The organism is Streptomyces spiroverticillatus, assembly GCA_014650415.1.
Classification (GTDB): domain Bacteria; phylum Actinomycetota; class Actinomycetes; order Streptomycetales; family Streptomycetaceae; genus Streptomyces; species Streptomyces spiroverticillatus.
Map to the genome: position 1 here is coordinate 1 of BMUX01000031.1, position 51,849 is coordinate 51,849.

General features: G+C 68.2%; 41 protein-coding genes and 6 pseudogenes. 22 read left to right on the plus strand and 25 right to left on the minus strand.

The genetic code is table 11. The features are described 5' to 3' along the window. Together IE269_RS40155 and IE269_RS40160 are read right to left on the minus strand one after the other, a co-directional pair. Positions 1-277: transposase (locus IE269_RS40155; RefSeq protein WP_189828293.1), on the minus strand; the 277-nt coding region annotated here is incomplete at its 3' end. Between the two features lie 248 nt (positions 278-525). Further along, positions 526-801, minus strand: a pseudogene (locus tag IE269_RS40160) (transposase); the annotation flags it as partial. A 593-nt stretch (positions 802-1,394) separates the two neighbouring features. Between IE269_RS40160 and IE269_RS40165 the strand changes: the two are divergent. From IE269_RS40165 to IE269_RS40180, 4 genes and pseudogenes are all read left to right on the plus strand, one after another. After that, a pseudogene (locus IE269_RS40165) lies at positions 1,395-2,590 on the plus strand (IS3 family transposase). Positions 2,591-2,983: 393 nt separating this feature from the next. Continuing rightward, a complete protein-coding gene (locus tag IE269_RS40170; RefSeq protein ID WP_189828294.1) occupies positions 2,984-4,186 on the plus strand; it encodes an IS110 family RNA-guided transposase in 1,203 nt (400 codons plus the stop codon). 66 nt (positions 4,187-4,252) lie between these two features. Next, positions 4,253-4,552, plus strand: a complete 300-nt coding sequence (locus IE269_RS40175) for a hypothetical protein (protein WP_189828295.1) — start codon at positions 4,253-4,255, stop codon at positions 4,550-4,552. A 279-nt stretch (positions 4,553-4,831) separates the two neighbouring features. After that, a pseudogene (locus IE269_RS40180) lies at positions 4,832-6,001 on the plus strand (glycoside hydrolase family 27 protein); the annotation flags it as partial. Positions 6,002-6,922: 921 nt separating this feature from the next. Here the strand turns inward: IE269_RS40180 and IE269_RS40185 are convergent. Then, a complete protein-coding gene (locus tag IE269_RS40185; protein WP_189828297.1) occupies positions 6,923-7,333 on the minus strand; it encodes a hypothetical protein in 411 nt (136 codons plus the stop codon). 707 nt (positions 7,334-8,040) lie between these two features. Beyond that, entirely contained in the window at positions 8,041-9,033 is a 993-nt protein-coding gene (locus IE269_RS40190) for a reprolysin-like metallopeptidase (protein ID WP_189828298.1), read from the minus strand. Between the two features lie 679 nt (positions 9,034-9,712). On the opposite strand from IE269_RS40190, the gene IE269_RS40195 reads away from it, so the two are divergent. After that, positions 9,713-9,916: a hypothetical protein gene (locus IE269_RS40195; protein ID WP_189828299.1), complete on the plus strand. Its 204-nt coding sequence runs from the start codon at positions 9,713-9,715 to the stop codon at positions 9,914-9,916. A 67-nt stretch (positions 9,917-9,983) separates the two neighbouring features. Here the strand turns inward: IE269_RS40195 and IE269_RS40200 are convergent, their stop codons facing one another. Then, positions 9,984-10,649: a recombinase family protein gene (locus IE269_RS40200; RefSeq protein ID WP_189828300.1), complete on the minus strand. Its 666-nt coding sequence runs from the start codon at positions 10,647-10,649 to the stop codon at positions 9,984-9,986. Between the two features lie 277 nt (positions 10,650-10,926). Here IE269_RS40200 and IE269_RS40205 point away from each other — a divergent pair, with 277 nt between their 5' ends. After that, positions 10,927-11,793 (plus strand): SigB/SigF/SigG family RNA polymerase sigma factor, encoded by an 867-nt coding sequence (locus tag IE269_RS40205; protein ID WP_189828301.1) that lies wholly within the window; start codon positions 10,927-10,929, stop codon positions 11,791-11,793. Positions 11,794-11,889: 96 nt separating this feature from the next. Here the strand turns inward: IE269_RS40205 and IE269_RS40210 are convergent, their stop codons facing one another. The 6 genes from IE269_RS40210 to IE269_RS40235 form a co-directional block, all read right to left on the minus strand. After that, a complete protein-coding gene (locus IE269_RS40210; RefSeq protein WP_189828302.1) occupies positions 11,890-12,387 on the minus strand; it encodes a MarR family winged helix-turn-helix transcriptional regulator in 498 nt (165 codons plus the stop codon). Positions 12,388-12,438: 51 nt separating this feature from the next. Continuing rightward, positions 12,439-12,870: an STAS domain-containing protein gene (locus IE269_RS40215; RefSeq protein WP_189828303.1), complete on the minus strand. Its 432-nt coding sequence runs from the start codon at positions 12,868-12,870 to the stop codon at positions 12,439-12,441. 8 nt (positions 12,871-12,878) lie between these two features. Further along, complete coding sequence (locus tag IE269_RS40220; protein WP_229898583.1) at positions 12,879-14,132, minus strand: cobalamin-dependent protein; 1,254 nt, start codon at positions 14,130-14,132, stop codon at positions 12,879-12,881. Positions 14,133-14,269: 137 nt separating this feature from the next. Then, positions 14,270-14,614 carry a hypothetical protein gene (locus IE269_RS40225; protein WP_189828304.1) on the minus strand — a complete coding sequence of 115 codons (345 nt, stop codon included), beginning with the start codon at positions 14,612-14,614 and terminating at the stop codon, positions 14,270-14,272. Positions 14,615-15,078: 464 nt separating this feature from the next. Then, a complete protein-coding gene (locus IE269_RS40230; RefSeq protein WP_189828333.1) occupies positions 15,079-15,300 on the minus strand; it encodes a hypothetical protein in 222 nt (73 codons plus the stop codon). A gap of 683 nt (positions 15,301-15,983) precedes the next feature. Continuing rightward, positions 15,984-16,349 (minus strand): hypothetical protein, encoded by a 366-nt coding sequence (locus tag IE269_RS40235; protein WP_189828305.1) that lies wholly within the window; start codon positions 16,347-16,349, stop codon positions 15,984-15,986. A 1,017-nt stretch (positions 16,350-17,366) separates the two neighbouring features. On the opposite strand from IE269_RS40235, the gene IE269_RS40240 reads away from it, so the two are divergent. From IE269_RS40240 to IE269_RS40250, 3 genes are all read left to right on the plus strand, one after another. Beyond that, on the plus strand, positions 17,367-17,600 hold the full coding sequence (locus IE269_RS40240) for a chaplin (RefSeq protein WP_189828306.1): 234 nt from the start codon (positions 17,367-17,369) through the stop codon (positions 17,598-17,600). A 168-nt stretch (positions 17,601-17,768) separates the two neighbouring features. Continuing rightward, positions 17,769-18,971 carry a chaplin family protein gene (locus IE269_RS40245; RefSeq protein ID WP_318299698.1) on the plus strand — a complete coding sequence of 401 codons (1,203 nt, stop codon included), beginning with the start codon at positions 17,769-17,771 and terminating at the stop codon, positions 18,969-18,971. Between the two features lie 221 nt (positions 18,972-19,192). Further along, a complete protein-coding gene (locus IE269_RS40250) occupies positions 19,193-19,510 on the plus strand; it encodes a hypothetical protein (RefSeq protein ID WP_189828307.1) in 318 nt (105 codons plus the stop codon). Between the two features lie 443 nt (positions 19,511-19,953). On the opposite strand, the gene IE269_RS40255 is transcribed toward IE269_RS40250, so the two are convergent. From IE269_RS40255 to IE269_RS40265, 4 genes and pseudogenes are all read right to left on the minus strand, one after another. Next, on the minus strand, positions 19,954-20,193 hold the full coding sequence (locus tag IE269_RS40255; RefSeq protein WP_189828308.1) for a chaplin: 240 nt from the start codon (positions 20,191-20,193) through the stop codon (positions 19,954-19,956). A 324-nt stretch (positions 20,194-20,517) separates the two neighbouring features. Continuing rightward, positions 20,518-20,643, minus strand: a pseudogene (locus tag IE269_RS43920) (IS5/IS1182 family transposase); the annotation flags it as partial. Positions 20,644-20,957: 314 nt separating this feature from the next. Next, entirely contained in the window at positions 20,958-23,027 is a 2,070-nt protein-coding gene (locus IE269_RS40260) for an InlB B-repeat-containing protein (protein ID WP_189828309.1), read from the minus strand. A gap of 400 nt (positions 23,028-23,427) precedes the next feature. Then, a complete protein-coding gene (locus IE269_RS40265; RefSeq protein WP_189828310.1) occupies positions 23,428-23,826 on the minus strand; it encodes a rodlin in 399 nt (132 codons plus the stop codon). A gap of 271 nt (positions 23,827-24,097) precedes the next feature. Between IE269_RS40265 and IE269_RS40270 the strand changes: the two genes are divergently transcribed. Further along, positions 24,098-24,508 (plus strand): rodlin, encoded by a 411-nt coding sequence (locus IE269_RS40270; protein WP_189828311.1) that lies wholly within the window; start codon positions 24,098-24,100, stop codon positions 24,506-24,508. A 143-nt stretch (positions 24,509-24,651) separates the two neighbouring features. Here IE269_RS40270 and IE269_RS40275 read toward each other — a convergent pair whose 3' ends face one another. Then, entirely contained in the window at positions 24,652-25,149 is a 498-nt protein-coding gene (locus IE269_RS40275) for a DUF5949 family protein (RefSeq protein ID WP_189828312.1), read from the minus strand. Positions 25,150-25,340: 191 nt separating this feature from the next. Continuing rightward, positions 25,341-25,837, minus strand: a pseudogene (locus IE269_RS43925) (Tn3 family transposase); the annotation flags it as partial. 125 nt (positions 25,838-25,962) lie between these two features. Between IE269_RS43925 and IE269_RS43930 the strand changes: the two are divergent. Next, positions 25,963-26,175: pseudogene (locus IE269_RS43930) on the plus strand (IS256 family transposase); the annotation flags it as partial. Positions 26,176-26,294: 119 nt separating this feature from the next. Then, positions 26,295-26,741, plus strand: coding sequence for a spore-associated protein (locus tag IE269_RS40280; protein WP_189828313.1), 447 nt, complete (start codon positions 26,295-26,297; stop codon positions 26,739-26,741). Between the two features lie 388 nt (positions 26,742-27,129). Here IE269_RS40280 and IE269_RS40285 read toward each other — a convergent pair whose 3' ends face one another. After that, positions 27,130-27,522, minus strand: coding sequence for an STAS domain-containing protein (locus IE269_RS40285; RefSeq protein WP_189828314.1), 393 nt, complete (start codon positions 27,520-27,522; stop codon positions 27,130-27,132). 191 nt (positions 27,523-27,713) lie between these two features. Further along, positions 27,714-28,415 (minus strand): hypothetical protein, encoded by a 702-nt coding sequence (locus tag IE269_RS40290; RefSeq protein ID WP_189828315.1) that lies wholly within the window; start codon positions 28,413-28,415, stop codon positions 27,714-27,716. Between the two features lie 1,135 nt (positions 28,416-29,550). Between IE269_RS40290 and IE269_RS40295 the strand changes: the two genes are divergently transcribed. The 4 genes from IE269_RS40295 to IE269_RS40310 all read left to right on the plus strand — a co-directional run bounded on the left by IE269_RS40295 (position 29,551) and on the right by IE269_RS40310 (position 33,371). Continuing rightward, positions 29,551-30,996 carry a DNA primase family protein gene (locus IE269_RS40295; protein ID WP_189828332.1) on the plus strand — a complete coding sequence of 482 codons (1,446 nt, stop codon included), beginning with the start codon at positions 29,551-29,553 and terminating at the stop codon, positions 30,994-30,996. Continuing rightward, complete coding sequence (locus IE269_RS40300; protein ID WP_189828316.1) at positions 30,993-31,397, plus strand: DUF6009 family protein; 405 nt, start codon at positions 30,993-30,995, stop codon at positions 31,395-31,397. The genes IE269_RS40295 and IE269_RS40300 overlap by 4 nt, the downstream gene beginning before the upstream one ends. Positions 31,398-31,843: 446 nt before the next feature. Then, positions 31,844-32,254, plus strand: coding sequence for a rodlin (locus tag IE269_RS40305; RefSeq protein WP_189828317.1), 411 nt, complete (start codon positions 31,844-31,846; stop codon positions 32,252-32,254). 379 nt (positions 32,255-32,633) lie between these two features. Then, positions 32,634-33,371, plus strand: a complete 738-nt coding sequence (locus tag IE269_RS40310) for an SGNH/GDSL hydrolase family protein (RefSeq protein WP_189828318.1) — start codon at positions 32,634-32,636, stop codon at positions 33,369-33,371. 987 nt (positions 33,372-34,358) lie between these two features. Here the strand turns inward: IE269_RS40310 and IE269_RS40315 are convergent. The 6 genes from IE269_RS40315 to IE269_RS40340 form a co-directional block, all read right to left on the minus strand. Continuing rightward, positions 34,359-35,555, minus strand: coding sequence for an IS4 family transposase (locus IE269_RS40315; RefSeq protein ID WP_189828319.1), 1,197 nt, complete (start codon positions 35,553-35,555; stop codon positions 34,359-34,361). A gap of 298 nt (positions 35,556-35,853) precedes the next feature. Further along, on the minus strand, positions 35,854-36,228 hold the full coding sequence (locus IE269_RS40320; protein ID WP_189828320.1) for a DUF6009 family protein: 375 nt from the start codon (positions 36,226-36,228) through the stop codon (positions 35,854-35,856). Between the two features lie 166 nt (positions 36,229-36,394). After that, positions 36,395-37,954: a DNA primase family protein gene (locus IE269_RS40325; protein WP_189828321.1), complete on the minus strand. Its 1,560-nt coding sequence runs from the start codon at positions 37,952-37,954 to the stop codon at positions 36,395-36,397. A 627-nt stretch (positions 37,955-38,581) separates the two neighbouring features. Beyond that, positions 38,582-39,469, minus strand: coding sequence for a hypothetical protein (locus tag IE269_RS40330; RefSeq protein WP_189828322.1), 888 nt, complete (start codon positions 39,467-39,469; stop codon positions 38,582-38,584). Then, entirely contained in the window at positions 39,466-39,990 is a 525-nt protein-coding gene (locus IE269_RS40335; protein ID WP_189828323.1) for an RNA polymerase sigma factor, read from the minus strand. Before IE269_RS40335 ends, IE269_RS40330 begins: the two co-directional genes overlap by 4 nt. Before the next feature lie 47 nt (positions 39,991-40,037). Further along, on the minus strand, positions 40,038-40,199 hold the full coding sequence (locus IE269_RS40340) for a hypothetical protein (protein ID WP_189828334.1): 162 nt from the start codon (positions 40,197-40,199) through the stop codon (positions 40,038-40,040). 391 nt (positions 40,200-40,590) lie between these two features. Between IE269_RS40340 and IE269_RS40345 the strand changes: the two genes are divergently transcribed. From IE269_RS40345 to IE269_RS40370, 6 genes are all read left to right on the plus strand, one after another. Then, the gene (locus IE269_RS40345) at positions 40,591-40,866 is read left to right on the plus strand and encodes a hypothetical protein (RefSeq protein WP_189828324.1); all 276 of its coding nucleotides are present in this window, start codon (positions 40,591-40,593) and stop codon (positions 40,864-40,866) included. A gap of 518 nt (positions 40,867-41,384) precedes the next feature. Then, complete coding sequence (gene cas7g / locus IE269_RS40350) at positions 41,385-42,578, plus strand: type I-G CRISPR-associated RAMP protein Csb1/Cas7g (protein ID WP_189828325.1); 1,194 nt, start codon at positions 41,385-41,387, stop codon at positions 42,576-42,578. 4 nt (positions 42,579-42,582) lie between these two features. Then, entirely contained in the window at positions 42,583-44,058 is a 1,476-nt protein-coding gene (gene csb2 / locus IE269_RS40355; protein ID WP_189828326.1) for a type I-G CRISPR-associated protein Csb2, read from the plus strand. Next, the gene (gene cas3g / locus IE269_RS40360; RefSeq protein WP_189828327.1) at positions 44,055-47,093 is read left to right on the plus strand and encodes a type I-G CRISPR-associated helicase/endonuclease Cas3g; all 3,039 of its coding nucleotides are present in this window, start codon (positions 44,055-44,057) and stop codon (positions 47,091-47,093) included. Before csb2 ends, cas3g begins: the two co-directional genes overlap by 4 nt. Position 47,094: 1 nt before the next feature. Further along, on the plus strand, positions 47,095-48,048 hold the full coding sequence (locus tag IE269_RS40365; RefSeq protein ID WP_189828328.1) for a type I-G CRISPR-associated protein, Cas3-extension family: 954 nt from the start codon (positions 47,095-47,097) through the stop codon (positions 48,046-48,048). Between the two features lie 2,401 nt (positions 48,049-50,449). Continuing rightward, a complete protein-coding gene (locus tag IE269_RS40370) occupies positions 50,450-51,139 on the plus strand; it encodes an HNH endonuclease family protein (protein ID WP_189828329.1) in 690 nt (229 codons plus the stop codon). Positions 51,140-51,849 lie beyond the last annotated feature (710 nt).

The window sequence follows — 51,849 nt, forward strand, 5'->3', positions numbered from 1 at the left end:
GGATCTCCTGGATCCGCTGGTCAAGACCGTCCTGGCGCCACAGAGTGAAGTAGTAGAACACCGCCGACCAGGCCGGGAAATCGTGTGGCAGGAGCCGCCACTGACAGCCCGTCCGATTCTGGTAGAGCAGCGCGTTCACTACCTCACGCAGGTCGCAGGAGCCAGGGTCCCCGGTCGCCGACCGCGCCACACGCTCCTGCTTCCACGCGGTGACCAGCGGCTCGATCAACGCCCACTGCTCGTCGGACAAGTCGGTTGCGTACGGCATCCGTTCCATGCCCGCGACCTCATCATGCGCACGACATGACATGGGCACGGAACCGCCCCATCACCCACGAACGAGCGACACCACATCATTAGGAACGGGACTTAACGCCCTCTGAGACCTGGCGCCCCGTCAGGCCGCGGTGGTGGTCCAGGTGCAGCCACACACCCCTGCCCGCTCACCGACCCCGGCCTGCCCAAGACCGCCCAGCCACTCGCGCGACAGCCCCCAGGACAAGCCCACCGCCCCGCGGGAATACCCCGCAGCAGGGCGTCGTCGTTGGGGAAGACCCGGACGACATCGGTCCTGCGCTTGATCTCCCGGTTGATACGTTCCAGCGGGTTCGTGGACTGGATCTTCTTCCAGTGCCGCGGCGGGAAGTCCGCGCATGCCGTCAGGTCTTCCTTCGCTTCCAGCAGCATGGCCCTCACCTTGGGGAACTGCTGCCCGAACATGTCGGCGACGGTGTCGAGCTGGGAGCGCACGAGGCCGGCGGTGGGCTGGGTGAAGATCGTGCGGATCGTCGCGGCGACCAAGGAGAGTTACGCGGTGGCCCACCCCCTGTTCAGGGAGCGGAACCTACCCGTGGAAGTGCGCCCCGGGCAAACGCCCGCGCACTCCCGGCTACTGATCCGCTACACCACTCGGCGGGACACCATCACTCCCCCTGGCAGAACCGGCACAGAACACCCCTAGCGCACCAGGTGCACGTGACCCCGGGAGCAATACGGCGCCGGCCATCCGTCCCTTCACGCTGCCCGCCACGGGACTGGGTGCATCCCAGCCCGCAACCCGCAGCATGAGACCGGTCGGGTGAAACCCAGCCTCCCTACGCGAGCACACAAGCACCCGTCAGGCGTGTTCGGCCAAGCTGAGGGTCCGCGCGGGTGCTCCACGTGGACCGGTAGGGGAAAAAGGAAAGCCCCGTGTGCCACAGGCGACAGCATCATCGGCACACGGGGACCCCTTCCAGAAGGCCTCGCTTCATCCGGCGACGAATGCGGCACCAGCCCCTGCAGCACGGACGTCTGTCGGCGCGGCGTCGCTCCCGCCCGTGGTGCTTGTTGGTGTAGCGCAGCGCAGCAGCGCCGCATCGGCGGTCACAGCGGAGGAAGCGAGAAGCCCGCCGATGGCGCTGAAGGATTATTCGGGCGAGTTCAAGGCCGTTGCTGTGGCCCTGTACGAGTCCACACCCGGGGCGACGTACAAGAGCATCGCCACTGTCCTTGGTATCAGCCGGGCGACTCTGCGGGAGTGGGTGCTGCGGGACCGCGCACGCCGCGGCGTCGCCGCCGCGGGCCCCCGGACGAGCGGTTCCGGCGGCTGGAGGCCCGGGTGGCGGAACTCGAGGCCAGTGAGCGCAAGCTCGCCACCGAACGGGACATTCTCCGCAAGGCGGCCAAGTATTTCGCCGGAAAGACGAACTGGTGAGCAGCCGCTTCCAGTTCGTTGACGATCACCGGGCCACCTACGAGGTGAAGCGGCTCTGCCAGGTCATGGACGTCAACCGGTCGAGCTACTCCAAGTGGCTCGCCGGCGCCGAGGCGAGGGCTGCCCGGAAACAGAAGGACCGGGTCCTGGCCGAAGAGAACAGTGAGATCCACGGCGAGTCCGGCGGCGCCTACGGCTCCCCGCGGGTCACCGCCGAGCTCCGCGAGAAGGGACACGCGGTCAACGAGAAGCGGGTCGCACGGATCATGCGGACGTTCTCCATCACCGGGGGTCGGCTTGCGCAGACGCGTCCGCACGACGGTCCCCGATCCGGCATCCGGGCAGGTCGCAGACCTGTTCGGCCGGGACTTCACCGCCACGGAACCCGGGCGCAAGCTCATGGGCGACATCACGTATCTCCCGCTCCAAGAAGGGAGGTTCCTCTATCTCGCGAAGGTACTGGACTGCTTCAGCCGCAAGATCGTCGGCTGGTCCATCACCGATCACATGCGCACGGACCTGGTCGCCGACGCCCTGCGGACGGCCGCGCGCACCCGCGGCTCGCTGGGCGGAGCGGTCTTCCACTCCGGCCACGGAGCCCAGTACGGATCCAGGGCCTACGCCGACCTCTGCGACCAGCTCAAGGTCACCCGGTCGATGGGCGCGGTCGGCGCCAGCGCCGACAACGCCGCCTGCGAAAGCTTCCACGCCGCCCTGAAACGCGAAACCCTCCAGGGCGCCCACGACTACGGCGACACCACCACCTGCCGCCGGACCGTCATCGCCTGGCTGACCCGCTACAACACCCGCCGCCGGCACTCCACCAACGGCCACCTCAGTCCCGACGAATACGAACGCCGACACCACACCGCTAAACTCACACTCGCCGCGTGATCAATAACCGCGTGCCCACCTTCACGGGGGAAGGCCCAAGATCTCCACCGAGGTGACCGGCGACGGGCGGGTCAAGCTGAACGTCGACTTTGGGGGATCGGAGGCTAGTTCGCCGTCGCCCGCCGGGTCGTACGGCGGCGTGTGCTGCCCCCCCCGTTACCTTTTTCGTGGCTCCACAATGGGGCTACCGGCCTTCGGGTCCGGCATGACTTCCCCCCCCTTGTTGTTGATGATCCGGGGGGTGGTGTCACCGGGCCCGGAGGCATCGACGGACCGCTGATGAGGGGCTTGAGCACCGGCTTCACCCGAGCCGGAAGAGCTCTCCGTAACGTGGGTGTGGCAGCTCGGTGCCGAGGCAAGGCCGGACGAAAGCGTGACCGGAGGGGCTCGCCCGTGATCGACACGAGTGACATCGACGTGTTCCTCGGCCTGGACGTGGGCAAGGGCGAACACCACGCCACCGCAGTCGCCCCGGCCGGCAAGAAGGCCTTCGACAAGCGGTTACCCAACACCGAACCCAAGCTCCGCGAGCTGTTCACCAAGCTGCAGGCCAAGCACGGAACGGTGCTGGTCGTGGTCGACCAGCCGGCCTCGATCGGCGCGCTGCCGCTGGCGGTCGCCCGCGACATGGGCTGCCCGGTCGCCTACCTGCCGGGGCTCACGATGCGGCGGATCGCCGACCTCTACCCGGGTGAGGCCAAGACGGATGCGAAGGACGCGTTCATCATCGCGGACGCGGCCCGCGTGATGCCTCACACGCTGCGGGCGATCGACGGCGAGGACGAGACCATCGCCGAGCTGGAGATGATCGTCGGCTTCGACGACGACCTGGCTGGCGAGGCCACCCGGGTCGCCAACCGGCTTCACGGCCTGCTGACCCAGATCCATCCCTCGCTGGAGCGAGTGCTGGGGCCGCGGCTGCAGCACCCGGCCGTCCTCGCTCTGCTGGAGCGGTTCGGGTCACCGGCCCAGATCCGCAAGGCCGGACGGCGGCGGCTGGTCACGCTGTTACGGCCGAAGGCGCCACGGATGGCCGAGCGGCTGGTCGAGGAGATCTTCACCGCCCTGGACGAGCAGACCGTCACCGTTCCAGGCACCGAGGCGGCCACGCTGATCGTCCCGAGCCTGGCCGGATCGCTGGCCGCCGTCCTTGACCAGCGCAAGCTGCTGGCCGGGCGGATCGAGGAACTCCTGGAGGCTCACCCTCTTTCACAGGTCTTGACGTCCATGCCGGGAATCGGCGTCAGGACCGGAGCCCGCATCCTGATCGAGGTCGGCGACGGCAGCACCTTCCCAACCGCCAGCCACCTCGCCGCCTACGCAGGACTCGCCCCCGCGACCCGCAGTTCCGGGTCCTCGATCCGCGGCGAACAGCCCTCCAGGAGAGGAAACAAGCAGCTCAAACGGGCCTTCTTCCTCTCCGCGTTCGCCGCCCTGGGCGACCCGGCATGCCGGGCCTACTACGACAAGAAGATCGCCCAGGGCAAGCACCACACCCAGGCCCTGCTCTGCCTCGCCAGACGACGAGCGGATGTCCTCTTCGCCATGCTCCGCGACGGAACCTTCTACGAATCCCGGACCACCGCAGCGACTTGAGACCTTCTTGTCCTACGGACAGGTGCGTGATCAGCTTCGGAGATGGGGGCCGAGAATTCCGAGCACATGAAACTCATCCACCGCTGGCTCGCCGGCGAGGTGGTCAACAACACCGTCGGCATCAAGGTGACCGGCGGCCCGTTCAACGGACGGACCAAAATCGTTCAGCTCGATCAGGACGGGCTTCCACCCGCACGCCTTCGTGCTCGCGGCGGCCGGGGTCAGACACCTGGAAACCCTGCTGCCTGGCACATCTACGAAGCCATCCCGGCCCCCGATACTGCCGCCGGCTGGACCTACGGATACGCCGGAGCCGATACGACTGACGCTTCCACCGAGGGCCCCTCAGGCGCCCACACGGCTTGACCAAAGAGATAGGGCCCCCCGAACACGCCCGTCTACCAGGCAGGTGTTGCGGCGAACCGGTGAAGCTGTGGACGACTTCGGGGCCGGGGCGACACGGGCGGGTAGATCTTTTCTGGCATTCGTCTCTGCAAGGCCACCCGTCTGCAGGGCCGTCAGCAGACGTCGAGGAGTCCGCTCGTGTTCCCTTCGGCTCGGCGCGTACGCGCACGCTGCCTGACTGCCCGCCCGGTTGTCCTACTTCTTGCGCCGCTGCTCTGCATGGGGTCGTTGGTCACTTCAATGGCATCTGCCATCCCACTCCCGCCGCAGCAAGGAACGCAGCAGCCTGGTGACCTCGCCCTCACTCCGCCCATGGGGTTCAACAACTGGAACTCCACCCACTGCCGAACCGAATTCAACGCGGCGATGATCAAGGGGATCGCCGACATCATCATCGCGAAGGGCCTGAGGGACGTCGGGTACGAGTACGTCAATCTGGACGACTGCTGGGCAATGCCGGAACGGGATGCGGCGGGCAAGCTAGTGCCGGACCCCGTCCGTTTTCCGCACGGGATCAAGGAGGTCGCGGATCACATTCATGCCAAGGGGCTGAAGTTCGGGTTGTACAGCAGCGCGGGCACCAGGACCTGCGACAGCGTTGGGATGCCTGGCGGGATGGGTCATGAGTACAGCGATGCGAGGCAGTTCGCCGAGTGGGGAGTCGATTATCTCAAGTACGACAATTGCAACAATCAGGGGGTGGACTACATGCTCCGGTTCACGGCCATGCGCGATGCCTTGAAGGCTGCCTCGGCCAAGACCGGGCGTCCCATCCTCTACAGCCTCTGCGAGTGGGGATCGTACCGTCCCTGGAGGTGGGGCAGAGAGATCGGACAAATATGGCGCACCACGCGTGACATCAAGGACAACTGGGCCTCGATGCTGAGCATCATGAAGCACAACTTGCCGCTGGCGAAGTACGCGGGTCCCGGCGGCTGGAACGACCCCGACATGCTGGAGGTGGGCAACGGGGGGATGACGGACACTGAGTACCGGACCCACTTCTCGATGTGGGCGGTCATGGCCGCTCCGCTCCTCATCGGTACCGACCTGCGCGTGGCCACGTCGAAGACTTTCGCCATCCTGTCCAACAAGGAGGTCGTCGCAGTCGACCAGGACAGGCTCGGCAAGCAGGGCATCGTGGTGGCGGAGGAGGACGGCCGGTGGGTGGTGGTCAAGCAGCTGGCTGACGGCAGCCGTGCCGTTGCACTCTTCAACGAGACCGGCACTCCACGGCGCATCGTCTCCTCGACGAAGGCGATCGGGCTGCCTTCTGCCCCTCGTTACCGGGTGCGCGACCTGTGGCAGAGGACGACACGGCACACGGTGGGTGCTCTTGCCGCGACGGTGCCCGGGCATGGCACTGTGCTGCTGCAGGTGACACCTGAAAGAGAGTTCTCGAGGTCACCTCGTCCGTAGCACCGGGCCGTCGACCGCCGTGCTGTCCCGCTTCGCGCGCCGTGCTGTCTCCGCTTCGCGGCAGCACGTCCCTCGGGCCGGTCGGGCTCGTGGTGTCGCAGCGGCTTCCTGCCGAGGGGATGCCGCCAGGGGGCCTTGGGCGGCGTTGCGACCCGTCCGCTCAGGACGGCGTTCGAGTGCCTACCCGGCAGGCCCCTCGCAGCTGCGGCCACAGCAACGGCCGCTCATGTTCCGGACGTCGTCGCAGGGCGCCCCTTCCTGATGGGTCACTCCCCAGTCTCCGCAGCTGCCAAGAATCCAGTGAAGCCGCACTGCGGTCCGCTGGGGCGAGCAGCGCCCCGGACTGCAACACCAGCGCGGGCCGCGGGGGAAGTGCCGGGCGGTGACGGTGGATCGTTCCCGACCGGGGATACGGCCACCGCCCAGCAGGTCATCATCATGGCCCGGCCGCCGTGGGCAGTTCGGTCGCGACACACCCCCGCGCAACAGCGGACCGGACGTACCGGGAATCGCGCTGCGAGAATTCGCGGCCGGCTTCTCCGGTTCAGGCAGTACCCCAGGAGGCGCGGAGCACACCCTGCGGCAGCCTCCGCCCGTTCGGCGAGATCGGGTGGCACCGGCTGCCGTGCAGGGACGAAGGGAGTACCGATGCCGCCGCCCACCCGAGCCCGGGCGCGGACCATGTGCCCACTGGGCGTCCTTCGCTCAGCCTCGGTAGAATGGGGGCAGGTCCCCGAGGGCATCCTGCGGGGACCGCCACCCTCCTCGGTCGGCCCGGCCTGTCTGCGGATTCATCCGCCGCGGGGTGTCAGGCGCAGTGCCAGGACGAGATCGCCCCCGGGGGCCGTGCGACTCCACGCCGACCGGCGGGCCCGCCCCGACAGGTTCCGGCGCATCGCGTAAAGCAGCGCGTCATCCAGGCAGAACCGATGTCACCACTCCCGCCACGGGCAGATCCTTGACCGCACCTCCGTCTGCCAGGGGACGCGTCAGCACCCCGGTGTCCACCGGCTTGAAGTCAGCGACCTGAGTCCCAACGGTGTTGTCCAGCGGATTGACCCCCGTGCCCGCGACCGGATTGAGGCTCATGTTCTTCATGGGACCGAACCCGCTGGCTGTCGCCTGCATGAGCGTGCCAGTGATCACCGACCCCGACGGAGCGTCCGCACCGTCGAGCGCCTGCTCGGCACCCGCAGGAAGCGGCAGTGGAGCTGCCTGTGCGGCGGCCGACCCGGCCGCCAGCACGGTGCCGACGACCGTCATGGTGAGGCCGGCCTGGAGGAGGTCGTGGCGCGGAGACTTGGAAGCTGCGTGGCGTGCCATGGGATACCCGTCTGCGATGGGAAACGAGAGAAACGGCTCGTGCGCACCGCACCTATGCGTGCGTAATCACAAGCTCACACAGTGTAGTTGGGCGGGCGGGGTCGCAGGGGGATGCGGCCTGCCCCGGTTCGAAAGTCGGGCGATGGAGCGATCGGTCGACTCTCCGGTGCCGCCCGGAGGGCTACTGCCCCCAGAGCGCGAGAGCCGTCGAGGCCAGGGCGGCCACGGCGCTCACGGCGGTTGTGGCAGCGCAGAGCCTCACCATGGGCGGGGGCTGGCGGACGTGCCGGACTTGGTGCCCGCCTGCCCAGCCGGTGGCCAGGAAGGCTGGTGCATGCTCGATCCAGTAGGCACTCAGCAAAGGCCGGCGGGGACCCGGCTCTGGCACTTCGGAAGCCTTCATGCCGGAGCAAACTCAACTCCCCTCATCGGGGTGGCGGTTGCGGGCCTGGTGCCACTCCATCGCCCGGTTCGGCCGATAGGCATATCAGGCAGGTCTCTCGTAGCACCCCGGGCACGAAGGCCTGTGCGGTCAGATTTCGCGAACGGCGTTCGTCGTCGGGCAGACCGGCCGCTCGTCGGGCCCGGGCCGGCCACTCCTGGAAGTGACGCCGCATCGTTCGGGGAGGTGCTGCTGCCGGCCGTACGGATCGAGGACGTCCCGGACACCGACCTGTGTCCGGGACGTCCTCCGCTCATCGGCGCCGCTACAGCAGGCCGAGCCAGGTGTCGGGGAGTTGCGCGTTCGGCAGGCGCAGCCAGCACGCGAGTCGCCACGGGTGCGCAGTGCATTGCTGGGGCACGTACGGGGGTTGCGGCGCCGGGGGACGGTCCCGGTAGCCGGCGACGATCGGGAGGGTCTCCCGCAGGACCCGTGCGTTGTCGTTCAGCATGTCGCCGAGAGGCTGTCCCTTGTAGGTCTGCTCGGGGTTGGCGAAGCGGCTGATCTGCTCGCACGAGAAGAGGCAGGACTTCTCGTACGCCATGATCGTGCGATATCTGCCGTCCGGTGTGATCCACCCGGTGTTGTACGGACGCGTGGTGCTGATCCGCATCCGGCCCACAGGATCGGCGGAGATCGTGTACCGGTCGTGCGCGAGGCCGAGGTTGTGTCCCCACTCGTGGCTCACGGAGTCCCGCTCGATGCCCTCCACGTCGGCGACGGAGTAGGCGAACTCGTCGGACGCGGGGCTCAGCGTGGAGGTGTAGTCGCCCTTGCCGCCGCCACGCTGCTCCTGGTCGATCAGCAGCACGACGAGGTCCGCACCGTACTGGTCCCGCAGTCTGTGCGCCTGCGCGCCCAGCGTTTTTTCGTGAGGATTCTTCAGGTGTCGGTAGGCTGCGGCGAAGGTCTCGGGCCCGGTGTAGGAGGCGGCCGTATAGGAAGTGACGAACCGCACCTTCCCGCAGATTCCGCTGTGCTTGAGGGATCGGTTCATGCGCTTGGCAATCGCCCGGGACGCAAACGAGATGCGGTGCTTGCCGCCGACAGCCTGCGTGGCCTTCGTCGTGTAGATACCGAGCACGTCGATCCTTGGGCACGGTGTTCGGACCCCGGCCGTCGGGGGCATGGCCTTCGACTTGTTGGGTTGGCTGTGCGCGTTGACGTCCGCTCCCGGCACGGCGGCGCCGAGGGCAAGAGCGGCGAGCATCAGCCCCGTGGTGGCACTGGTCACCACCGGCGAGAGCGTTGTGATCATGTGATCTGTCTAACACCGGGTTCTACGTCCGTCTCGGGGTGGTCCGCCAAACGGGCAGACCGTCAGAACCCCGGACAGGGTCAGGACATGGAGATGTGGGCGCCAGGTGCTGGATCTTCCCCGCCGCGGGAGAGTTGGGGTGCTCCCCGGCCTCGACCGCTGCGCCTGCCGGGAGTCGCGCCGTGGGGGCCGCGGTTCCGTCGCCGCGCTCTCTGCGGCGGGTTCTCGGAGGAACCCCCGATGCCTCTGCCGCTCGTGCGTCGTGGGCAAACGCATGCCGTCGCGGGAAGAGGGGGTTGCGCCTCGTCGACCGTCTGAAGATGCCGCTCCCGATGCACTACGCGATGCGGCACGGTGCTGATGGTTGCCCTGCTCGCCGAGGTCTTCGAGCGGCCTGGCCGGGCGAGAGGGGGCCGCAATGGGTTTGGGCCCCCTCTCGCGTACGGCAGCCAGGGAACGGGCCAGCGGTCGTACACCTGGTGAACGAAAGGGCCGCCGAATCGTTGCTGCGAGGACTCCCCCTACTGGCGATCTTCACAGTTCACACCATCCGGACACCCCGCGCCGCCCGGCCCCACCGGCTTGGCGACCCCAGGAAGACCAACTGACGTGCATGAGAGTGCCGTTCGGGTATCGCTGGCCCGCAGGGCGTTTCTCGTAGGGGTCTGAGGTTGTTCTCGTGGACATGAAGCCCGTGATGAGTGCTCCCGCCGTTCCCGCCCGGCAAGCCCGCGAACGTATGGGGCGCCGACAGGCTGCGGCGCGCGAATGGGCGCAGCGAACGGAGCAGAGGCCGGAGGAATCTCTCGTACGCATCGCGCAGGCCGCCTTCGGTACCGCCCTTGCCCTGGGGGCCCTCGCGTTCTGGCTCGCCGACAAGTAGCAGGTCCACGGGTGTGAGTAGTTGGCGTACAGAAAGTGCCGGTGAGATTGATCTTGCTGGAGCCGGTCTAGTTCGTCGGCGCTTCGATTTGGCGGGGGACGGCGCCAAGGCGTAGCTCGCGCAGGTCGGGGATGTGGTTGTAGAGGGTGCCCGGGGAGACGCCCAGGAGCTTGGCGATCGAGGTGATCGAGCGGCCGGGGTCGGGCAGCAGATCGCGGGCGGCGCGGATGACTTCCTCGGTGGCGACGCTGGGGCGTCCGCCGATGCGGCCGCGCTCGCGGGCGGCGGCCAGGCCATCGTTGGTGCCGATGACGATGAGTTCGCGGATGAACTCCGCCAGGGCGGCGAAGACGTGGAAGACGAGCCGGCCGCCAGGGGTGGTGGTGTCCAGGTTCTCGTGCAGTGAGGTGAAGCCGATACCGCGGGTGCGGAGTTCGGCGACCATGTTGATGAGGTCCTGGAGGCTGCGGCCGTAGCGGTCGAGCGAGGGGACCACGAGGGTGTCGCCGGGGTCGAGGAAGGCGTGGCACGCCTTCAGTTCGGGGCGGAGCGCGTTCTTGCCGGACTTCTTGTCCGCGAAGATCTTCCGGCATCCGGCTGCGGTCAGTGCGTCGAGCTGCCGCTCCAGCTTCTGCCCGCTGGTCGAGACCCGGGCGTATCCGATCTTGATGTCGGTGCGGTCGAGCGGTTCGGCGACGAGGAGGCCGGGCTCGGCCGGTACGGGGTGGGTCATGGCCCCGGATCATGTCAGAAAACGGTGGTCGCCGGTTGTTGAACGACCCAGGTTCTTGAAGGGGTTTCTGAAGGCTCTGCGGGGCCGTGCGGGCCCTGCGGAGTGGTCTTCAGAAAACGAAGGTTTTTTGAAGACCATCCTGTTGCACGTGCCAGGGTCGCCCCACCTGCGCGGCGCCCGTATTCCCCGTATTGCCAGATGCATGCGACGGCTGTTCGAGGGCAGGCGTGCCCTCAGGCCAGATTGCACGGGGCGGACAGGTAATGAGGTGGGGACCATGACGACGACAGCAGTGCAGGGCATAGCCGCGGAACTGAGCACCGAGCAGGTGATGCTGCCGCAGATCAAGGACCCGGCCACGGTGGCCCCGAAGAATGCCCGGGAGTTGTCGCGTCTGTTCCTGGACCGGCTGACGGTCCTGGAGGAGGGCACGCACGAGTACGCGTACGCCCGCAACACCCTCATCGAGATGAACCTGTCGCTGGTGAAGTTCGCCGCCCGCCGCTTCCGCAACCGCGGCAGCGGTGACATGGAGGACATCATCCAGGTCGGGACGATCGGCCTGATCAAGGCGATCGACCGCTTCGACCTCACCCGCGAAGTCGAGTTCACCTCCTTCGCGATCCCCTACATCGTGGGAGAGATCAAGCGGTTCTTCCGCGACACCACCTGGGCCGTCCACGTCCCCCGCCGTCTCCAGGAACTGCGCGTCGAACTCGCGAAGGCCAAGGAGCAGCTGTCTACCGTCCTGGACCGCGACCCCACCGTCGCTGAACTCGCCCAGCTCCTGGACCTGCCGGAGAACGAGATCATCGACGGCCTGATGGCCTCCAACGGGTACACCGCCGGGTCTCTGGATCTGCCCGCCGACACCGGAGACGGGCAGACCGGCAAGACGGCGTCCTACGGCGACTTCATGGGCGACGTGGACCCGGACATGGAGCTCTTCGAGGACCTCCACACCCTGGCCCCGCTCCTGGCCGAGTTGTCCGACCGGGACCGTCGCATCCTGTCGATGCGGTTCGGCCAGGAGCTCACCCAGGCCGAGATCGGCCAGGAACTGGGGATTTCGCAGATGCAGGTCTCCCGCCTGCTGACCCGCATCCTGAAGCAGTTGAAGGCCGGGATGCTCACCGACGCCTGATCCTCACGCCCCAACGGCCCCGCACCCCCTCTGGGGTGCGGGGCCGTTGTCGTGCCGATCGCCCGCCGCGTCAGAACGGGTACCCGTTCTGCCAGATCAGGCGGCGGACGTGGCGGCGGGTATGCCCGGCTGGTCGCCGTCGGTGGTGGTGAGCTGGGTGGCGAGTGAGGCAAGTCCCCGGGCGAGGGCGCGGCGTTCGCCGGCGGGCATGTGGGTGATGGCTTCGTGGAGCATGCTCTCGCGCTGCTGCCGGATGCGGTGCAGGTGGCTTTTGCCTGCGGGGCTGAGCCGCAGGGTGATCTCGCGGCCGCTGTCGGGCGAGGGAAGGCGTTCCAGGAAGCCGACCGCTTGGAGGCGGTCGCACATGCGGGTCACGTTCGGCGGTGAGGAGGCCAGTTGGTGGCAGACGGCCCGCATGCGGAAGCCGTCCTGGCGGTCGACGACGTACATCAGCCGCAGCTGCGAGGTCGACATCGGGGCGGTGGCACCCGCGGTCGCCTCTCTGGCCCGTTCCCACATCACGTCGAGGAGCTCGGCGATGGTGCTGGCGGAGCAGGCGGCCTGGTCGGTGAGGGCGGCGTCTGGTGCGGACATGACTCCCCGTCGGGTGGGTGCTGCTGCCCGGTGATCGGTCCGGGCAGAGGCTCAGGTGGTGCCGTCCGGTCTGGTGTTACCGGCTGCTCGTACCTCCCCCTCGGTCACAGAGGGAAGCACGCTCTGGGAGTGCGCGTGCGGGGCGTCGCTCAGCGGTGCCCCGGTGAAGTATTCGAGCGTACCGGTCACGTCGAGGAGGCGCTCCAGGTTCGCGGGCCGCTCGTCCAGGTGCAGGCCGACCTGAGCGGCCTCGGTCTGTCGTCTGATCATGAGCAGGATGGACAGGCCCATGGAGTCGACGATGCCGAGCTGCGCGCAGTGCAGGTGCAGGTCCTGAAGGTCCGGCCGGGAGGTGAGCAGGGCGGTGACCTCCTCCTGGAGGAGGTCGGCGTTGTCGTAGTCGAGATCCCCGGTGATCTCTATGCGCGCTCTGTCCTCGGAATCGACCGTGGTCAGGCGCAGAACGGCGGGCGGCATGGTCATCGGCTCTTTCAGGCGGCGGGGTGCGGAGCGGCGGTGAGCGCATCCACGCCACGTGCCAGGAGACGAGACGCCCGGGGGAAGTCCCTGAGTTCCCGGGCAAACAAGCGGAGGGCCGGCGGCAGCGACTGCTTCGGGACCCCGCGCGCTTTGAGGATGTCCGCGGTCCAGGCGAGGAACCAGGTGAACAGGCCCTCGTCGTCGAGGTAGAGGGCGGTGGCCAGGAAGTCCACGATGTGCGCGAGATCCTCGGCGGTCCGCTCGCGCTGCATGTCGTCGTAGCCGCGCATCGCGGGGAACGCGTCTTCCAGCGCGTGGAAAACGGTACGCACCAGCGAGTCGTTGTTGCGGGCGACCATCGTGTACTCCTGGTCTTCCAGGTGCGGCAGGTCGTCCATCTGCTGATGATCCAGCTCCGGGCCCGCCAAGGGCCCCTTCTCCAGCAGATCGGCCGCCGCCCGCGCATCCGGTGCCCACGCCTGGGCACCCAGAAGCTTCGCGTACTGGCCGTCCGGGCCGAACGCGGCACCACCGACGAGGACGGGGACGCCGACGACCTGGCAGGCGGTGATCGCCGCGTACGCGGTCGGCAGCCGGGTCGCGATCGAACTCGACAGGGCGACCGCGTCGGCCTTCGTCTGGTGCAGGTGCGTGATCAGGTGCGGGGCGGGGACCTGGGCGCCGAGGTAGTCGACCTGCCAGCCCCGCAGCTTCAGCACTTCCGCGACCAGGCGGGCGGGCAGCGCGTGCCACTCACCGTCCACACACGCCACCGTGACCCGGCCCAAGCTGGGCTTACGGCGGGCGCCGGGGTGCACGGCCAGAGCCGCGACGGCACGCTCGTTGATGGCGGTCGCGGCGTGCTCCTGGGCCACGCTCATCCGGTTCGCCGCCCACTCCTCGCCGACACGGCCCTGCACCACGGCGATGACGTCCAGCAGAACGGCCTCGGGATCGAGGAGCGCCAGGACCAGGCGCCCGTCGGCGGCCTTCGGCTGCGGCAGCACGGCCAGTGCCTTACGCAGCCTGTCCACGTCGATACAGCCCTGGTTGAGCGCGTCGTACAACGCGCCGTGCCCACGCCGGTGCTCGGCCAGCAACCTCAAATCGACCGGCGAGGTCACCGGACCGTCCTCACAGAGCATCGCGTTGCAGAGCTCGAACAGCGTGTCAGCACGCCGGGTCAGACATCCGTAGACGTCCTCCCGAAAGTGGGAGGTGAAGCCGAATGCCTCGTCCCGGCCATCGTGGTGCAGCAGTCTCATTCCCCACGGCCTTCGCTGGTCAAGTGCCTTCTTGGTCGGAGCACGGGATCAGGCGGGGGCCGTGTTCACGTCCCCGGAATCCCCGTACAAGCGATCACGTTCGGGGCATCGTTCGGTCAGCCGGGGAGTCAACGAGATCAAGCGTTCTCTTCGAACCCAACATGGCGAAGGACTGTCTCGTGCTCGCCTGCGGCGACGAGCCCGTCGATGACCTTGACCATCGACCGCACACCCGCGTCGCGCACGATGAGGCCATCCCAGCACCACCAGTAGTCGCCCTCTGGTTCGCCAGCCTGCCGCTGACGGTCCATGATCCGGTGCACCTCGGCAAGAGTGAACACGGTTCCAGACCAGCGATCGCCGTCATCACGGATGACCCACATGTCCACATTGCAGACCTCGTCGAGGTCCTCCCCGGCACCGGGCACGAAGCAGATCTCGTATCCGTCACGTCTGACTCGGTAGAAGGGACCATCCCACATGCTCACTCCGTAGCGCTCTGTCTCACGCCGCCTTCATCAACAAGCCGGACGGCCGACCAGTACACCACGCACCCCTTGAGGGCGCAGCAGCCGGTTAAAAAACAAGCTCAGGGCCCCGTGCAGCTGCTCCGGCCCGTACACCACGCACATCTCCCGACCCAACACCCTGGGCGGCAGATCAAGTTGGCGTGTACCGCCTGCCACCGGGCGGGCAACACAAGCTTGTCGTCCAGCTCGCGCGGCAGCTGCGGCTCGCCCCCGCCTTCCGCCGGGCCAGCGCCGGGAGCCTCCGGGCCACGGCCAGGACCCGCGTGCCGGCGCTCGCTGCGTCCAGCACCTTCGACTGACGCCAGCAACCGAAACGGGCGGCCGTGGCGCATCGGTCGCGAGCGCTGCCCGCACAGCGGGCTTGGCCGCGTTCTCGTCCTCGGGCACCAGCGAGAGCAGCGTGGCTACGGCGGTCCTCACGGCGGCGCACGGGGCGGCCGCCTCCACCGCAGCTCACAGCACGTCCGCGCCTCAGTCTGTGCCGGGCCCCTGAACCGGCTCCAGGTCCTCAGCACCGTCGCCGCCCGCGCCAGCGCCCGTAACGCCTTCTCCAACTGCGGCAGCGTGAACTGCCGCTCCTTCTCCGCCGCCCGCTTCGCCGTGTTCAGCAGCCCGGTGTCGATGAGGCCCTGGAACAAGTCCAGGGCCTCATCGATCGACTTCGACTCGCGCTACCACCTCACTGCGGTAAGCATCGTCGTGCGCTTGGCTCCGCCGCCCGCTCCAGCGCGCGGGCGAACCAGGTGTTCCTCGTCCGCATCGGGGGTCGGCACAGGTTCTCCGGCTCCGGGAACCACGCGCCCTTGGGCGCCTTCAGCGTCGCCACCGGATCGCCGGGGTAATGCGGAGCCGTTGGGCGACCGCGACGGTGGCGTGCGATGGACGGAATCTGATCCGCATCACCGCCTGGTGGTGACGCGAGGGAACTGGGGGCGTTCCGTGCGCCGTTCGTGAGGAAAGTCGGTGCCCCGACACAGATCATCGCGAGGGCTCTGGCCCAAGGCAACCGGGACCGCCGGAAACGGCCACCGCGCTGCGCAGTTCCGATCTTTTCGAAAATCCCACTTTTGGGTTCAAGCGGGTGAGAGTTGAACCTGGGGCCGTCTTCGAAGGCGGGTGCCCGTGCATCCTGGATCACGGACAAGGGAACTGGCTGCCTCCGCAGATTTTGCGGAGGCAGTCCCTTTTTCGGTTTGCCACCTGCCTGCGCCAGCCGTTGGAGCTCGGTCTGCTCCGAGGCTGTAGACACCCTGGCAGTCGAGGGCAGCGCCCCTGCCGAGTCGGGGCGGGCTCGCAGAGTTCATGGCTGGTGGCCCTGGTGTCAGCCCAGAGAGTCGAGCGGTACCCCGACCGGTCCGCCGCCGGCGGCGAGCCCACCAAGCAGAGCGCCGGGGGCGGGCACAGCGTTGGGACCGCCAGGGTGCACCTTGCGCGCGGCCGATTCTTCCTTGAGCTGCAGGTCGTCGACCTTGGACTTGACGTCACCGAGGAACTTCTGGGGGGTGGCGACCTCCGCGAGCTGCTTCATCTGGTCGGCGTGCACGGCGCCGATCTGGGCCTGCGCCTCGGCAACCCGGACGGCCTTGGACTGGTCGTGGCCGGCATCGTGGTGCGCGACTGCGGGAGTGGCAGTGCCCAGGGCTGCCAGTGTTCCGGCGAGGACTGCGGTGGCGTGGGTGTACTTCATGGATGGTGGTCCTGTCCGTGAGGTGTGTCCGGGACGACAGCGGCCGGGGCGGCGCTTGTCGTTTCACCTCTGAAGAACGCGGGGTGGGGCTATTGGAGACGTGCACTCCCAAGATCTCACTCTATCGACTCGACGAGAGCGGGCCTGAATTGGGAATTTTCGGCCTGTGCCAGGTACCACGTGACAGGCATTGCCCCAGCAGTGACCTGTGGCGGACGAGATGCGTATGCGACCATCCCTGGCATCGGTAGACATGACCGGGACGCGTTACTTCTGAGTGGCACGGATCGTTGCGACTGCGACCAGCCGTACCGCACACAGGAGAAATCAATGCGCCATCACAAGGCTTCTGCAGCTGCTCTCGCCGTCCTCGTTTCGGGCTCTGCGTTGGCTGTTGCGGGTACCGCCCAGGCTGCTGCCCCCGAGGCGGCACCGAAGCCCCGCCCCGCTGCGGCGGCGCCGGCTGACGATTTGCTCGGCGGGCTGCCTGTGGTGGGTGGACTGACCAAGGGCGGGTCGCCCGCCGGTCCTGCGGCCAGTGGCCTTCTCGGCGGTCTCCCGCTCGGCGGCTGACACTGCTCGGCGGTGGGCGTGACCCCAGGGGGACGCCCACCGTTGTACAGCCGGTCGAGGCTTTGGTTCCGGGACTTCCCCACTACGGTCTCCCTCGGCGCCCCGGTGACGTGGCTTTGGCCCATCGTCTGTACGTCGGCGGAGGGTGGGGCGACCTGATGGAATCCGGTCGGCGTCGCACTCCGCCGGGTGATTCAGGCGGCGTCGGCAGCATCACCTGTCCGGAATCTCCCATATCCGTTCGCCTTTCTTGCGACGCGCTGCCCGGCAGGTTATGAGTTTGGGCCTACCGGGTGACCGTGAAATTTCGCGGAATTAAATTAGTTTCCTTTACGCCGCCAGATCGTTACGAATAGCGACGGCGATGCTACGGGTTTCCCCCTTGGACTCGTGCAGCACGAAATACGTGACTGTTCACCGTGTCGCCGAAGGAAAGGTCACAAAATGAAGCGCATGAAGGTTGCCGCAGTTCTCGCGGGCTCGCTGATGGCCCTGGGTGCGGCCTCCCCCGCGATGGCTGACGCTGGCGCTGAAGCCGCTGCCTCGAACTCGCCCGGCGTCCTCTCCGGCAACGTCGTCCAGGTTCCGGTTCACGTTCCCGTGAATTTCTGCGGCAACAGCATCAACGTGATCGCCCTGCTGAACCCTGCTTTCGGCAACACCTGCGTCAACAAGTAATTCCACGTCCGAACCCTCGTGTGTTCGGACGTGGGCAGCCCCTGAATGGACGCCTTGCCTTCGGGGGCTGCCCAATCAGCGCCTCCTCATGTGTGGGTGAGCAATCGGCTTGCCCCGCAAGCATGAAAGACAGGGAACGGCGAAGTGCGACAGGTATTGAGTAAGAGCGTGCTGGTAACAGCAGCCGTCTCGGGTGTGCTCTCCATGACCACCGGCTACGTCCACGCCGATGCGGTGGGCAACAGCACGGTCTCGAACTCGCCGGGGGTCGTCTCCGGCAACAGCGCCCAGGTTCCGGTACACGTCCCGGTGAACCTCTGCGGCAACACCGTCAACGTAATCGGCCTGCTGAACCCGGCGTTCGGCAACAAGTGCTCCAACGGCTCCTCGGTGAAGCCGGGCAAGAGCAGCGGCGCGACGGCCTCCTCGAAGGTCACCGGGTCGCCCGGTGTCGCCTCCGGCAACAACGTGCAGGTCCCCGTGCACGTTCCGGTCAACGCCTGCGGTAACACGGTCAACGTGGTGGCCGCCCTGAACCCGGCGTTCGGCAACAAGTGCTCCAACGGCTCCTCGGTGAAGCCGGGCAAGAGCAGCGGCGCGACGGCCTCCTCGAAGGTCACCGGGTCGCCCGGTGTCGCCTCCGGCAACAACGTGCAGGTCCCCGTGCACGTTCCGGTCAACGCCTGCGGTAACACGGTCAACGTGGTGGCCGCCCTGAACCCGGCGTTCGGCAACAAGTGCTCCAACGGGTCGTCCGAGGCAACGCCTCCGGTCGAGCCCCCGGTGGTCGTGCCGCCCGTCGTGACGCCCCCGGCCGACGAGCCGCCCGCGGACGAGCCGCCGGCCGACGAGCCGCCCGCCGACGAGCCGCCCGCCGACGAGCCCCCGGCCGACGAGCCCCCGGCCGACGAGCCCCCGGCCGACGAGCCCCCGGCCGACGAGCCCCCGGCCGACGAGCCCCCGGCCGACGAGCCCCCGGCCGACGAGCCCCCGGCCGACGAGCCGCCCGCCGACGAGCCCCCGGTCACCCAGCCGCCGGTCACCCAGCCGCCGGTCACCCAGCCGCCGGTCACCCAGCCGCCGGTCACCCAGCCGCCGGTGAACCAGCCCCCGGTCACCCAGCCGCCGGCGGATGAGCCCCCGGCCGCGGATGAGCCCCCGGCCGCGGATGAGCCCCCCGTCACTCCGCCGCACGTCCCGTCGAAGCCCACCAAGCCTGGCCACGGTAAGCCCACGGGGCACAAGCCCGGTGGCAAGCCGCACCTCGCGCACACCGGTGCCGGTGAGCTCGGCGGCGCCGCGGCACTCAGCGCGGCTCTTGTTGCTGGTGGTGTTCTGCTGACCCGTCGCGGACGCGCTGCCCAGCGCTGACTCGGTCGGGCAGCAGACGCTGCTCTGGTGGGGCGGGCCCCTGTGGCCCGCCCCACCTTTTTGTCTAATTTTCCCGGCATGCGAGTGAAGTCCGGGACTTTATGCATGCATTCAGTTTCCCCGGGTGCCGGGCGCGCGTTAGTCACGGTGCAGGCGTCACGTGGAGAAATTACGCAGCGCCGAATTCCTAAGAAGACATCACAGAGAATGAGGAAAAGTTCATGAAGTGCACGAAGGCGGCTTCGGTTCTGGCTATTTCGATGGTTGCCGTTGCTGCGGGTTCCTCGGCAGCGGCTGCGCAGCCCAGCGGTATGCCGACCAGCCCGTCGATGAGCCTGAACTCAGGTGTCGCTCAGCTGGTGGAGGCGTACAACACGCACACCAAGCCTCTCAATGCCCCCCTGCCGGTGGTCAACGAGGCAAAGGATGCGGCCAAGACGGTCATGAACGCCAAGGACGCAGACCCGATGAAGCTGGTCGAGGGTGCGGTGGGCGGTCAGGGTGCATCGTCGATGCTCGGTGGGCTGCCCGTCGGCTGATTGCGTGTGCCGGGTGAGGCAGTTGGCCCAATCGATTGCCCCTCAGGCGTGATATGGAGAGGCCCGGGAGAGGAAGCTGGTGAGCAGCGGTAAGCCTTCTTGCGTCTCATCCCCCTCCATGGGAGTGCAAATGCGCAAGTTCGGACAGACCGTAGCACTGGCAGCCCTTACGGCCGCCGCTCTTCTTCCGCTGGCCGGAACGGCCTCAGCAGCGACTGCGGAGCCGTCGGCCAAGCCTGCCGCGGTTGACCGCTGTTGGGTGCACTACGGCAAGGTGGTCTGCACTGACGACCCGCGGTGGTACCCGCACTACAGCGGCGTCGGCGTCGGCCTGGGCCTGGGCCTGGGCATTGGGGTGCTCTGAGCGGTAGAGGCACACACGCCCAAGAAGGTGGGGCCCCACAGCTGCTGTGTGGGGCCCCACCTTCGTGTGACGCTTGTGCTCAGTTGTTGGCGGCCTCGTTGCCGAACGCCGGGTTGAGCAGACCGCCCGCGTTGGCGGTGTTGCCGGCAACGTTGACCGGAACGTGCACGGGGAACTGGGCCTGGTCGCCGGAGATGACGCCCGGGGACTGCGTCGCCGTGCCGTCGGCGTCGGCGTCGGCGGCAGCGGTACCGGCAGCGGCCCCGGCAGCGAGACCGGCAGTGGCGAGGACGAATGCAGCCTTCTTGGCAGCGTTCATTTTGGTGCACCTCCTGGAGGAGTTGGGGTGTTTCGAGGATCCTTACACACCCGCAGCATTGCCCGGAAAGCAGAATGCACCGCTCAATCAGATTTCCCACCGATGGCTTATTGATACTTATTTCTCTCTGTAGTACTCATTCCCTGGAATGCACTGAGCTTCCCAAGACTCGCGCTGACGTGCGGTGAAGAACGAGGACGGCATTGACGCTGCCGTTGTGGCCACGGCCCGCTCGCCGAGGCAGCGCATCTTGGCATGGGCCGTATGGTGCCGCCACTCCCACCGCTTGAATCAACGTCCCCGGAACGGGACGCGGATGAGTCGGCCAGCGCCCTGATATGCCTTGTCGGCCCAGGGCTTGAGTCTCCCGTGAGTGCGAGCAGCCGTCAGATCGTGCCTGGAGCCGGGCAAAGCGGGTGAAGCCCATAGCAGTCTTCCTTGGGCATGCGTGTCACCGCACCGCAGGTGGGCCGGGACGAGGAGGGCCTGCGGCCCGGCCGTCAACATCCGCCACCGAGTATTGATCACCTGTCTGCGAAGGCTGAGCAGGCCCGTCAGATACCTCAGAGGGCGGCTCGACAGATTGATCGAGGATAGGTGGCTGAATATGTGACCATTGTGGATCTTGGTCGAGACACGTCTACGCGGAGCTTCATCGTTTTATATAAACCTCCAGCTCGCAGCCGGCCACGGCAGGTTGGACGGAAGGCAGTGTGCCCGGCCCCCTGCAGGGGGCCGGGCACACTGCCTTCCGTCGGGCTGGATCAGCCCGCTTCGGCGAAGAGGGCGGTGAGGGTGTGGTCCCTGTCGTTGCTGAAGGACACCGCGGTTTCACCGTTCGCCTTGTCGGTGTCTCCGCCGTACTCCTCATCGTCAAGGAGCCAGCCGGTGAAGATGAAGCCCGGTGCGGGGGTGGCGGTGGCGATCACGGTGTCTCCCTCGGCGTAGGGGCCCTGTTCGGAGAGGGCGATCGTGCCTTCGCCGCCTTGGACCTTGGTGTCGAGGTCGTACTTGTTGCGGTCGAACTCGGCGCGGAGCTGGAGGTTTTCGTCGTCCAGCGAGAGTTCGATGGTGTCGTCGTCGCCGGCGTTCGAGCCGTTGAGGGTCCAGCCGGTGAAGGACCAGCCGGGCTTCGCCACCGCGTCGTAGAGCAGGGTGCCGTTGTCGGGGGCGCCTCGCTTGGCGGGCTTCTGCTGCACGGTGCCGCCGCGGGTGGCCGAGGCCTGGACGCTCTTCTGCGGGGTGTTGCCCTTGCGGAAGGTCGCGGTGAGCTTCCGGTCGGCGGTCACGGGCAGGTTGAGGGTGCGGTCCGTTCCGTAGGCGCGCCCGTCGAGGGTCCACCCGGCGAAGACGTAGCCCGCGTTGGGCTTGGCGGTGAACAGAGCGGAGGTGCCCTTGGGGTAGGGGCCGTTCTCGGCGGCCTCGACCGTGCCGGCTCCGGCGGGGGTGACGGCGGTGCTGACCGCGCAGAGGGTGTCGCTGGACTTGGTGTCGCGGTAGCTGGCGATGGCCGTGACGGTGTTGTTGAGGACGCGGGCGGCGTCGGCTTCGTCGGGCTGGCCGATCGGGATGCCCAGGGGCAGGCCTCGGTAGGTGAGCGAGGCGTTCGAGAAGCGGTTGATGCGCCCGCACGGGCCGTTGGTGGCCTTGCGGCAGCCGGACTCGTAGGCCATGAGGGAGGCGAAGTCGCCGGTGCGGGGGAAGTAGCCGTTGGCGCCGTAGGGCGGCGGCTGGTTGGGCTGGGTGGTGCGGTCGTGCGAGGAGCCGAGGTTGTGGCCGATTTCGTGGCCGAGGGAGAAGTTCTTCAGTGCGGCGTGCGCCACCACGTTGTAGCCGTAGTTGGCGGTGGACTTCGCGGGGGCCTTGGGCGAGTAGCCGAGGCCGCCTGCCGCCCGGCCGCCGGCGATCACCGAGACCAGGTCGGCGCCGTACTGGTCGCGCAGGGACTGCATCTCGTCGAGGAGGTTGTCGCGGGGAGTGGCGAGCGCCTTGATCAGGTCCTGGGTGACGCCGTCGCGGGCTGCGGGAACGTTGCTGACGGCGGGAATGTGCACCAGCCGGACCCGGGCGTTGATCTGGCTGTCGGCCAGGGCGTCGTTGGTGAGGGCCACGGAGCGGGTGATGTCGGCGCGGATCTGGCTGACGCCGCCGGCCTCGGCGAGGGCCTTGGGGGTGTAGCCGACGAGGAGGTCGATCAGGGTGGTCTTGCTGCCCTGGGCGCAGTTCTTGTCCGGGGCGACCGGGGCCGAACGCGGTGTGGCCGGCTGGGCTGCCGCCGGGGTGGGCGGCATGCTCATGTTGATCTCGTCCTCGTCGCCGACCGGGGTGACCTGGGTGATGGACACGCGGCCGGGGCCGTTGGACTCGATGGCGTAGTTGTCGCCGCCCAGCATGAACTGGGCCGTCACCTGCTCGTTGCCCAGCTTGCCGTCGCAGGCTCCCTGGGCGGTGGCGATCACCCGCTGGCCGACGGCTCCCTTGACGGCGGCGGTGATGACGGTCACGTCACCGATCTGGTTGCGGGCCTGCTCGACCACCTCGACCGTCACGTCGTCGAACAGCGGGAAGGAGTACTCGCGGTCGGAGGGGCCCTGGCAGAGGGCGTCGACCGCTTGAGGGTTGAGCATGGCATCACGCTGGCGCACGGCTTCCGTACCGCCGCCGTCCTCCGGAGTGGTGTCCTCGGCAGGGGGTGCTACGGACAGCATGGAGCCGGGTCCGCTGAACGCTGCGGCCTGCGGGCGGGGCGGGGCGGGCGGTGCGGAGAACCCGGTGGCACCGAGGACCATCGCGCCGAGCGCGATACCTCCGGCCCACTTCTTGCTGCGCTTCACGTGTCAGCTTCTTCCTGCCGGTATGGGAGGGGACGCGTTATCCATTCCCGGTCAGGGGTGCGGGCGCATCGCAGCGCCGGTGGATGTCACCCGCGTGCCGTGCTGCATCACGCTGGATCCGCATTTTCACTGAAGACACGAAAGGCGAATGGGTGATCTCTGTCAGTTGCGCAGTGTGCGTACGGTAATCTGGCACTTGAACCTGTTCGGGCGGAATTCACAGCCGTCGGCTCCTTCGCCGTCGAAAACCGCCCAGTGGTGACGTTCAGGTTTGTTCATCCTCCGCATTACGGAAAAGTACAGCAGTGAGCCCCCCCGGCCTGGATTTCGGGGGGGCTCACTGCTGTGTGGAAAGACCAGCAAGGTGGTGTGCAGCCGAGGATGCTGCACACCAGGAGAATCAGCGGTTGTTGGTGCCGTTGCCGGAGAGGACCGGGAAGTCGTTGAGGATGTGCGAGAGCGGCTCGTCGCCCTTGGCCTGGGTGGAGTTCTCGACGCACTGCTGGTTCTGCGGCGCGGACAGGATCGGGACGTCCTGGACGCCGACCGGCACGACGCCAATGAGCGAGGTGGCGTTCGCCTTCGCCGGCAGGCCGATGCAGGGCTTGTTGAGCGAGCCCTGGACCAGGGACATCTGCGGGCTCATGTCACCGGCGGTCTTGGCGTTGCCGTAGTTCTGCTCAGCGCCGTTGCCGCTCAGCGACGTGGTGCCGTGGTCGTCGGCCAGCGCGACGGCCTGCGGGGCGGCCATCCCCATCGTGGCGGCGGCAAGCATGGCGGTCGCCATGATCTTCTTCATGCTTCAGTCCTTCTTTCCCATGGAGTACCCCTGTCCTGGAGCCCCCTGCAGAACTTCGGGCCGGGAGTTTAGTTATCCGCATTCACTCGAATGGCGGAGCGATGGGCTCTGGGGCAGCTATTCGAGAGAAAAGCAGATCTGCCGAAAGTACGGTCGGAGCCGCCGACTGGGTAGCTTTTATGCCATACGGGTGAACAGAAAGAACCAAACCTGTCACTGGGTGGTTGTGCAGCCAGTAAGCAGCCGGCCCCCGGAACGAAGAGGTTTCTCCATGCGTAACAAGATGATGGTTTCGTCTGCGGTCGCAGCAGCTGCCATGTCTCTCGGCGTCATTGCCGCCCCGCAGGCCATGGCCATCGCGGACGACGGCGGCACCACGTCGCTGAGCGGCAACGGCGCTGAGCAGAACTACGGCAACGCTGAGACCGCCGGTGACATGAGCCCGCAGATGTCCCTGGTCCAGGGCTCGCTCAACAAGCCCTGTGTCGGCCTGCCGGCCAAGGCCAACCTGACCTCTCTCGCCGGTGTGGTCCCGGTCGGCGTCCAGGACATCCCGATCCTGTCCGCGCCGCAGAACCAGCAGTGTGTCGAGAACTCCACCCAGGCCAAGGGCGACGAGCCGCTCTCGCACATCCTGGAGGACTTCCCGGTCCTCTCCGGCAACGGCGCCAACAACCGCTGACTCCGGGGCTGATGACCCTGGGCTGGCAATTGCGGTACATGCGTGCGAACAGCCGCTCGCGCGCATGGGGATGAGGTGAGCTGTGTGTGGCCCCGCGAGGAGTTCCCTTCGCGGGGCCACACGCATGTGTGCGGCGCGCGTGGCTACCTTCGCAGACGCGCGGCCGGAAGGCGGCAGTGAGCGGCGGTGCGAATGGTTTCCTCATCGCCCACGAACGCCTCAAGCTGGTCTTCGGCTACCGGCTGGCCGGGCTTGTGGTGGGGCCAGGGGCGCGTGGCGAACATCAGGTGCACCTGGCCGCGCTTCTCCGCAGCAGCAGTCCACTGAGGCGGGACCGTGCAGGTGACATTGAGGTGAGGGAGGGTCAGGACCACGTTGGCACCGTCCACCATGAGGGTCACGGGGACGGTGGACAGTGCTCCGTTGGCAATGGGCCCACCGACGGTAAGCCCGGAACCGGCGATCACGGCCCGGACTGCCGCGTCGCCTTCCTCTGCGGTTCCTGCTCCGTCGCCCAAGGCGTAGGCGAGGAGGAAGGCCGCGTCATGGCCGTCGTCGGCGTGCTCTCCTGCCCAGGGAAGGACGGCGATGGTGCCCAAGTGGGCGCGGTTGAGCGGAAGCTCGGTCTCGGTTGAAGTCATGCGACAGGACAGTAGTTGCGCCGTATGCACCTTCTGCCGCCCTTGTCACCCATTCAGCCTAAGAAGTACCAGCTGATGGCCCGTACGTGTGTCACTGACGGAGTGACATGTGGCCTTCCGCGCCCCCGCTGTGACGTCGTGTCCGCCCACCCTCTGGCCGTGGGCGCTTCACCTGCCCGTCATCCTGTATGCACCTTGATGGAGGCATTCGCCCCCGGACCCGCTTCCTGAAGGCGCGTCGCGAGCTGCTTCCACCCGCCGTCCAGGCCCCGCAACCGCTCCGCCAGGTGTTCGGTGACGGGCTTGTCCAGGCTCAGGGCCGCTAGAACCTTCTCCTCGACGGCGTCCCAGTCGGGCTCGTCCGGCAGGCGGGCCTGCGGGCCCGCGGGCTGAACCTGCGTGGGGAGGGCGAGGTGAAGACGTCGCGGTTGGTCAGGACCCGGTGCAGCTGCTCCAGCACGCACATCACGTAAGCGTCCCGGTCCACCGCGCCCTTCGGCAGATCTGGGTTGGTGTACACCGCCTTGCGCCGCACGGGCAGCACCGGTTTGTCGTCCAGCTCGTGCGGCAGCAGCGGCTTGACGCCGGCCTTCCGCCGGGCCAGCGCCGACAGGCCGCGTACCCCGGTCAGGACCCGCTTGCCTGCCCTCGTCGCGTCCAGCGCCTTCGACTTGCCGAGCAGCGCGAGGGATAGTGTCCCACCGAGTGGTGTAGCGGATGAGCAGCCGGGAGTGCGCGGGCGTTTGCCCGGGGCACACTTCCACGGGTTGGTTCCGCTCCCTGAACAGGGGGTGGGCCACCGCGTAACTCTCCTTGGTCGCCGCGACAATCCGCACGATCTTCACCCAGCCCACCGCCGGCCTCGTGCGCTCCCAGCTCGACACCGTCGCCGACATGTTCGGGCAACAGTTCCCCGACGACGACGCCCTGCTGCGGCTGGTCACCGCCGTGCTCTTCGAGATGCACGACGAATGGATCGCCTTCCCCCGCCGCTACCTGCCCGAAGGCAGCATGGACGAGCTCTACCACGACCATCATCCGCAACGTCCAGCTTGGCCAGTTTGCCCGGTGTCACACCATGCGTGGCGCATCCAAGCTGTACACCCAGGACAGGAAGAGCACCACGAGATCACGCTGGAGGACATATGCGCCACGCACGCTCCGTCTTCTCCGCGACCGCAGTGGCGGCGCTGGTGGTGGGATCAACGGCTTTCCTCGCTGTCCCCGTCTCCGCCGCACCCAATACCACTCCGCAGGGGGTCTGCGGCAGCGCCTACAAGACCGTCAACTCCGCATCGGTCGGCTCCCTTGGCAACGTCTACCTGACCTACAACTCCGCCAACGGCCGCAACTGCGTCGCCACGATCCGCAACAACCCCGGCACCGCCCTTGCCATGGCCGCGTGGGTCCGCCTCTCCGGTACCACCACCATCACGGACAGCGGCAACTACACGTCCTACGCGGGTCCCGTCTCCGTGTACGGCAAGGCCCGCTGCATCGACTGGGGCGGCACGATCAAGAATGTGACCGTCACCGTGTCCAAATCCAACTGCGGCTCCCGGAAAGAACACCGGGTCACTGCAGTGCACTGACGCTACTGGCCACCACGGTTGCTCCACCGGCTCTCGGCCGGGCACCGTGGTGGTGTACCCGCCGTCAGGATGGCCGAGAACGGATCTGCCTGGAATTCCACAGACCGCCAGGCCGTAGCAGCCCGCTCCCGGCACCCGCGCAGTCTGCTCACCGGAGGACTCCAGGCGGTTCTGCCCGACACCCTCGACGGTATCGGGGAGGCATCCGACGTGGCCGCCGCCGTCGTATTCCTCGCGGGTCCGAAGGGCTGATGGCTCAGCGGCCGGAACCCGCGGCAGACGGGGTTCGTGGCCCGATGCCGACGGCACGGCCGGGTCCGCAGGTGACCGCTCCGACATCAGGTGCGGTGATCAGGGGCTCTTCGTGCTCGGTGGTGAGGGTTTGTGTTCAGTGGGGTGTGGGGTGGTTGTGGGCGGCGTCGTGGGTGGTGAGGTACTGGGGGAATTCTGTGGTGCGGCCTGCGGCCCGCAGGAGTTTGTTGATGGTGTGGTGGGTGTAGACGAGGCGCAGCCAGCCGTCGTGGGTGCGTGCGGTGCGCTGGGCGTCGCAGAGCATGTTCAGGAAGGTGATATCGGCGAAGGTGACGTGGGTGAGGTCGAGTACGACGTGTGGTGCGGGGTGGGTGTTGAGGGCGTGGGTGAGGCGGGCATGGAGGGCGGGGGTGGTGAGTATGTCGAGTTCGCCGGTGGCGGTGACGACCCGGTAGGGGCGGCGGGCGCTCCGTGGGAGCCGGATGGCGGGCAGAGAGGGCAGGGGCATCAGGAGGAGAAATACGTTCATGGCGCACTTCCGCGGTCGTCTCGGTCGGTCACGGCACCGGGGTCTGGGGCGTCGCATGCGGTGAGGGTTCCAGCGGTGGGAAAAGTGGCTCCGCACCTTTATGACGGAAGGGTGCGGAGCCATTCTCATGGGCGTTCAGGACCTGGCAGGGTCGCCCGGGAGCGGCGGGTGGGGCCGGCGGTGCGGGTCTCTTACGCTCGTACCGTCTGCTTGGTCTCTCGTACTTGTGACTGTGCATGACGCGGCGGCGAGACGCACGAAACAGAACAGAACTGCGGGGGGAAGCCCGCGGGTACCTGGACGCTGAGGGCGCTGCCGCAGGTGGCGCACTGGCCGGCCGCCCGGCGGATGCGCTGTGCCTCCGCCTGCCCGATCCGTGTCAGGCGGTGTCGCTCTCGTTCACGTGCCCGGCACAGGGCCCAGTCTTCGTTCCCCGGCTGCGAGGTGTGCTGCGGGAAGACCGTGTCCACCAGCACGGCGATCACGCTGTCGCATGCCCCGGCAGCACCTGCGGCGCGGGCGATGAGTTCTGCCTCGGGGCTTCCCTCCCTGCGCCCCAGGCTGTCGTCGGGGTTCTGCGAGAGTCCCCAGCCGCGGGCCATTTTGGTGAGTGTGGCCGTACTGCAGTCAGCCAGATGCTCGTCGCAGAAGACGATCTGTGGGTGCGGTGCGGGGAAGTCGCAGCCGGGATGGCGGCAGAGTTCGTCGAGGCCTGCGCAGACAAGGGCGAGGGAGAAGCGGCGCCGTTCGTGGACAATCACCGCCCGTCTGCCGGGGTCCAGCGTTTCCAGTCTCAGCTGAGCGTCCCGGCCCGCGGTCGCCAAGGCACCCGCAAGATGCAGCACGCAGCGGACCGGCACAGCGGTGCCCAGGAAGGCGGAGTCGTAGCCCACTGGGCCTGTCCCCAAGGAGTTGTTCCACAGGGGGGCCGTGGGTGCGGTCGCGCACTCCATCAGCAGTTCTCGCAGGCCGAATGCCGGCCGTGTGGGCGAGGGAAGGAATCCGGTGACACAGAATTCGTCGCTGGCAGGCCTCCCGCCGTACGTCTGGCGCGCGTGCCACTCCGAGGGGTTTGCGTGCCACGCGGGTCGGCCGTCCTTCGTCACATGCCTGTCCTTCCTCATTGCGCAGCGGGACTGCGGCTGCAGCGGGTGGTGACCGGGAATCTGCCCCGCCCACCGGTCCAGTTCCTCGGGCGAATAGGCCCGGTCGCAGACGGTGCAGCGCGTACAGTCTGGCCTCTGTCAGGGGCCGGGGCGTGGTGCCACGGCCCGCCGCGCGCGGTGGTGTGGGACGCCGGGGCTGGCTGCGCTGCGTCCAGGGGGGTCTCGGCAGCAGCGGCTCCGAGGGACGAGGGGCATCTGGGGGCATGGCGAGGGTTCAGTCGCTGCCCTGGCGTCGCGGCTCATCCGAGGGTGTCGAGAACGGGGGCGACGGACGACTCGGTGATGGTCCTGCCGTCGGTCGCTGCGTGTAGGAAGCGGAATCGTCCCAGTTCAGGGGTGCTCTGGAGGGTGTGCAGCGACTGAAGCGACTGGAGTTGTGCATCTATCAGAGCAACACGCGCGCAGGCATATGCCCGCGTGAAACATATGCTGCTGATAGATAGCAGCCTTGAGTCGCTTCAGTCGCTATTTCCCGGCTCGCACCACCCTGACCTGCTTTCTTCTTCGTCTCACAGTCAGCGACCGAAGTGGATCCCCGATCGCTGTCCGGGCATTGCGCGTGCTGCTTTCGGAATTCGCCTTTCTGTACGCAAGTCCCCCGTATGCGGGCACCGTTGTGCACATCACCCCCTTCTGCTCAGCTAGCCTGTGCCGAAAAGGATTCACAGCTTGAGTCGCTTCAGTCGCTATAAGGAGTCGTGCATGTCACGTGACTGGGGTCTCCTCCCCGGCGACTCAGGCTGCCGCACAGCGACCGGGCGGACGGCGTTCGACAGATGCAGCACGGCGCTCAGGGAGACCGCACGTGACTGACACCTCCGATCAGGAAGTGCTCTTCGACGCCGCCACGGCGGCCCACCAGATGCAGCACTACCCACTCCTGCCTGCACAGGCAGGAGTGGGCGCGCGCCAGGACTACGGGCTCCTGCCGGTCTCGTTGTCAGACCGCGGCAGCGCCAAACTCTTCGTGCAGCAGCACGGCCGGGAGTTCCGCCATGTACCGGGCATCGGGTGGTTCCGCTGGGCGGGCTATCGGTGGGAACTCGACGAGGACGACAGCGTGATGTGGGCCGCCGGGGACATGGCCGAGCGCCTGGCCGAGAGCGATCCTTCCGGTGGACACACCGACCGTGAAATGCGGGCCTTCAGAAGACGCGCCCTGTCCACCTCAGGCCTCAAAGCCATGCTGGCGCAGGCCCGTACGTCGCCGGGAATGGTCCTCAACGCAGGCCAGCTGGACGCCGACCCGTACGCTTTGTGCACACCGGCCGGCATCGTCGACCTCAACACCGGCCTCATCTCTGCTGCCGACCCGGAGAAGCATCACCACTCGCGGGCCACCAGCGTGGCACCGGCCGCCACGCCCACGCCGCGCTGGCACAAGTTCCTCCGTGACACCTTCGGTACTCACGCCGAGGGCGCCGACATAATTGCCTTCCTGCACGAGCTGCTCGGCTACTCGATCACCGGCGACGTCGGGGCACAAGTGATGCCGTTCTTGTTCGGGAGGGGCAAAAACGGCAAGTCCGTCCTCCTGGACGTGATGGTGAAACTCCTGGGCGACTACGCGGACGCGGCCCCACCGGGCTTCCTGATGGCCCGCCCCTTCGAAGGCCACCCCACCGACCTGGCCGAACTGCACGGGCGGCGCATCATCGTCTGCTCCGAGCTCAAGGCCGGCGACCGATTCGACGAAGCCAGGGTCAAACTGCTGACCGGCGGGGACCGGATCAAGGCCCGCCGGATGCGGCAGGACTTCTTCGCGTTCTCGCCCACCCACAAGCTGTGGCTGCTGGGCAACCACCGCCCCGAGGTCGGCACCGGCGGATACGCCTTCTGGCGCCGCATCCGCCTGATTCCTTTCGAACGTGTCGTCGACGACCACCAGAAGATCGACAACTTGGCAGACCTGCTCGTCGCCGAGGAAGGCCCCGGCATCCTGCACTGGCTGATCGCCGGGGCCCACCGGTATCTCACCGGTGCCCGCGACCTGACGGGTCCCCAGCAGGTCCAGACGGCCACCGCCTCGTACGCAGAGACCGAGGACCACACCGGCCGCTTCTTCTCCGAGTGCTGCGTTCTGGATCCGTCCGTACGCGCCGAACAACGCTCGCTCTACACCGACTACCTTGCCTGGTGCGAGCGCGACAGCGAGATGACGAACGTCAAGCCGCTCTCCGGCCGAGGCTTCGCCGCCCGCGTCCGCGACACGGTCGGGCTGAGCAGTCCCAAGGACATGGTGCTGTCCAATCAGAAGAAGTACTACCCGGGCATCGGGCTCGTGGAAGCAGGAGACGACCAGACATGAGCTCCCTGATCGACCCTTCCGAGATCGCGTTCGAGAACAACATCGTCTGGCTGGAAGACACCGACGGCCTCGACTACGTACGCCAGCACCTCGACCGCATCCCCTGGCGAACCAAGCGGCCTGCCTTTCACCGGGACGGCCGCATGGTCGGATACGCCGTCCTGGGGTCCAAGGCGCGGGCTTCTCGGGTCTCGGGCACCTTCCTGCGCCGGGTCTTCTGGCTGGCTCCCCACGACCGCGACGGACAACCCGAGGGGATCTACGCCACAGGCGCGCCGGGCGAAGCCGTCGACCCGAGCACCCTCGCCCCGCGCGTCACCGGCCACAAGACCGAACGCAGCCAGGGTGGGCCTGCCTCCGCTGCCATGCGTGAGCTTGGTATAACACTCCCCCGCACCTGAAGAACGGACACCCGGTCGGCAGCCCGCGGCCCCCGGCGACCTCACGGCTGGGTACGGTGCGTGAGTCGCTCCTGGCTGACAAATCAGAGAACTGCACTTCAGACCTCCTTTCAGGCCCCCGGCAGCGACTGAAGCGACTCGAAGTCCCCAGCCTTGACCGCACGAAACCGGAGAGCAATCCGGGGCAGCACCTCCCCCCGCAGGCGCCTCCTCCGCACAGCCCAGGCCGCGAGGCGCTCCGGGGATCTGCCGTCTGCCGGCGTCGGCAGAGCATGACGCGTCGCTTCCACCCGCCAGCTACGGCCCTCGGGGACAGGGCAGCAGTGCCGCCTAACGGTGACATGCCGCGTCCGTTCGGGCGAAGAACAATAACCGGTGGGCCCGGCAGGAGTTCTGCAGGACGCCCCACTCCGGGGCGCACCACGCAGACGGAAAGTGGAATCTTCATGAAGCAGGTCATCACGTACGCCGCCCTCGCAGCGACCTCGCTGGGCCTGGGCACCATGGGCGCCTCGCAGGCGCTTGCGCTCGCCGACGACGGCGGCACGACCTCGCAGAGCGGCGTCGGCGCGAAGGACCACTACGGTGACGCGGCCACCACCGGGAAGATGAGCCCCCAGATCGCTCCGGTGCAGGGCACCCTCAACAAGCTCTGCGTGGGTCTTCCGGCCAAGGCCAACGCCACCTCCCTGGTCGGCCTCCTCGTGCCGGTCGGCGCCCAGGACATCCCCGTGCTGTCCGCACCGCAGAACCAGCAGTGCGCCGACAACTCCACCCAGGCCAAGGGTGACGAGCCGCTTTCCCACCTCGGCAACGACTTCCCGATCCTCTCGGGCAACGGCACCGACAACCGCTGACCTCGGCTGGGCGCGGATCTCCTCAGGACCGCGCCCAGCGAACAGGCCGCTGGGCGGCGGTCGCGGGTGTGGTGCTCAGGCACCGTCGAGCCGGCTGGAAGGACCGCTTCCCGGCAGATACCGGGCGCCTGGTGTGGCTGCACCAGGCGCCCGGTGGGGGACATCGCGATCTCGCGCCCGCACCGGATGCCTTCCCTCCTGCAGCGAGCCCATCGCGGCGTGCAGCAATGCGGGCCCCCAGGGTTCTCACCTGGCGCAGCCAGCACAGCCATCACTCGCCATCACTCCATGCGACGCCCGCAGGACGGGCAGTGCACTGCACGGCTGCCTCTGCCGGAGCCCGGGCTGTCGTCATTCCCCCTCCGACGCCAGGAGCACCATGCTCAACCGCCGGTCCCTGCTCAGAACCGCCGCCTTCACCGCCCCGGCCCTGGGTCTCGCCACCGGCCCGGCAGCTCCAGCGGCGCGTGCGCGCCTCCTGGCGGCCATGGGTGGACCGCTCGTCTTCGGAGTGCTCGGGGACAGCATCACCGGTCGCGGCAGTTTTGCCTCCCGCAGTGACAAGTCGTGGACGGCCCTGCTGCAGACGCGGCTAGAGCAGAACTGGCGGGTCACCCGGGTCGAAGGCAGCACCTCACGTGACGCCCAGAACCTGACCTGCCTGGCCGATGTGAACACCGTCCCTTTCGGATGCGATCTGATCGTCGTCGGGCTCGGCACCAACGACTGCCGTGAACAGCGCAACGGACGTCACATCTACACCCCGCACGACACCCGTTCTGCTGCCCACGCACTGTTCACGGCCATCGCCGCTGGCAACCCCGGTGCGGTCATCCTGAGCCTTGGCGTCTGGGGCGACCGCAGCATCCAGTGGAGCATGGACGACCGGACGCCTCCCGTGTCCCGAGTGGCCCACTGGGACGCGATCATCGCCGAACAGTGCCTGGCCAACGGCGGTCTTCCCGTTCCCTGCGCAGACCTCTATGACGACCCCGCCCACCGGCTTCCAGCAGGGCGCCCGGCGTTCGGCGGCTACTCCACCGACGGTTTCCATCCGAACGACGCCGGACACGAGGCGCTCTACCGGAGGGTGGCGAGCCAGCTACACCTCAACTGAGCTTGTGTTTTGTCCTCCAGCCACGGACTGGATGAGTAGTTGAGATCCTAGTTCGGAGTGAGACGCCCTGAATGTGGGCGCTCCCGCAGTCCGATCATGTTCTGGCTCTTGAGCGCTGACGCTGTTCGTCGAAGCTCCACTGCCGCTTGGAGTTGGGCCGTCGGTTGAGCTCCTCGCCAAGGTCGACCTTGCGTTGGCGCCGTGCTCAGTCCTGGGAACGTCTGCGGCCTTGTGAGGGCACGTCCGCACTCCGCGACGGTCGCCTCAACATCGGGGTATGCACGCGGGCGGATCGCGCGCTGAGCCAGCTGGGGCGGCGGACCGTGACCTCGCGCTTGGCACCGTCGCTGAAAGGGCGGTGCCCTCAGGACTACCTCTATTCGGTGCCTTCGGCGGCGGATGACCGTTGAGCGTGCTGTGGGCGTGTGCCTCGTCTGCGGCTGAAGCGTGGTTGAGGACATGTGTGGGTGCCTTCCGGGTGGGGACAGGGGCTGACAGTCATCAGGGGCGGAAGGTCGCGGGGCTTTCGTACCCTCCGCCCCTGGATAAAAGTGCAGGTCAAAGCATTAAAAGCCTCCTGCTAGGGGCTGTAGGGGCTGAACTTTCGGGTTAACGAATCCCTTGCGGGCGCGTGTATGCGGGCGCGCGTGAGGACATCAACTGCGTGACAGGAGAATGAGCCTGCCTGCTGATAACCTGGAATTTCAGCCCCTCCAGCCCCTCCAGTGGGCGGGAGGAACGCTCTGAGCTGGGATTACAGCTATCAGGGCAATGCCGTTGACATAGCGTTATGGATCTTCGTGGGGTGGTGTCGCGCGGAGAAGGCGGACGGCGTCGGCGGGCTTCTTGGCGGGGTGCACGGGGCGGGCCCGCTTGGGGTTCCAGCCTGGGAAGCGGCTCATCTTGCGCTTTACCTGTCGGATTACGGTGCGCAGACGGCGGGGTGGGTTGATCTCCTCGAGTACTTCGGCCGTCAGGGTGAGGCGGTCACGGGCGGCGGGGCCCAGGGGGGAAAATCCCCGGGTGGGGGTGAACGCTGCGTCGGGTCGCCCGCAGGGCGGCGCTGAAGGAGAGCCGGTCGGGGTCCAGCGGCTCGGAGCGGTCGACGGCGGCCCGGTGCATCAGGATGCGGATCGCGGTGTGCACGGCCAGGTGCGCGTAGATGTCCTGGAAGACCAGGTCAGGGGTTTTGCTGGGCAGTACGGTGCGTGGCCCGAGCTGCACCGTTTTGATCTCTTTCAAGGTGCCCTCGACTTCCCATCGCTCGCTGTAGAGGGCGGCCAGTTCGGCGGCGGGGGCCTCCGCGGGGTTGAGCAGAGTAGTGATCAGGCGGTAGCGCACTGCCCTGTCACGCCCAGGGTCGTCCAGCAGATATTCGATCACTCTCACCTGGATCTGGGTGCGGTCCTTGTGCGGGCCGCAGTCGTGACGGGCCATGGAGATCCACGAGCCGTCCGCGAGGACCTTCCCGGGTGGCAGTTTCCACAGGCCCGAGACGCGCCACAGCAGGTGGGCACCGGTATCGGCCATGGTCTGCCACAGCTGGACGCCAGGAAAGCCACGGTCGGCGAGGACCAGCATGTCCGGCCGCAGACTGCGTACCAGCCGTGCTGCCAGGGCCCGTTCGCCCGTCGACCAGGGACCTGCCTCGGCGTCGACAACGGTGTGCGTGCCGGACTCGACCAGCACGACCGTCCGGGCCTGCGGGTAGCCGACCGGCCCCTGGCCGCGCAGCCTGGGCTTGGGCCCGCTGAGGCCGGCCCGGTTGGCAGGGGTATCGGCGGCGTCCATGGTGGTGCCGTCCAACGCCATCAGCCGGTGCCCGCGCCAGAACGCCCCCGGTGTCGCAGCCGTCGCGATCCCGCCGCCCACCTGTCCCAGTAGAGCGCGCAACGGCTCGCAGCCCAGGCGCTGGCGGGCTCGGAACACCGCTGCCTTGTCCGGCAGATGCCACCCGCCCACCGGATCAGCCCCGACCCCAGTCATCCGGCGTAACACCTCCCGGTAGGGGTCGGGGCAGAACAGGGCTCTGCCCAGCAGGAAGTAGACCATCAACCGGGCCGGCAGCAGCCGGCGCCGTTGTTCTCGGCGTCCCGCCTTGTCCACCACGAGATCGACAAGATCCGGTGAGTAGACCACCGAAACGTCACCCAACTCGACACCGTCCACCAGCTGATCAGGCATCACAGGAAACCTCCTGCTATCCGTTCAACCGCGACCCAAGCGCTATGTCAACGGCATTGGCTATCAGGGGCTAAGCCAGGACTCAGCCCCTGCAGCCCTGCCCGCTGGCTTTCAGCCCCTTACTCCAGCCCCTGCGAGGGGTGGTACACACCAGCAGCACGGTCCGTCGGCCAAACCCCGAGGGATTGGTACGAGGCAGGAAGCTGCTGCAACCCGGCCGAGCCCACGGGCTCGAAAAAGCCGATGCCCAGGAACCCTGTGAAGGTTCCTGGGCATCGAGGGGCGGCTGGCCGCATGTCTAACCGACGGACGTTATTGCCCGTGCCTGTGAGCGCTTCGTCTTCTCGCCGGCCCGGCAGATGTCGACGGTCTGGGGGTCGACGGCCTCTCCGGGGGAGCCGGTCTTGTAGTCGCCGTCGGGAGCGCTGTCACGGTCGTGCGGAACGAGGTAGAAGACGCGGCGGTGGAAGAGGCTCGTCTCGGGATCGCGTTCGACCCGTGGGCTGAGCTCGGCGTAGCCCACCAGCCGGCCGAGGCCGTCGAAGGGCGGCTTGCCCACCCGGTAGGGGGTGCCGTGAACGGCCTGGCGTACGTACTCCAGGGTGGAGATGTCCTCCAGCCAGATGATCCGGGCTTCTCCGGCGACGTCCGCGTCGGTGAGCAGCGAGCTCATGTCCGCACCTCTTCCTCTTGGTGTGGCTGGGACAGAAGCCCCGGCTCCGCTCCGTATCCGTGCACGCTTTCTCTCTGGAGTTTAAGGGGTGCCGTCTGAGCTGGGCAGGGGCTCAGGAGGGAGGTCCCCTGGGGTGCTGCTGCGGGGTGTCTGGTGGTGTTCATGGTTACTGGTCGCCGTCGATCAGGCCGAGGCCCGGGTAGTAGCGGACGCCATTGCTCTTGATCATCTCGTCGGGGGACTTCAGGCCGAGCTCGCTGCGCACCCGGGTGGCGAAGGACCGGGAACCGGCGGGGCGTGTGCCCTCTTCCTGGCACCACCGGGAGTAGACCGTGTACAGCAGGGTCTGGCGCACCTGCATTTTCTCGTGGCGTCGGCAGAGGTCGCTGAGGAAGCGGCCGATGTGGTCCTCGGTTGCGGCGTAGGAGGCTGTGGCGGTACGGACACGGGCCGGGCCCGCGAGATTGTCGCGTTCCCTGCTGGGGTCCCGGGTCGCGAGGAAGCGGCGGGCTCCCTCGATGAGCCACGCGAGAATGCCCGGGCCTTCTTCCTCGACGAGGATGCGGGCCAGGTTGTCGATCTTCTTGTGGTCGGCGATCTTCCGCTCGAAGGGGATCAGGCGCAGGCGCCGCCAGAAGGCGTGTCCGCCGGTGGCGACTTCGGGGTGATGGTTGCCCAGCAGCCACAGGTGGTGGGTGGGCGTGAAGGTGAAGAAGTCCTGGCGCATCCTGCGGGCGGTCACCATGTCGCCGCCGGTGAGGAGCTTCATGCGGACCTCGTTGAACTTGTCGTTCGGCTTAAGCTCGCTGCACACCACCAGGCGGCGCCCGTAGAGCTCGGTCAGCTCGGTCGAGTGCTCGGTGTAGGCGCCGCGGTCCATCAGGAAGCCCGGGGGCGCGGAGTGCGCGTAGTCGCCGAGGATCTGCACGGTGGTGTCGAGCAGGACGGACTTGCCGTTCGCCCCCTCGCCGTGGCAGAACGGCAGTACCTGGGCGCCCACGTCCCCGGTGATCGAGTAGCCGAGCAGCAGATGCAGGTACTCGATCATCTCCTTGCCGTCCGCGTCGTCGCCGAAGATGTCCGTGAGGAACGCGAAAAACCGCGGCGTGGGCATCACGACGGGCGAGACCCGGGTGCAGCGGGAGTTGAAGTCGTGCAGCGGGTCGGCCGCCCGCAGCACCCCGGTCTTCAGGTCGACCACGCCCGACGGCGTGCACAGGGTGTAGGGGTTGCCGTCGAGTTCCTCGGCGTCCAGCGACAGTGCCGGGGACGCCTTGGCCTGCAGCAGCATGGCCTTCACCCCACTCGTCGACGACGAGTAGCGGCGGTGTTTGATGACCTCCTGGACGGAGAAGCGGCCGTGGGGATCGAAGCGGGGCATCTGGCTGGCCATGTCGCCTGCCGCCCAAATCGCCTCGCCCTCGCCGCCGCGCAGCTTCCACCGCCCTGACTCCCACACGTACCAGCCGTTGCCGGCGACGTAGCGGAACCGCCCTCCGTACATGGCCGCGAACAGCTCTGCGTTGGCCCGGTCGGTGAGGTCCTCGGGCAGGCGTCCTGTCGGCGCTGCGGCAGCGCCCGCCGGGGTACTGCCGGGCTCGGGGGTGGCCTTCTGCGCGGGCAGCACGCGGTCCGCAGTCCCGGTGTCCCGCACGTCCAGCTGGAGCATCTGCTGAGCGACGTGTTGTGCGTCGAAGGCTGCACCGTCGTGGTCACTGTGGCTCATGAGCGTCCTTCGGGGGCGGCGGGCGCAAGGTGCAGCAGCGGGAGGGGAGGAACCGGCCAGACCCTGTGCGCATTCCGTGTCGTTGTGACCGCCGGGAGGGTTCCCGCCGCCTCGGGATGAGGCTCTGGGCGCATGGTCACACGGAGGTCCTTGCTCGGGGTGCGGAAGTGGCGCACCGATGACGGGAAGAAGTGCAGTTCAGCAGGGGTGGACACGTCAGATAGGGGCTGGAGGGGCTGAAGTTCGCGGTTTGACGAAGCGAGCCTAACGCAGCCGGGGGGTGACGCTGCGGCACCGGGCCTGCAAAGCGGGCCGCGTTAGCTGTTATGGCGGACCCTCAGCCCCTCCAGCCCCTGCCGGGCGGGCAGGAAGGGGCTGGAGGGGCGGGACTTCAGGCATAGGCGTGTGACCTGGCCTGTGGTCGGTCTCTGGTTCCCCGACCGTCTGATGTATGCCGGTCGGGGGCTCCAGGACGACCGGTACGGCCTCGGGGTGCGGACGCAGCAGCGCCTCGTCCGTCTCGCGCCCGGATTCGTGCCCGTCAGCCCCGCCGGGAGCAGCGGCGCCTTTCTGCCGTACCGGCCCCGGCACGGGACTGACGGTGGTGCAAGGGGACGGCAGGAGTCCTTAACTCTGGGTGCCCAGGAGGGCGCTGCGCAGGGCGTTGAAGTGGATGAGGTCGGGGGCGGGCAGGGGAACGTCGTCGTCCGGCCGGGGATACTTGGGCTCCAGGTGGACGTGGTCGGGCTCGGTGAGCTCGGGGCGGGGGAAGGTGCGCCGGGCGAGGGCCTGGTGGCGCTGGTGCGCATCGAGGCCGTGGGAGAGGGTCCGGGTGGCGGCGATGAGACGGATGCGGTCGTTGAACCCCGGCTCGGGGAGCGGCAGGTCGAGGTCGTCGTCGACGTAGGCGAGCGCGACGGGCATGTAGGCCAGGACGGCGGTCACGGGGTCGGGGATCGTGAGGTGGTCCTGCTTGAGCAGGCGCAGGATCCGCAGGGCGGCGGCGACCGTTCCTTCTTCGGGGTCGGGGGTGGCGGCCTGGGCCAGCCAGAACTCGGCCGCGGTGTCCTCGCCGAGGGCCAGGTGGTGCAGGAAAAGGCAGTAGGCGGCGGCGAGGTCCTCGGCGCCGGCGGCGAACTGCCACCAGAACTGTGCGGCTTCGGTCTCCTTGGCCAGATGCAGCAGGCAGCCCAGGACGCGGGCCCCGGCCGGGGCGGGCATCACTCCGGTGGCGAACTCCTCGCGCTCTGTGTCCAGTTCCAGTTCGTCCAGTGCGCCGGTGTGCCCGGCGACGGCTTCGCACAGGATCCGCAGATCGCGTGCCGCCTCGCCCTCCGGGCGTTCGTACGGCTGCGCGCATCCGGCCGGCCCGTCCAGCTGGGCAAGGCCGTCCTGGCGGGCGGCGGTGCGCAGCCGGGCGGCGAGCCGGGCCTCGGCGGCGTCGATGTCGCTCTGCGGGTAGGGCGTGGTGGTGAGGCGGGCCCGGGTCAGGAGCTCCTCGATGCGGGGGGTCATCCGGCAGTCCCTTCGGTGTCGTTGTCCAGGTGCAGCAGCTCGCGCAGGCGGCGCACGGCGTGCCGGGCGTTGGAGCGCACGCTCGCGGCCGTGATCCCGAGGTGCTCGGCGACCTTGTGGGTGGTCATGCCGTGGGCGTGGAGCAGGAGGATCACGTCCATCTGCCGCGGCGGCAGCATGCGGATGTGGTGGAAAAGGTTCAGGCTCTCCTCCAGCTGGCCGACCGGGTCGACGGCGCTCAGGAGGGCCTCGGTGTGGAAGGCGGCGGTGTCGAAGGGCACGGGGCGGCGGGCGCGGGCCGTGCAGGCGTCCAGGGTGCAGTTGCGCAGCACCCTCCAGGCGTACCCGGCCGGGTTCTCCTTGGAGAGCACCGCCTCCCAGCAGCGCAGCAGCTTCTCGAAGCAGGTGTCGACGGCTTCCTCGGCGTCGGCGCGGTTGTTCAGGATGGTCTCCGCGTAGCGGATGTAGGTCGCCCGGTTCAGTTGGTGGAAGGCGCTGAAGTCCACCGGGAGCTCGGTCATCGACGGCCTGACTCTGGGCGGGCGGGGGCTCGGGCTCTGCTCTCGGGTCACAGCCGGCGCCCCCGCTCCTGCTCACAGCGGCGCATCTCACTCATGCCTGCACGTACACCCGCGGCGGCTATCCGGCGGGCCCACACGATCACGTCACGGCCGAACACCCGCACTGCGAGCCCCACCATGACCACTTCTTCCACGTGCTCCATCGTCACGAGCGTGCAGACTCCTCTGCGTGCGCCGGGCGGAACCGCGCCCCCTCAGACGATTCCGGGATGCGCCGTAGTGCGCCTCCGCCACACAAGACCCCTCCCGCGCGGCGAATGTGCAAGCAGCAGCACCGGAATTTTCCACGGCTCCCGGCACACCAGCCGATGGTCGTCGGCCGTACCGAGTGGCCGGGCAGCGCGCGACAGGCACCCTGAGCAGGGGCAACATGTACCCGTGACGCCGCAACTAGCCGTCAGGCTAAGGATGTTGACGACCAGAACCCCAACACGTGACGCCCGTCACATGTGAGCCTGTTGGGGTGTTTGCCGCATGGTCCTGCCTGCCGAACACTGTGCCGCAACGGCTGTCGGCGTGTAGGAGCGGCGCGGTGCCCCGGTGAGGCCGGGCGCGGCGTCGAAGGCGGCCTGGGGCGGCTCGCCTCCTTGGCTGAGCAGGAAGCTGGCTCAAGGCTCCCCCGTCCGGGAGCGACGCGATCAGATCGTCGAGCGGCACCGTCAGGGTCTGAAGGGGTACGAGATCGCGCGCGAGCTGCCAGTTTCCGCAGGGTTGGTGTCGACCCGGCTGAAGGAAGCCCGCTCGGCCGGTGTCGACCTCACCCGCTGCTCCCCTGCCGACGGCAAGGAGATGTCACGGAACGCCGACACGAAGTGACGCGCAGGTAGAAGGACCCGAGATGTCGCCCGTGCACTGGTGTGTCCTCCCCAGGGTGCTTCTTGAACGGCCCGAACGTCCAAGGGCTTCGTTCGACACGCGGTCGGTTTTGCTGTCTGCTGGCAGTCTGTTCGCCGCTCGCGGATTCGGCACCACTCGCCTGGGCTAGCAAAGTCACGATCAGCCCCGCCGCCAGGCCAGTTCGTGGGTTGCGCATCGACTGGCGGCTCGCGAGAGAACTGGCGTTGGCAACACCCCCTGTTTGAGGGCGCGTTGCGAGCTGATGGGCCTCCCTTTGTGCGCCTCGCAGCCGTTAGGCGGTCTCCTCGGGCCCCGGTCTGCTTCGGCAAGGTGGGACACCTTAGCGAGCACCACTGACAGTCCGGGATTTTCAGGTGAAATCCGGTCGTTGTGGTCACCGTTTGGTGCTGCTTCCATGACGCCATCGCACCGCTCTGACCTGCCGATTCAGCCAGGGGAGGGTGCCCATCGCCCATGTGCCCGTGGAAGGACCTGCCATGTCAGAAGAGATTTGGGACCGGTTGGTGGAGGCCGTGAGCCTTCGGTCCGAGGACGGGGGGATCGGGGTCACCGCGGAGTACGAGCCGCTCGGCGGGCCGGGAGACACGGTCTTCCCGCCGACGGTGAAGCTGACGGCGAGCGATGCCCCCAGATACCTGGTGGGCCCGCGATACGAAGACGGCGTAGGGGTGCAGGCGGTTTGCCTGGACCAGCCTCAGTCTCAGGCCAACCGGTGTGAACACGCCCTGGGGCAAGCGCTGCGCGACGGCATGGCGTACCTGCCGCACCTGCTGATGACCACCGAGTCGCACGGGGTGGCGGTGCGGATGACGAACATGGACGCCCCGCACCGCTCGCGTGACGCCTACTTCCGGGACTCCGAGGACGAGACAGGCACGAAGTTCGACGACACACCGACGGGGCTGGCACTGCGGCAGGCCAACGAGGCCGATCTCAGCGCCTATCTGCGGCAGGCGCCCACCGATTTGGTCTACGGGGCATGGGACTCGCACCGTAAGCGCAGGATCCAAACAAAGATCGCCAAAGCGTACATCTCCCGCATGTACGGGGTGGCTCCGCTGGCAGGGGTCCGTGCTGCGGGCCGGTTCGACGCTCTGAACCTGCCCGGCGACACCGTGCTGGTCACGGACGGCGGATGGGCGCCGATCGAGGGGGCAAAGGCGCCGAAGGGAGTGGCGACGGCGAAGATGTCCGCGCTCGGGCACGGCATGATCCCGCCGACCGAGGGCCTGGGCGGGGTGTCGGTACGGTCGATCCACCGGAAGGCGACGGTCTCGGTGGCCCAGTTCGCGAACCTGCACTTCGGCGGGGCGGACGCCTCCTACACCACGGCAGCACGTGTGCTGCTGGCGTCCATCGCGCTGCTCGGCGACCGGCTGGCGTTCGCGCGGTCGGCGCTGCGGCTGCGCTCGGGGTGCGACCTGGTGCTGGTCTCGGAGCAGGTGCACTGGGTTAAGCGCGGCACCTCGGGATCCGCGAAGCAGGACGTGCTGGAGCTGAGCACGCCAGAACAGGCGCTCGCCCTGTTCGCGTACGCGCGCAAGCAGGCGCAGGCCGCGGGGGTGGAGTGGGCCGAGGAGCCGATGGTGGTGAAGCCGAACGCGAGTCTGCAGAAGGCCATCGACCGGTCGTTCGAGTTCCGCGGGGCCGGCACCGCAGAGAGCGAGTGAGGTCATGCCGTTCCGTACGACGGTCCGCCTGCTGGAGTCCTTCTATGAGGCGTCGACGCTGGATCGCAGCCGGGCGGAGTGGCCGCCGCACCCCTACCGGGTGTTCTGCGCCCTGGTGTCGGTGGCCGACCCGGACGATCCCCTGCACGATGCGGCACTTCAGTGGCTGGAGCAGCAGCCCGCCCCTGTGGTGCGGGTGCCCGCACAGTCCGCCGAGGGGCAGGTTCCGCGCTGTGCGTGGGTGCCGACGAACGGTGTGGCCGCGCAGCCGAGCCACACCTTGCTGCCGGGGCGTACGGCGGGCGGGCAGACGCGGGTGTGGCGTGAGCGTGCGCTGGCCCGGCCGGTGATGGTCTTCGAGTGGCCCACGGTGCCGCCGGCCGGGGTGGCGGCGGTGCTGGAGTCGCTCGCCCGCGCCGTGCCCTACCTGGGGCGTGCCACCGGTCAGGCCCTGCTGCACACCAGTGTGGAGTCGGCCGGGGAGGGCGGTGAGGAGGGTGGGCCGTGGCAGGTCTGGGAGCCTGCCGGTGCGGACGTGGTCGCGGGCGTTCAGTCGTTGAGGGCCCCGTATCCGGGGCTGCTGGAGCGGCTGCGGTGGGCCCATGCGGAGGGGCAGTACGCGTTCCAGCAGGCGCGCCCGCACCCGTATGTGCTGCGCGGGGCGCAGGCCGTGCAGGAGCCGGGGGTGGTGGAGGGGCGGTTCGCGGATCTGGTGACGTTCGCGTTCGCGCCCGGGGTGTCGTTGGATGCGCACCTGACGATGAAGGTGACGGGGGCGTTGCGTGGCCGGGTGTGTGATCTGCTGGCCGCGGCGGGGCATGACGTGGAGGCGATGGTCGCCATGCACGGGCACAAGGAGCGCGGTGATGAGCGGGGTGTGTGCGCGTTCCTCGGGCTGCCCTTCGTCGGGCGCCGGTATGCCGACGGCCGCCTGCGCGGGGTGGGCGTGGCCCTGCCCCGTGATCTGGATCCGGTAGTGCGGCGGGCGGTGCTGGCCTCTCTGCTGCGCACGGACGGTGGTCTGAGCACACTCCAGGTGCCCGCCCTGGATTGGCCGTTGGACCTGGTGTATGTCGGTGAGGGGGCCACGCCCACCGACACGGTGGCCGCGGTGCGGCCGCAGCGGTGGACCCGCCCGTCCAGGCAGTGGGCCACCGCGCTGCCGATGGTGCTGGACCACTTCCCCAAGCGCAACGGGCGTGAGATCGAGGAGTCGGTGGCCGTCAGTTGCCGCATGGCGGGACTGCCCGAGCCGCGGGACATCGAGGTGCTGCGCACAGGTGCCTTCGTGCCGGGCGCCCCATCCCTGTCGCCGGGCGCGGTGAGGCGTTACGAGGACGACCCGCCGCTGCCCGCCCGGCATGTGCGGCTGCACTTCGCCGAAGCGGTGGCCGGCCCGGTGATCGTGGGCAGCAAACGCAACTACGGGCTGGGCCTGTGCCTGCCCACCAATACCCAGGACGGGGGGTACGGCGCATGACGCTCGCCCTGAAGGACTTCCCCGCGTTCGTGCACGAGGTGCACGGTCACTGGCCTTTTCCCTGGCAGCGTGACTACCTTTCGAACGTGCTCGCCGAGGGGCGGTGGCTGGACCTGGACATCCCGACCGGGCTAGGCAAGACCACCGTGATCGACGTATGGGCGTTCCTGCTGGCCTGGCAGCACACCAACAGCCACGACCGGACGGTGCCGCTGCGGCTGTTCTTCGTCGTGGATCGTCGCCTGGTCGTCGATCAGGCATACGACCACGCCGCACGCTTGAGCGCGGTTCTCTCCAGTGCGCCCGAAGGGAGCGTCGCTCGCAGGGTCGGGCGGGCCCTTGCTGAACTCGGCGGGCAGGGGCAGGAGTTGGCTGTGGTGCGGATGCGCGGGGGCGTCGACTGGGCGTCGCGCTGGCTCTCCTCGCCCGCGCAGCCTGCCGTCGTCACCTCCACCGTCGACCAGTACGGCAGCCGTCTGCTCTTCCGCGGCTACCACACGAGCCCGAGGATGCGGCCGATCGATGCCGCGTTGTGCGGCATGGATGCCCTGGTGGCCGTGGACGAAGCGCACATCGCGCTGCCGCTGCTGGTCACCGCCGCCGACTGCGCCGCCTACCAGCACACCGCCGCCCACCCGGGCTTCGCCGGCCGGGCGGTGCAGGTCGTCAGCCTCTCCGCCACCGCCGCCACAGACCCCTCCCGCCCCCGGCACCAGATCTCCGACGAGGACCGACGCCACGACGTCGCAGGCAAGCGGCTGAACGCACCGCGCCGCATCACCTGCCTGGACGCGGTGGGCACGCAGAAGGATCCGGCCACCGCGTTCGCCACCGGCGCGGTCCTGGCCCTCGATGTCCTGATGCCGCTGCTCCAGCGGCCGGTGGCCGCCATCGTCGCGAACACGATCCGTACCGCCCGCGCCACCCACCACCTGCTGTCCCAGCGAGAGGACCTGGAGGTGGTGCTGCTCGTCGGACGCTCCCGTGCCCTGGACCGCGAGCTCCTGCTCGCCGAGAAGGCGCTGAAGGACCTCCTCGCCGGGGTGAAGCCGGGCCGGGGCAAGCCGCTGATCGTGGTGGCCACCCAGACCATCGAGGTTGGCCTCGACGTTTCCTTCGCCGCCCTGATCACGGAAAACGCCTCCCACGCCGCACTCGTCCAACGCCTTGGCCGCCTGGACCGCACCGGCGAGCAGACACTCGCCCCCGCGATTGTCCTGCGCGCCACCGACGGTACGGGCCGTGCACCGATCCCCGTCTACGGCGACGTTGCCACCCGCACCTGGGACTGGCTCACCACGCACACCCCCGCCGTGAACCTGCACGAGGTAGACCCGGGCCGGCTGACCGACCAACTGCCCCGGGGGCTACTGGTCAACCCGCTCACCCTGCCCGTCCTCCTGGAGGGGATCGACACCACACTGCTCAACACCCCGCCCCCGCGGACGCCGGTCCTGCACCGCACCGTCCTGGACGCCTGGACGCGCACCGGCCCCGCCCCGGTCCCCGACCAGGACGTCGCCCCCTTCTTGCACGGCCTCGACACCTCACCCGAGGACGTCCAGGTGCTGTGGCGGGCCGACCTGCCCTACACCGACGGCTCCCCCGACGTCGAACAATGCGCGTTGCGCATGCAGCAACTGCCCCCGCACCCGGGCGAAACCCTCGCCCTGCCCGCCGCCCAGCTGCGCCGCCTTTTGACTCAGGAACCCGGCGACGGCGACGACACCAGCGACATGGAAGGCACGCCGCACAGCGAACCGGCCCCCACCAAGCACAAACGCCCGCCGGTGATGATGCCGGTCATGTGCTGGGACGACGCCGAGGACCGGTGGCTGGAGGTCACCGCACCCCACGCCATCCGGCCCGGCAGCACCGTGGTCCTGCCCAGCTCCTTGGGCGGACACGACCCCTACGGATGGACCGGCACCCACGGCGCGCCCGTCACCGATCTCGGCGACTTCCCGCCCACCCGCACCACACCCGCGGCCACGCCCGCTGGTGCGGCCGCGACCCGCCTCGACCCGGCGGTGCTCACCGTCCTCGCCGCCGGCGACACCAGCCTGCGTACGGCCCTGGACACCGCGATCACTACGACCGCGAAGCAACTGACGGCCGGAGAGGAGCACCCGGCCCTCCTCCTGGGCGCCCTCTTGGACACCCTCCTGGAGCACCTCAACACCCGTCCCGGCGGCCCGTACACCGACCTTGCCCGCCTGCGCCTCGCCGAACTGCGGGCAGTCCAGGACTGGTCGCTCTCCCCCACCGGCCGCACCACCACCCGCGGACACGTCGTCCTCGATCCCGACACCCCCCACCGTCTCGTGCTCGTCCCCCCGCACCCCGCGCCCGGACAGGCGGAACACAGTGCGGGCGTCGGCGACGAGAGCGCCGACGCCAGCTCTCTGACCCGGCCCGTTCCTCTGTCCCAGCACAGCCGCGCCGTCGCCGAGCGGTCCGCCGCACTCGCCACCGCCCTGAACCTGCCCGCCGACCTCATCGACACCCTCCGCACCGCCGGCCACGCCCACGACTGCGGGAAATCCCACCCCCGCTTCCAGTGCATGCTGTGTGCCGGAGACCGCCTCCTGGCCGACTCGCTGGACGAACCCCTGGCCAAGTCCGGCATGGACCCCGCCGACCACACCGCTCGCCGCCGGGCCGCCCACCTGGCCCAGTGGAATACCGAGATGCGCCACGAAGCCCTCAGCGCTCTCGCCGTCACCGCCTGGCTTGCCACCGATCCAGACCACCCCTGCGGCACCGACAAAGACCTCTTGGTCCACCTCGTCGGCGCCCACCACGGTCACGCCCGCGCGCTGCTGCCCCCGGTGCCCGACCCGCAACCGCAGGACGTCCGCTGCACGATGCCCGACCAGCAGCAGATCACCGTCAACAGCGCCCACATGGGCATCGACTGGAACGGCCCCGACCGCTTCAAGGCCCTCAATCACACCTACGGTCCCTGGGGTTTGGCGCTGCTCGAAACAGTCCTGCGCCTCGCCGACATGGCCTGCTCCGAAGAAGGCACCTGAGATGCCCCACACCTACACCCTCGAACTGCCCGCCCTCTACGGCAGCTCCCCCCTCGGGTTCCTCGCCGCCCTCGGCACCCTCCACCTCACCACCCACCTCCTCGACCAGCCCCCACGACTGTCCTGGTCCGGCCCCGACGCCCCCGCCCTCCTGCACACCCACATCCCCTACACCCACACCACCCTCGCCGAACTCCTCGCCACCCAACTCCCCAAAAACCCCGCCGACGACCCCCTCGCCGTCGCCCCCGGCATCCTTAACCAGCCCCGCACCCCAGGCGGCCCGAACGAGCCGCTCAAGATGCCCATCGACGAAGCCCTCCACAAGCTCCGCACCTACGCACAGGCCGAACGCGACCACAACGACAACCGCGCCCACTGGTTCAGCGCCCTGGTCAACACCCTCGCGACAAAAGCCAGTGACACGGGTGCACCTTTCACCCGCACCACCCCCTACTTCGGCCACACCAGCAGAATGACCCTCCCCAACAACTGGGCCACAGCCGCACAATTCTGCAAAGACGACCCGGCCCAGCTTCCGGCCGCGCTCACCCGCTGGCAGCGCGTTGAGGAATACGCTGGCGCCAACCTCGACCACCACTCCACCGGCGACGCCCACATGGTCAGCCACAGCAAACCCACCCAACAAGGCGTCCCCGGAGCCACCTGGCTCGCCCTCCACGGCTTCCTCGCCTTCCGCCTCATCGGCAACACCAACGACCCCCACGCCACCAGCTGGAACACCCCGAAGAAGGCATTCACCTGGCCCACCTGGCACCCCCCGCTCACCACCACCTCCCTCACCACACTCCTCGAACACCCCCTCCTGTATGCCTCCCGCCCGGACCCCAAGAGACTCCGCAACCTAGGAATCACCGCGCTCTACACCGCACCCCGCACCCGCCTCCCCAAAGGCGACGGCCCTCTCCAGCCCGGACGACGCCACCCCCTGTGAACCACCGCTATCGGGCTGCCTCTGCGACTACGGGTCGCAGCACTACTACGGCTTCGTGCCATGGCCGATCATGGGGGCGATACCGCCCTGCCTCTGCGACTGCGGGTTGCAGCACCACTACGGCATGCCCTGCGGTCCGGCCTGCCGGATCACCTCCAGCGCTACCTCTGCGACTGCAGGTCGCAGCACCACTACGGCTTCGAGTCCGCCCGCACCAACGCGCCACTGGTCGGCGCTGCCTCTACGACTTCAGCTCGCTGCCCAACTACGGTCTCGAAGAGTCTTCCGGTGCGACGGTGGCTCCGGTAGGTGACTCCCCGACCTGATCTCGCAGCACCATCACCACCCTTACAACTCAACAGTGACCACGTGCCGCACACGCCTACTGCCGCTCCAGGCAGTATCACTACACGCGAGGACGCCCATCAGGCCGGACTGCCCAACGAGTTCTGCCTCTGCGACTCCGGGTCGCAGCACCACTACGGCATGGCCTTTACGACCAATGGGGACGGCAACTCGGCCCTCCCGCTGCGGCTCTGGGTCGCAGCGCCACTACGGCGGCTCCTTGATACCGGCAACCATGGCGACCGCGAGTCTGCCTCTGCGACTTCGGATCGCAGCACCACTACGGCACGACCACCGGGAGGAGGATCACTGCCATGCGAGCCTCGCCTGTGCGACTGCGGAGGGCCGCAGCACCACTTCGGCCCTCCGCAGTACATCCCACTCATGGTGGCGCGGTGCTGCCGCTGCGACTTCACGTTGCAGCGCCACTGCAGCAAGTTGGGACACACCCCGGCGTACCCGGGGCCCGCCTGCCTCTGCGACTACGGGTCGCAGCACCACTACGGCGACGCATGGGGGCACCTGCTGCATGTCCGGCTGCGGTCTGCCTCTGCGACATCGTGTCGCAGCACCACTATGGCGATCACTGGTACTACGCCGCGGGCGGCACCGCCGTCTGCCTCTGCGACTATGCGTCGCAGCACCACGGCGGCAACCAAGGGGCCGAGCCGATCGTGTGCATCCCTCGCGCTGCCTCTGCGACTTCGAGTCGCAGCACCACTACGGCAGCACCGTCGACCACATCACCGTCCACGAAACCAACTGCCTTGCGAGTGCGGGTCGCAGCACCACTACGGCGCGGCGCTCTGGGCAATCCCTGGCCGCCCCCGGAAGCTACCGCTGCGACTGCGGGTCGCAGCACCACTGCGGCGTGGTGGCTATGGCCACAAAGCCCACCTGCAGGGACTGCCACTGCGATCACGAGTCGCAGCACCACTACGGCGTCGCCGCGTCCGACGTGCTGTCCCGGATCTCCCCCTGCCTCTGCGACGCCGAGTCGCAGCACCACTACGGCGGGCTGGTGATGCGGCCGGTCCGGTACAGAGCGGGCTGCCTCTGCGACTCCACGTCGGCACCTCGTGTCCCTTGCGCTCGGATCCGGGGGCCACGCCTGCCTCTGCGACGCCAAGTTGCAGCACCACCACGGCTGGCCGCTGGTCTACGGGATGGTCGCCGTCGTCGGCACTGCCTCTGCGACGCCGAGTCGCAGCCCCACTACGGCGTTTCGTCCTGCACCTGCTCCACCGCGCTAATGCGGACTGCCTCTGCGACTGCGGGTCGCAGCACCACTACGGCCCCGACTGGATGCGCGAGTACCCGCCCGAGCGGTTCTGCCTCTGCGATTGCGGGTCGCAGCATCACTACGGCACCGCGACGGCTCGGGCTAAGGACGACCGACTCGCTCTGCCTTGGCAACTCCGGGGCGCAGCATCAATATGGACCGGTGCATGGCCGGTTGCACGTCTGGTCTGCCCTGATGTCGAGCCGCAGGGCCAGACGAGCGCACCTGGCAATGGACACGTATCCCGCCCGCGGCGTATGCGTTGGATGGCACGTGACACTCCCCTAGATCTCGCTCCCCGTGCCCGGCATCGCTGCCCAGGACTCCGGCATCCGGCTTCCGCTGTTCAGTCTCACTGAGGCGCAGGACCCGCTGCGGCTGCTTTAGCTCGTCGCGGACGAGGACGACGAACTGTCCGAGGAGGCCCGTTGGTTCGCAAAGCAGCTCCACGACCGCATCCCCTCCGAGAAGTATCGGCACAGCTGCACCGTGGAGGGGGCGTATGCGTTCCGGTCGCCCAGGCCGTGACCGGGGTACCGGGGTGTCGTTGAGCAGTGCAGTGCCCGAGCACTACCTCCATCAGGAATCCCCCGGCCTCTCCGCTCCGGGGGATTTGTGTGCCCACAGCGGCCACGGTCACGGGGGGCGGTTAGGCCGATCATCATGATTGCCCTCGCGCGGGTGAAGTCCCCCTCCGCATGGCGCATTTGGGGCCCGGATCCCGCTACGAAGATCTCGACAGGTTGTGATCTTCCATGAGAGGGGAGGGACGCGATGCGCGTACGCACACTGGGAACCCTGGCCACGTCGACAGTCGTAATCGCGGTACTGCTGGCCCCCGGAGCGCAGGCCGCCGGACCGGCCGGAAACCCGCACGGCGCAGTGGGTGATGTGCTGGTGATGCCGGTGCAGGACGTCCTCAAGGCTCTGCCGGTGGCCCCAGAGTCGCGTGCTGGGTATGAGCGCACGAAGTTCAAGCACTGGGTGGACAGCGACAAGGACGGCTGCAACACGAGGGCCGAGGTCCTCCTGGCCGAGGCGTTCGTGCCGCCGGAGAAGGGGGCCAAGTGCAAGCTGTACGGCGGTGAGTGGTGGTCGCTGTACGACAACACGTACGTCGGCGACCCAGGCAAGATCGACATTGATCACATGGTGCCCCTGGCCGAGGCGTGGAACTCCGGTGCCTCCGGCTGGACAGCCGGACAGCGGGAGGCGTACGCCAACGACCTCAGCGACGACCGCTCCCTGATTGCCGTGTCCGCCGCCACGAACCGGGCCAAGGCGGACAAGGACCCCACCACCTGGATGCCCCCGTCCGAGGCCGCGCACTGCGCATACCTGACCGACTGGGTGGCCACCAAACTCCGCTGGGGCCTGACCGTCGACAAGGACGAAGCCAACGCCCTCGCCCAGATCGGCGTCACCTGCTCCAACCCGCCCCTCAAGGTCACCCTCGCCCGCTGACCCCCAGCAACACGAAGGCCGTCTGCACCCGCCTGCACCCCTCTCCGGCGGGCACAGACGACCCGTCACACCCGCACCGAACAGCCATCCTTCCGCGCAACAGCCGACTGCCCGCTCCCACGTCTCCGACGTCACGACACGGTGATCACATGCTCCCCCGCCTCCGCCAAACGCTGCCCCTGGCGCTGCTCCTGCTGTGCGCCGTCACGACGACGAGCTGCGTCTCCGTACCCTCCGCCCCGGCAGCACCCCCGGCCCCCGCTCCCCAGCTTCAACAAGTGCGGGTGCTCCCGGCGTGGCCTACCCCGGTCGAACCGCGCGCCCACTCAACCTGAGACATCTCAGAAACGGCCCACAACCGGCATCCGCAGGGATCACAGCTCCTCAGCCCACCGACACCACGCTTTGAACGTCAGTAGCCGTGTTGGGCCCAGGATGGCGATCTGCCCGCGCAGATCCTCCACCCGAGTGCGTGAAACCGAAGCCCTGGCCCGCAGCCGTTCCACCAGAGACGCCATCAGTCACCTCCATCACGCGAGTCGGCAGTCCCACCAACCTGCAATACCCGTAGGCGAGTTGGTAGGCACTCCACCTCATACTGTAGGAGAAGATCATGAAAGGCGGCCAATACATCGCAGCAATGCCCAACAAGACAAATTGGGATCATGCGGCTCCCCAGCGGACTCCGAGTGCTGAAGCTGAGCAGCCAG

Excerpts from the sequence above, each read along its gene's own strand:
- IE269_RS40315 (WP_189828319.1), bottom strand. The coding sequence starts at position 35,555 with ATGCCTGATCAGCTGGTGGACGGTGTCGAGTTGGGTGACGTTTCGGTG.
- IE269_RS40285 (WP_189828314.1), bottom strand. The coding sequence starts at position 27,522 with ATGAACGTATTTCTCCTCCTGATGCCCCTGCCCTCTCTGCCCGCCATC.
- cas3g (WP_189828327.1), top strand. The coding sequence starts at position 44,055 with ATGACGCTCGCCCTGAAGGACTTCCCCGCGTTCGTGCACGAGGTGCAC.
- IE269_RS40225 (WP_189828304.1), bottom strand. The coding sequence starts at position 14,614 with ATGTGGGATGGTCCCTTCTACCGAGTCAGACGTGACGGATACGAGATC.
- IE269_RS40240 (WP_189828306.1), top strand. The coding sequence starts at position 17,367 with ATGAAGCGCATGAAGGTTGCCGCAGTTCTCGCGGGCTCGCTGATGGCC.
- IE269_RS40190 (WP_189828298.1), bottom strand. The coding sequence starts at position 9,033 with ATGATCACAACGCTCTCGCCGGTGGTGACCAGTGCCACCACGGGGCTG.
- IE269_RS40370 (WP_189828329.1), top strand. The coding sequence starts at position 50,450 with ATGCGCGTACGCACACTGGGAACCCTGGCCACGTCGACAGTCGTAATC.
- IE269_RS40280 (WP_189828313.1), top strand. The coding sequence starts at position 26,295 with ATGCGCCACGCACGCTCCGTCTTCTCCGCGACCGCAGTGGCGGCGCTG.
- IE269_RS40185 (WP_189828297.1), bottom strand. The coding sequence starts at position 7,333 with ATGGCACGCCACGCAGCTTCCAAGTCTCCGCGCCACGACCTCCTCCAG.
- IE269_RS40275 (WP_189828312.1), bottom strand. The coding sequence starts at position 25,149 with ATGACTTCAACCGAGACCGAGCTTCCGCTCAACCGCGCCCACTTGGGC.
- IE269_RS40205 (WP_189828301.1), top strand. The coding sequence starts at position 10,927 with ATGACGACGACAGCAGTGCAGGGCATAGCCGCGGAACTGAGCACCGAG.
- IE269_RS40300 (WP_189828316.1), top strand. The coding sequence starts at position 30,993 with ATGAGCTCCCTGATCGACCCTTCCGAGATCGCGTTCGAGAACAACATC.
- IE269_RS40175 (WP_189828295.1), top strand. The coding sequence starts at position 4,253 with ATGAAACTCATCCACCGCTGGCTCGCCGGCGAGGTGGTCAACAACACC.
- IE269_RS40325 (WP_189828321.1), bottom strand. The coding sequence starts at position 37,954 with ATGAGCCACAGTGACCACGACGGTGCAGCCTTCGACGCACAACACGTC.
- IE269_RS40365 (WP_189828328.1), top strand. The coding sequence starts at position 47,095 with ATGCCCCACACCTACACCCTCGAACTGCCCGCCCTCTACGGCAGCTCC.
- IE269_RS40200 (WP_189828300.1), bottom strand. The coding sequence starts at position 10,649 with ATGACCCACCCCGTACCGGCCGAGCCCGGCCTCCTCGTCGCCGAACCG.
- IE269_RS40295 (WP_189828332.1), top strand. The coding sequence starts at position 29,551 with ATGCAGCACTACCCACTCCTGCCTGCACAGGCAGGAGTGGGCGCGCGC.
- IE269_RS40270 (WP_189828311.1), top strand. The coding sequence starts at position 24,098 with ATGCGTAACAAGATGATGGTTTCGTCTGCGGTCGCAGCAGCTGCCATG.
- IE269_RS40320 (WP_189828320.1), bottom strand. The coding sequence starts at position 36,228 with ATGAGCTCGCTGCTCACCGACGCGGACGTCGCCGGAGAAGCCCGGATC.
- IE269_RS40235 (WP_189828305.1), bottom strand. The coding sequence starts at position 16,349 with ATGAAGTACACCCACGCCACCGCAGTCCTCGCCGGAACACTGGCAGCC.
- IE269_RS40305 (WP_189828317.1), top strand. The coding sequence starts at position 31,844 with ATGAAGCAGGTCATCACGTACGCCGCCCTCGCAGCGACCTCGCTGGGC.
- IE269_RS40250 (WP_189828307.1), top strand. The coding sequence starts at position 19,193 with ATGAAGTGCACGAAGGCGGCTTCGGTTCTGGCTATTTCGATGGTTGCC.
- csb2 (WP_189828326.1), top strand. The coding sequence starts at position 42,583 with ATGCCGTTCCGTACGACGGTCCGCCTGCTGGAGTCCTTCTATGAGGCG.
- IE269_RS40210 (WP_189828302.1), bottom strand. The coding sequence starts at position 12,387 with ATGTCCGCACCAGACGCCGCCCTCACCGACCAGGCCGCCTGCTCCGCC.
- IE269_RS40335 (WP_189828323.1), bottom strand. The coding sequence starts at position 39,990 with ATGACCGAGCTCCCGGTGGACTTCAGCGCCTTCCACCAACTGAACCGG.
- IE269_RS40330 (WP_189828322.1), bottom strand. The coding sequence starts at position 39,469 with ATGACCCCCCGCATCGAGGAGCTCCTGACCCGGGCCCGCCTCACCACC.
- IE269_RS40220 (WP_229898583.1), bottom strand. The coding sequence starts at position 14,132 with ATGAGACTGCTGCACCACGATGGCCGGGACGAGGCATTCGGCTTCACC.
- IE269_RS40215 (WP_189828303.1), bottom strand. The coding sequence starts at position 12,870 with ATGACCATGCCGCCCGCCGTTCTGCGCCTGACCACGGTCGATTCCGAG.
- cas7g (WP_189828325.1), top strand. The coding sequence starts at position 41,385 with ATGTCAGAAGAGATTTGGGACCGGTTGGTGGAGGCCGTGAGCCTTCGG.
- IE269_RS40255 (WP_189828308.1), bottom strand. The coding sequence starts at position 20,193 with ATGAACGCTGCCAAGAAGGCTGCATTCGTCCTCGCCACTGCCGGTCTC.
- IE269_RS40265 (WP_189828310.1), bottom strand. The coding sequence starts at position 23,826 with ATGAAGAAGATCATGGCGACCGCCATGCTTGCCGCCGCCACGATGGGG.
- IE269_RS40310 (WP_189828318.1), top strand. The coding sequence starts at position 32,634 with ATGCTCAACCGCCGGTCCCTGCTCAGAACCGCCGCCTTCACCGCCCCG.